The organism is Pontibacter diazotrophicus, assembly GCF_003367245.1.
Classification (GTDB): Bacteria; Bacteroidota; Bacteroidia; order Cytophagales; family Hymenobacteraceae; genus Pontibacter; species Pontibacter diazotrophicus.
Genome location: NZ_QRGR01000014.1, coordinates 1 through 57,671, shown reverse-complemented (window position 1 = coordinate 57,671; position 57,671 = coordinate 1). Strand labels below are relative to the sequence as shown.

44 protein-coding genes (1 of these 44 running past the window's edge) are annotated in these 57,671 nt (G+C 47.6%); 19 read left to right on the top strand and 25 right to left on the bottom strand.

Features of this window, described 5'->3' with window-relative positions; translation table 11 throughout:
• Positions 1–315 carry the 5' end (the start) of an ABC transporter permease gene (locus tag DXT99_RS13955; RefSeq protein WP_115566183.1) on the bottom strand. 945 nt of this gene lie to the left of the window's left edge, so only the first 315 of its 1,260 coding nucleotides appear in the window; the start codon lies at positions 313–315; its stop codon lies beyond the left edge, outside the window.
• Complete coding sequence (locus DXT99_RS13950; protein WP_115566268.1) at positions 312–1,394, bottom strand: efflux RND transporter periplasmic adaptor subunit; 1,083 nt, start codon at positions 1,392–1,394, stop codon at positions 312–314. Before DXT99_RS13950 ends, DXT99_RS13955 begins: the two co-directional genes overlap by 4 nt.
• A gap of 408 nt (positions 1,395–1,802) precedes the next feature.
• On the opposite strand from DXT99_RS13950, the gene DXT99_RS13945 reads away from it, so the two are divergent.
• Both DXT99_RS13945 and DXT99_RS13940 read left to right on the top strand, forming a co-directional pair.
• Positions 1,803–2,573 (top strand): SDR family NAD(P)-dependent oxidoreductase, encoded by a 771-nt coding sequence (locus DXT99_RS13945; RefSeq protein WP_115566182.1) that lies wholly within the window; start codon positions 1,803–1,805, stop codon positions 2,571–2,573.
• 153 nt (positions 2,574–2,726) lie between these two features.
• Positions 2,727–5,525: a cation-transporting P-type ATPase gene (locus DXT99_RS13940; protein ID WP_246000728.1), complete on the top strand. Its 2,799-nt coding sequence runs from the start codon at positions 2,727–2,729 to the stop codon at positions 5,523–5,525.
• Positions 5,526–5,555: 30 nt separating this feature from the next.
• Here the strand turns inward: DXT99_RS13940 and DXT99_RS13935 are convergent, their stop codons facing one another.
• From DXT99_RS13935 to DXT99_RS13905, 7 genes are all read right to left on the bottom strand, one after another.
• Positions 5,556–6,479, bottom strand: coding sequence for a YihY/virulence factor BrkB family protein (locus DXT99_RS13935; RefSeq protein ID WP_115566181.1), 924 nt, complete (start codon positions 6,477–6,479; stop codon positions 5,556–5,558).
• 187 nt (positions 6,480–6,666) lie between these two features.
• Positions 6,667–8,253, bottom strand: a complete 1,587-nt coding sequence (glsA, locus tag DXT99_RS13930) for a glutaminase A (protein WP_115566180.1) — start codon at positions 8,251–8,253, stop codon at positions 6,667–6,669.
• Positions 8,254–8,309: 56 nt separating this feature from the next.
• Positions 8,310–9,248, bottom strand: a complete 939-nt coding sequence (locus tag DXT99_RS13925; RefSeq protein ID WP_115566179.1) for a DUF389 domain-containing protein — start codon at positions 9,246–9,248, stop codon at positions 8,310–8,312.
• Positions 9,249–9,474: 226 nt separating this feature from the next.
• Positions 9,475–9,960, bottom strand: coding sequence for a hypothetical protein (locus tag DXT99_RS13920; protein ID WP_115566266.1), 486 nt, complete (start codon positions 9,958–9,960; stop codon positions 9,475–9,477).
• Between the two features lie 12 nt (positions 9,961–9,972).
• Positions 9,973–11,130 carry a zinc-dependent alcohol dehydrogenase gene (locus tag DXT99_RS13915; RefSeq protein ID WP_115566178.1) on the bottom strand — a complete coding sequence of 386 codons (1,158 nt, stop codon included), beginning with the start codon at positions 11,128–11,130 and terminating at the stop codon, positions 9,973–9,975.
• A gap of 210 nt (positions 11,131–11,340) precedes the next feature.
• Positions 11,341–11,832: a hypothetical protein gene (locus tag DXT99_RS13910; RefSeq protein WP_220273393.1), complete on the bottom strand. Its 492-nt coding sequence runs from the start codon at positions 11,830–11,832 to the stop codon at positions 11,341–11,343.
• Between the two features lie 234 nt (positions 11,833–12,066).
• Complete coding sequence (locus DXT99_RS13905) at positions 12,067–13,272, bottom strand: amidohydrolase family protein (protein WP_115566177.1); 1,206 nt, start codon at positions 13,270–13,272, stop codon at positions 12,067–12,069.
• A gap of 293 nt (positions 13,273–13,565) precedes the next feature.
• On the opposite strand from DXT99_RS13905, the gene DXT99_RS13900 reads away from it, so the two are divergent.
• Complete coding sequence (locus DXT99_RS13900) at positions 13,566–14,315, top strand: alpha/beta hydrolase (protein WP_115566264.1); 750 nt, start codon at positions 13,566–13,568, stop codon at positions 14,313–14,315.
• A gap of 129 nt (positions 14,316–14,444) precedes the next feature.
• On the opposite strand, the gene DXT99_RS13895 is transcribed toward DXT99_RS13900, so the two are convergent.
• Complete coding sequence (locus tag DXT99_RS13895; RefSeq protein WP_115566176.1) at positions 14,445–16,211, bottom strand: alpha-amylase family protein; 1,767 nt, start codon at positions 16,209–16,211, stop codon at positions 14,445–14,447.
• A 147-nt stretch (positions 16,212–16,358) separates the two neighbouring features.
• On the opposite strand from DXT99_RS13895, the gene DXT99_RS13890 reads away from it, so the two are divergent.
• Together DXT99_RS13890 and DXT99_RS13885 are read left to right on the top strand one after the other, a co-directional pair.
• Positions 16,359–17,420: an AI-2E family transporter gene (locus DXT99_RS13890; protein WP_115566175.1), complete on the top strand. Its 1,062-nt coding sequence runs from the start codon at positions 16,359–16,361 to the stop codon at positions 17,418–17,420.
• Positions 17,421–17,724: 304 nt separating this feature from the next.
• Positions 17,725–18,681, top strand: a complete 957-nt coding sequence (locus tag DXT99_RS13885) for a YihY/virulence factor BrkB family protein (RefSeq protein ID WP_115566174.1) — start codon at positions 17,725–17,727, stop codon at positions 18,679–18,681.
• Positions 18,682–18,834: 153 nt separating this feature from the next.
• Here DXT99_RS13885 and DXT99_RS13880 read toward each other — a convergent pair whose 3' ends face one another.
• Both DXT99_RS13880 and DXT99_RS13875 read right to left on the bottom strand, forming a co-directional pair.
• On the bottom strand, positions 18,835–19,557 hold the full coding sequence (locus DXT99_RS13880) for an alpha/beta hydrolase (protein WP_115566173.1): 723 nt from the start codon (positions 19,555–19,557) through the stop codon (positions 18,835–18,837).
• A gap of 151 nt (positions 19,558–19,708) precedes the next feature.
• Positions 19,709–20,077 (bottom strand): hypothetical protein, encoded by a 369-nt coding sequence (locus DXT99_RS13875; RefSeq protein WP_115566172.1) that lies wholly within the window; start codon positions 20,075–20,077, stop codon positions 19,709–19,711.
• Positions 20,078–20,302: 225 nt separating this feature from the next.
• Between DXT99_RS13875 and DXT99_RS13870 the strand changes: the two genes are divergently transcribed.
• The 5 genes from DXT99_RS13870 (at position 20,303) to DXT99_RS13850 (ending at position 25,018) form a co-directional block, all read left to right on the top strand.
• The gene (locus DXT99_RS13870) at positions 20,303–20,635 is read left to right on the top strand and encodes a hypothetical protein (RefSeq protein WP_115566171.1); all 333 of its coding nucleotides are present in this window, start codon (positions 20,303–20,305) and stop codon (positions 20,633–20,635) included.
• A gap of 375 nt (positions 20,636–21,010) precedes the next feature.
• On the top strand, positions 21,011–22,378 hold the full coding sequence (locus tag DXT99_RS13865; protein WP_115566170.1) for a Gfo/Idh/MocA family protein: 1,368 nt from the start codon (positions 21,011–21,013) through the stop codon (positions 22,376–22,378).
• Positions 22,379–22,421: 43 nt separating this feature from the next.
• On the top strand, positions 22,422–23,816 hold the full coding sequence (locus tag DXT99_RS13860; RefSeq protein WP_115566169.1) for an MATE family efflux transporter: 1,395 nt from the start codon (positions 22,422–22,424) through the stop codon (positions 23,814–23,816).
• Positions 23,817–23,918: 102 nt separating this feature from the next.
• Complete coding sequence (locus DXT99_RS13855) at positions 23,919–24,371, top strand: TerB family tellurite resistance protein (RefSeq protein WP_115566168.1); 453 nt, start codon at positions 23,919–23,921, stop codon at positions 24,369–24,371.
• A 212-nt stretch (positions 24,372–24,583) separates the two neighbouring features.
• Positions 24,584–25,018 carry a hypothetical protein gene (locus tag DXT99_RS13850; RefSeq protein WP_115566167.1) on the top strand — a complete coding sequence of 145 codons (435 nt, stop codon included), beginning with the start codon at positions 24,584–24,586 and terminating at the stop codon, positions 25,016–25,018.
• Positions 25,019–25,058: 40 nt separating this feature from the next.
• Here DXT99_RS13850 and DXT99_RS13845 read toward each other — a convergent pair whose 3' ends face one another.
• Together DXT99_RS13845 and DXT99_RS13840 are read right to left on the bottom strand one after the other, a co-directional pair.
• Positions 25,059–25,640 (bottom strand): retropepsin-like aspartic protease, encoded by a 582-nt coding sequence (locus tag DXT99_RS13845; RefSeq protein ID WP_115566166.1) that lies wholly within the window; start codon positions 25,638–25,640, stop codon positions 25,059–25,061.
• Between the two features lie 225 nt (positions 25,641–25,865).
• Positions 25,866–28,286, bottom strand: a complete 2,421-nt coding sequence (locus DXT99_RS13840) for an ABC transporter permease (protein ID WP_115566165.1) — start codon at positions 28,284–28,286, stop codon at positions 25,866–25,868.
• A gap of 435 nt (positions 28,287–28,721) precedes the next feature.
• On the opposite strand from DXT99_RS13840, the gene DXT99_RS13830 reads away from it, so the two are divergent.
• The 4 genes from DXT99_RS13830 to DXT99_RS13815 all read left to right on the top strand — a co-directional run bounded on the left by DXT99_RS13830 (position 28,722) and on the right by DXT99_RS13815 (position 37,966).
• On the top strand, positions 28,722–30,083 hold the full coding sequence (locus DXT99_RS13830) for a sigma-54-dependent transcriptional regulator (protein WP_115566163.1): 1,362 nt from the start codon (positions 28,722–28,724) through the stop codon (positions 30,081–30,083).
• Positions 30,073–31,425, top strand: a complete 1,353-nt coding sequence (locus tag DXT99_RS13825) for a sensor histidine kinase (protein ID WP_115566162.1) — start codon at positions 30,073–30,075, stop codon at positions 31,423–31,425. Before DXT99_RS13830 ends, DXT99_RS13825 begins: the two co-directional genes overlap by 11 nt.
• A 347-nt stretch (positions 31,426–31,772) precedes the next feature.
• Complete coding sequence (locus DXT99_RS13820) at positions 31,773–36,239, top strand: DUF7619 domain-containing protein (RefSeq protein ID WP_115566161.1); 4,467 nt, start codon at positions 31,773–31,775, stop codon at positions 36,237–36,239.
• A 167-nt stretch (positions 36,240–36,406) separates the two neighbouring features.
• Positions 36,407–37,966 (top strand): protein adenylyltransferase SelO, encoded by a 1,560-nt coding sequence (locus DXT99_RS13815; protein WP_115566160.1) that lies wholly within the window; start codon positions 36,407–36,409, stop codon positions 37,964–37,966.
• A 109-nt stretch (positions 37,967–38,075) separates the two neighbouring features.
• On the opposite strand, the gene DXT99_RS13810 is transcribed toward DXT99_RS13815, so the two are convergent.
• On the bottom strand, positions 38,076–39,368 hold the full coding sequence (locus DXT99_RS13810; RefSeq protein WP_115566159.1) for a phosphoribosyltransferase family protein: 1,293 nt from the start codon (positions 39,366–39,368) through the stop codon (positions 38,076–38,078).
• A 747-nt stretch (positions 39,369–40,115) separates the two neighbouring features.
• On the opposite strand from DXT99_RS13810, the gene DXT99_RS13805 reads away from it, so the two are divergent.
• Positions 40,116–40,529, top strand: coding sequence for a DUF4625 domain-containing protein (locus DXT99_RS13805; RefSeq protein WP_181885130.1), 414 nt, complete (start codon positions 40,116–40,118; stop codon positions 40,527–40,529).
• Positions 40,530–40,666: 137 nt separating this feature from the next.
• Here DXT99_RS13805 and DXT99_RS13800 read toward each other — a convergent pair whose 3' ends face one another.
• Entirely contained in the window at positions 40,667–41,239 is a 573-nt protein-coding gene (locus DXT99_RS13800) for an EF-hand domain-containing protein (protein ID WP_115566157.1), read from the bottom strand.
• Between the two features lie 389 nt (positions 41,240–41,628).
• On the opposite strand from DXT99_RS13800, the gene DXT99_RS13795 reads away from it, so the two are divergent.
• Positions 41,629–43,314: an alpha-amylase family protein gene (locus DXT99_RS13795; protein WP_115566263.1), complete on the top strand. Its 1,686-nt coding sequence runs from the start codon at positions 41,629–41,631 to the stop codon at positions 43,312–43,314.
• Between the two features lie 172 nt (positions 43,315–43,486).
• Here DXT99_RS13795 and DXT99_RS13790 read toward each other — a convergent pair whose 3' ends face one another.
• From DXT99_RS13790 to DXT99_RS13780, 3 genes are all read right to left on the bottom strand, one after another.
• Complete coding sequence (locus tag DXT99_RS13790) at positions 43,487–44,323, bottom strand: DUF4625 domain-containing protein (protein WP_115566156.1); 837 nt, start codon at positions 44,321–44,323, stop codon at positions 43,487–43,489.
• A gap of 286 nt (positions 44,324–44,609) precedes the next feature.
• Positions 44,610–46,250 (bottom strand): ABC-F family ATP-binding cassette domain-containing protein, encoded by a 1,641-nt coding sequence (locus tag DXT99_RS13785; RefSeq protein ID WP_115566155.1) that lies wholly within the window; start codon positions 46,248–46,250, stop codon positions 44,610–44,612.
• A gap of 421 nt (positions 46,251–46,671) precedes the next feature.
• Positions 46,672–47,712: a chemotaxis protein CheB gene (locus tag DXT99_RS13780; RefSeq protein ID WP_115566154.1), complete on the bottom strand. Its 1,041-nt coding sequence runs from the start codon at positions 47,710–47,712 to the stop codon at positions 46,672–46,674.
• A gap of 238 nt (positions 47,713–47,950) precedes the next feature.
• On the opposite strand from DXT99_RS13780, the gene DXT99_RS13775 reads away from it, so the two are divergent.
• From DXT99_RS13775 to DXT99_RS13765, 3 genes are all read left to right on the top strand, one after another.
• Entirely contained in the window at positions 47,951–51,928 is a 3,978-nt protein-coding gene (locus DXT99_RS13775) for a CheR family methyltransferase (protein WP_115566153.1), read from the top strand.
• A 40-nt stretch (positions 51,929–51,968) separates the two neighbouring features.
• The gene (locus DXT99_RS13770) at positions 51,969–53,117 is read left to right on the top strand and encodes a putative sensor domain DACNV-containing protein (RefSeq protein ID WP_115566152.1); all 1,149 of its coding nucleotides are present in this window, start codon (positions 51,969–51,971) and stop codon (positions 53,115–53,117) included.
• A gap of 556 nt (positions 53,118–53,673) precedes the next feature.
• Positions 53,674–53,949: a hypothetical protein gene (locus DXT99_RS13765; RefSeq protein WP_115566151.1), complete on the top strand. Its 276-nt coding sequence runs from the start codon at positions 53,674–53,676 to the stop codon at positions 53,947–53,949.
• 160 nt (positions 53,950–54,109) lie between these two features.
• Here the strand turns inward: DXT99_RS13765 and DXT99_RS13760 are convergent, their stop codons facing one another.
• The 6 genes from DXT99_RS13760 to DXT99_RS13740 form a co-directional block, all read right to left on the bottom strand.
• Positions 54,110–54,541: a hypothetical protein gene (locus DXT99_RS13760; protein ID WP_147294223.1), complete on the bottom strand. Its 432-nt coding sequence runs from the start codon at positions 54,539–54,541 to the stop codon at positions 54,110–54,112.
• Positions 54,542–55,014: 473 nt separating this feature from the next.
• A complete protein-coding gene (locus DXT99_RS13755; RefSeq protein ID WP_115566149.1) occupies positions 55,015–55,362 on the bottom strand; it encodes a 6TM ABC transporter family protein in 348 nt (115 codons plus the stop codon).
• Between the two features lie 232 nt (positions 55,363–55,594).
• The gene (locus tag DXT99_RS27050; protein WP_181885129.1) at positions 55,595–55,747 is read right to left on the bottom strand and encodes a hypothetical protein; all 153 of its coding nucleotides are present in this window, start codon (positions 55,745–55,747) and stop codon (positions 55,595–55,597) included.
• Positions 55,748–55,803: 56 nt separating this feature from the next.
• Complete coding sequence (locus DXT99_RS13750) at positions 55,804–56,622, bottom strand: hypothetical protein (RefSeq protein WP_115566148.1); 819 nt, start codon at positions 56,620–56,622, stop codon at positions 55,804–55,806.
• A gap of 141 nt (positions 56,623–56,763) precedes the next feature.
• A complete protein-coding gene (locus tag DXT99_RS27045) occupies positions 56,764–56,904 on the bottom strand; it encodes a hypothetical protein (RefSeq protein ID WP_181885128.1) in 141 nt (46 codons plus the stop codon).
• 45 nt (positions 56,905–56,949) lie between these two features.
• Positions 56,950–57,519 (bottom strand): DUF7149 domain-containing protein, encoded by a 570-nt coding sequence (locus tag DXT99_RS13740; RefSeq protein WP_115566146.1) that lies wholly within the window; start codon positions 57,517–57,519, stop codon positions 56,950–56,952.
• Between the last annotated feature and the right edge of the window lie 152 nt (positions 57,520–57,671).

Genomic DNA, 57,671 nt, shown 5'->3' with positions numbered 1-57,671 from the left:
AATGGGGCCGCTGTCGTAGAGCTCTTTGCGGCTTATGCCTGACTTAACCGACTTTATGAAATTATAGGAGCCCCTATACTCCGAAGACATATTTACCGGCTGGTTCTCGCTTGGTTTTATCTCGTTATACAGGCGCACGTGTGGCGTCCGGTTCAGGATCAGGCCATCCAGCATGTCGTTCAGGCCGTTCATAAAGCTGAGCAGCGTAATAAACATGGCAATGCTGAAGGTTACCCCTACAGCAGCCACCAGTGTTTGTCGCCACCGGGCCAGCAGCAGCGATTTTGCTATCCCCAGAATGAGTTTGCTGTTCATCGCACTGGTTTTACAATCACGTCCTCCCTCGTCAGCCCGTCCAGTATCTCTACTTTCTGGTAGTCTTTGAGCCCCGTGCTTACTTTCACTTTTTCATCGTTTTCCTTTAACACAAAAGAGCCGTCCAGCAGGTACTCGCGCGGAATAAGAAGGGCATTGGCCTTTGCCTGAATGATGATGTTAGCCTCTGTGGTGAGGTTCGGGTAAAGTGCCGGTGGTGTGGTTACAAAACTGGCGTCTACCGTAAAAGAGCGTGTTCTCTCGTTCATCGCAGGGTTTATCTTGGTTATTACGGCTTCAAACACCTGTCCTTTGTAACTGTCCAGGTTCAGGAGCACCTTTTGCCCCGGCCTGATGCGGGAAATATCATATTCGTCTACCTGCAGCTCCAGTATAAATTCATCTGCGTCTCCGATCACCGCCACCGGGCTCTGCGGACTTACCATTTCCCCCTTTTCCTTCAGCACACTATACACTTTGCCGTCGGTTTCACTTTTTACGGTGTAGTCATTCGTTCTCGTCTGGCTTATCTGCAGGTTTTTCTGTGCCTGCCTTTCAGCGAAATCAAGTTGCTTTTTCAGGTCGTTGTACCGCAGCAAAGCGGATCGGTAGGCTGTCACCGCGTTCTTATAGCTAAGCTCTCTTTGCTCGAGTTCTACACGGGTGCCAATCTGGCCAGCCCACAGGTTTTGCTGCCTTACCAGCAGCAGCGAGTCGTTGTGCTTTTTGCTTTCGGCCAGGTCAATGGCTGCCTGCAGTTCATTCAGCTTATCCTCGTTGGCACTTACGCGGGCATAGTCGGCGGCAAGCCTGGCATTTTCGGTATTTAAACGGGCAGCCTCATTCTCTACTCTTAAAAGCGGTTCTCCCGCCTGCACCACATCTCCCTCCGTTACCAGTACCTGCTGAATAACACCGTTTACCATAGGGAAAACCTGGTACTGGTTTTTGCTTTTCACCACCCCCGACGCATACACTGATTCAGAAATATCCTCTACCGTAGGCTGCGTCTTTTCCTGCTCTCCTCCACAGGAAGCAAATAGCAGCATGAGCAGGGCCAGTTGCAGGTATGATTTCATGTCGCGTATCATATGACCATCATGTGAAATTCTTGTCTTATGCTGATACTGTTCTAAACGTATGAACAGGCTAAACCTTGTTCTTTACCACCACGTTGAACATATCATGTATAAATAATAAATATTTTAATTATTTGTATCAATAAGTCCTGCTTTAGTAAAGGCCTCAAATTATCAGGGAAAGCACTCTTTATACCTGATTCACAGTCTTAAAATAAAGCTCTTCCTCTGTGATTAGCTAACCTTCCGGAACACAAATCAAATACACACATCGGAGCTGATCACTGACATGAAGCATTTTATAAATTGACACTTGTCATATTAACACTAAGGGGAAAAGCTGAATTTTGCAACATACCAACGCAGTAAGGTGACAAACTTGATTCTACAATTCTAAACTATAAAAAAATGGCAGTAAACACTCAAAACCAATTCGCAGGAAAAGTAGCGCTCGTAACCGGGGCATCATCAGGCATCGGAAAAGCAACGGCCCTGCAATACGCACGGGAGGGTGCAAAAGTAGTTGTTTCTGATATAAACGAGGAAAAAGGAACCCAGGTAGTGGAGGAAATTGAAAGACAGGGTGGCGACGCCATTTTTGTAAAAGCGGATGTTGCGAAGCCAGAGGACTGCGAAAACATGGTGAAAAAAGCTGCAGCGGAATATGGCCGGCTTGATATTGCCTTCAACAATGCAGGTATTGGCGGAGAAGCTAACCCGGTGGGTGACATGAGCATTGAAGGCTGGAACACAGTAATCGCCGTTAACCTGAGCAGTGTGTTCTATTGCATGAAATACCAGATACAGCAAATGCTGCAAAACGGAGGAGGCGCCATTGTCAACAACTCTTCTATTCTGGGGCAGGTGGGGTTTGCGAACTCAGCTGCCTACGTGGCTTCCAAGCATGGCGTGGTAGGGCTTACTAAAAACGGTGCGGTAGAGTATTCTGCCAAAGGGATACGGGTGAATGCGGTTGGCCCGGCTTTTATTAAAACGCCACTCTTATCCGATGCAGGTATGAATGAAGAGTCTTTCCAGATGCTGTCCGGCCTACATCCTATCGGCAGACTGGGAGAGTCAGAAGAGGTGGCCGAACTGGTGGTATGGCTGAGTTCTGACAAAGCCTCTTTTGTCACCGGTGCCTACTATGCCGTGGACGGTGCCTACCTGGCGCGGTAAAATGCTTCATTAGTCTTTACATCAACAGATTACTTCCCTGGCCTGCTGAACGATTGGTTTAACAGGCCAGGTTTTCATTTCTGGTACAACCAACATGATGGATACACAACAAATTGTAATATAGCTTGTTTGCACCTCACCGCGTAAGACTATATGGTAACCACTGAAGAAAAGACATCCCCTACCATGCATATAACAGAAGAGAAAGGAAGCAAGGCTTTACCAGCTGAAAAACAACATCCGTGGCATAGTATGGTGCCTGCAGAGGTGATGGAAGAGCTGGAAGTATCGCCGGAAAACGGCTTGTCCGACGAAGAGGTGATGGCGCGCCAGGAGCAGTATGGCCGCAATGTGATGACTCCAAAGAAGCAGCAGAGTGCCTTTGTCCGGTTTATGCTGCAGTTTCACCAGCCGCTGATTTATATATTGCTTGCCGCCACGGTGGTCACCATGTTCCTGGAAGAGTACACAGATGCCATCGTTATTTTCGCCGTGGTATTTGTCAACGCTATTATAGGGTATGTACAGGAGTCGAAGGCACTGGAGGCGATTGATGCACTGGCCAAAAGCATGACGGCAAAAGCGCAGGTTATCCGCAACGGAAAGAAACAGGACATTGATGCGCAGGAGCTGGTGCCGGGGGATATTGTGGTGGTACAGTCCGGTGACAAATTCCCTGCCGACGTGCGCCTGGTAAAGCAGCGAGACCTTAAAGTGGACGAGTCGGCATTAACGGGAGAATCGGTGGCGGTAGAGAAGAATGCGGAGCCCGTGGCACCAGACGATGTGTTAGGCGACCGCCTGAGCATGGGCTTCTCCTCTACCATGGTAACGTACGGCAAAGGCACGGGAGTGGTGGTAGCTACAGGAGACGAAACAGAGGTAGGTAAAATACAACAGTCTATCTCAAGTGCACAGGACCTTGAGACACCTCTAACAATAAAAATCAAAGAGTTCAGCCACTTGCTGCTATGGGTAATTCTGGGGCTTTCTGTTGTCGTTTTTGCCGTTGGCATGTTGCGCGGCGAAGGTATAGGCGAAACCTTTATGGTAGCCGTTGCATTGGCAGTGGGTGCCATACCGGAGGGTCTGCCTGTGGCAGTTACCATTATGCTGGCGCTGGGGGTTTCTAAAATGGCGCAGCGCAGAGCCATCATACGCAAACTGGTGGCTGTTGAAACGCTCGGCAGCACCAACGTTATCTGCTCTGATAAAACAGGTACGCTCACCGAAAACCAGATGACGGTACAGCAGATAGTAGCAGGCAGCAAAGCATACTTTGTAAAAGGCCTCGGTTACCGCCCGGAGGGAGAAATTCTGGAGGACAACCAGCAAGCTGACCTGGGCACTAACAAAGCGCTGGAACTGTGCCTGAAAGCAGGAATACTCTGTAACGACAGTTCTGTAAAAGAAAAAGAAGGCTCCTGGACCATTGAAGGTGACCCCACCGAAGGAGCCATGGTGGTGGCAGCACGCAAAGCAGGTTTTAAGTTAGAGGAGCTGGAACAGAAAGAACCACGCAAAGATACCATTCCCTTTGAATCCGAATACCAGTACATGGCCACGCTGCACGACGCTGGCGACCGCAGTGTTATTTACCTGAAAGGCTCGGTAGAGGCTGTGCTGGAGCGCAGTAACAAAGCCATGCAGCCCGACGGCGAACTTATAGAGGTAGACAGAGAGGCAATAGAAAAACAGGTAGAGGAGCTGGCCAGCGAAGGGCTGCGCGTGCTTGCCTGTGGCATGGCCGAAGCGCCTGAAGGCACAACGGATATTACGCATGACGACACCAAATCAGGACTAGTTTTTCTGGGTTTGCAAGGTATGATTGACCCTCCGCGCCAGGAAGCCGTGGAAGCCGTGGAGCTGTGCCAGAAGGCGGGCATCGATGTGAAGATGATAACAGGCGACCATGCCATCACAGCCTCGGCTATTGCCACCCAGATTGGCTTAACAGGCCGCAAGGAAAACGGTAAATTGGTCGCCATTACGGGCAGGGAACTACAGCAGATTGAGGACCACGATCTGGAAGATGTAGCGGAGAAGACTTCTGTTTTTGCCCGTGTATCCCCGGACCAGAAGCTACGGCTTGTGAAAGCACTGCAAGCCCGCGATAAAGTGGTGGCCATGACGGGCGACGGTGTAAACGATGGGCCGGCCCTGAAGCAGGCGAACATAGGCATCGCCATGGGCATAACAGGTACCGAGGTCGCCAAAGACGCGGCGGAAATGGTGCTCACCGACGATAACTTTTCCTCTATAGAAGGAGCCGTGGAGGAAGGCCGGAGCGTCTTTGATAACCTGACCAAGTTCATCGTCTGGACGTTGCCTACGAACCTCGGCGAGGGACTTATTGTGTTGGTTGCCGTTATAATCGGTTCGCAGCTACCCGTGCAGCCCGTCCAGATTCTTTGGGTGAACATGACAACAGCGATTCTGCTGGGCCTTACGCTGGCTTTCGAACCCAAAGAACCGGGTATAATGGACCGGCCTCCCAGACCATCAGGCGAGCCTATTCTCACGAGAGAACTAATCATGCGCACCTTGCTGGTAGGTGTATTACTGTTGATTGCCTCTTTTGGCCTGTACTACTACGAAATGGAGCAAGGGGCCACCACCGCGCAGGCACGCACAGTGGCCACAACGACTTTAGTTGTGTTAGAGGCGTTTTACCTGTTCAGTTGCCGCTCTCTTGTAAGGCCGATGCGTGAAATTGGCTTCTTCACTAACATGTGGATATATTATGGCATAGCGGCTATGTTTTTGTTCCAGGCCCTGTTTATTTACGTGCCTTTCATGAATACCCTCTTCGGCTCAGCCCCACTGGATACCATGCAGGTGCTGCGCATCTTTGGTGCCGGTGTAATCTTGCTTATCATTGTAACAATAGAAAAGTACTACAGGTTTAAGAGCAACGCCCGGGTTGAAAAAGTGGCAGAAAGTGCCAGATAGCCAATATAAGTTTCAATGCGAAGGGTTCTTTTAGTTATTCGCTGTATCCTTCACAACTTTATACTTATATGCATATGGTGCCGGCATTATATTTTTGTCTTTTAAATTTGCGTAGGCTTTGGTAAACGAAGCACCGAAGAGGAAAACCAGTGAGGAGTAGAATATCCAGAGCGCTACCCGAATGATGGGAGCAACCGTGGCATACAATTCCTCCAGATCGCGCAAAACCACGAAATTCCAGAGGAGCCAGAAGCCGGCAAAGAACAGAACCGTTGTAACGGCGGCACCTACAAAAGTCGGCTCCCATTTAATTTTAGCAGCCGGAAGCTCTTTGTACAAAATGGAAAACCAGAGGAATACCAGCACAACCGTAAAGCTGTCTACCAGGGTATTCGTTACATTAGAATTCAGCTCAGGGTCACCCATTACAGTCGTCAGGGTAAATTGCAGCAGCCGCTCAACACCAAGCGAGGCAAAAAACAACAAACCGGTTGCCAGCACGAATACAAAAGTTAATCCCCTTTCCACCCAAATCCGCTGCCATACTTTTTCGTAACGAGGCTTAATCAGCCATAAATCATTTAAAGAGTTTTGGAACAGGCGGAATAGTTGTGTGGAAAGCCAGAAGACAATGACTATATACATCAATATAGTCCAGACACTCTCTTCTGCGTGTTCACCATAATTTTGTGTGATGATCACCAATATCTCAGCTCCATCTGCCCCCACCACGTCCTCTAACTGCTCTTCCAGTTCCTGCATCACCTCTGTTGTGTCGTACAGGAGCCCTAAAACATAGGAGAGGATGAGGAAAATACAGGGCAGCGCAAAAAGAGCGAAATAGGCAATAGCAGAAGCAAACTTTACCGGGTGGTTCTCTTTGAAAATATAAAATGCTTCTTTGAACAGGCGCAGGTAATCTTTGAAATGATGCTTCGGCATTAGCTGGTGCATTATGTTTAATACAACAGGATACGTAACTCCAAAGCAAAAAGTACAAGACAGGACCAGGCTCGCACTTCCCACACCCCCAGGTTTAGCAGGTTTAGCAGGTTTAGCAGGTTTAGCAGGTAAAATAAAGAAGAGCCGGCACAAGGACAACTGTAGCAGAAATCAGCTTTTAGAATGATGCCCCAGCTGCTTACTCCTCCCCGCCTTGCTTCCGGAGCAGGGCCGCAACCCTGGTGTGGTTACCATGTAGTGCATCTGCCAATGGGGTGCGCTTCCAGCGGTCTTTAGGATTAGGATCGATTCCTTTTTTCAGGAGGTACTCCACTACATCCAGATGGCCTTCGGCAGCGGCGAGGTGCAGCGGTGTGCGCTTATCGAAGTTTTCCGCTTCTGCAGAAATGCCCTGCGCCAGCAGGTTCTGCACCTCTAACAGATCGCCCTGGCTGGCAGCCCAACAGAGGTTTATCATGCCTTCCAGCCGCGATTGCAGACGGGGCAGCCGCGGATCTTTTTTCTTATGTGCCGGGTCTACCACATGGTCGTATTTGTGGAAGCTGTACTCCTTTACAAGCTCCTTGCAAAACGCAACACCCCGCACCGGGCTACCCAGCTCATCCAGCGGGGGCGAGTAAATTGCTATACCCATCAGGCCAGGCACTACTACCATCATAGCTCCTGAAACACCACTCTTTGCAGGCAAACCCACCAAAAAGGCAAACTCCCCCGAGTAATCATACATACCGCAGGAAAGCATCAGGCTCAGGCAGTCTTTCACATTATCGGAGTTAAACACTTTGTCTCCGGTGGTGGGGCAAATCCCGCCATTGGCCAGAGTAGCAGCCGCTATAGCCAGCTGATCGATATTCACTTCTATGGAACAGCATTTGTTGTACAGTTCCATGGTTTTGTAAATGTCTGTATTTTCCGGGAAGGCCCCCTGCTCCTTCATATAATAACTCAGCGCCATGTTACGTTCAGACTTCGTTACTTCTGTCTCTGCCATTTCCCTGTTAAGGCCCACCGGCGTGTTGCCACATATCCGGGACCAGATATCCATGACATGCTTCAGTCGCTTTGCTACAGTTAAATCCGGTTTAATGAGCGAGCAGATCACAATGGCACCTGCGTTGATCATGGGGTTATGGGGCAGGCCGTCCTGGTTCAGCACCAGGCCATTATAGCCTCTTCCGCTTGGCTCCCGCCCAACATGCCGGTGTACCTCCTCTTCTTCCTGCTCGTGCAGGGCAATGGCATAATTGATTGCCTTGCAAACCGATTGCAACGCAAATGTTTCCTGATGATCCCCGAGCTGTAATTTCTGGCCGTCAATCGTACAGACCGATACAGCATACAGCTTCTCCTCGTCTTTGCTGCCAGCCTCCCCTTTTTTTATGCCTTTGGTATTCTTGTAAAACCGCTCCACATCTTTGCTAAACTCCCTGAAGTCCGGAACAGAGAGTTTCTTTAAGATTGCCTTTTTAATCAGGCCAGCACTATTGTCTGCCAATAGCTTTGTAAATTCTTCGAAGGTGAGTTCCTGGGGTTCTTTATGGCCATCTTTCCGGAGGTACTTGCCCAGGCTTTTTTCCAACCGCACATCATCCCCTTGAATGCCTGCCTCCTGCAGCCTTTCCAGCACCTGCTGCATGGTTACTTTCCCATTTTTGCTGCCCAGAGAATCAAATAATGGCCTTAGTTCATTTTTAATTTCATGGTCTATGGCGCTTTCTGCTATAGTGCTGCTATTGTTGCGGTTTTCTTCTGACGTGTCCTTCAATTTATTTTCTGATTATTTGCTGTGATGGCGTATCTGCCACTGGTATTGGGGCTGCGCTACATGGCAATATTCCGTTTGATTTTTAAAGACTTCAGGCATATAAAGAAGATAAATGACACAAGAACAATGATGCCAACATCTATCAACCAACGTAACAAGGCTAGTCCTGCAGCGGTGGTATCACCAGCAACGAGTGCCATGCCAACAATAGCCGCAGACGGCACCAAAGCAAGGCCTATCATTACCCCGGAGGTGAAAACAGAGCGCTTGGTGGCAATAAGCACTGCTCCTGCCAGGCTGGCTGCGACAGATGCCGCCACAGAGGTAGTGGAGACGGTGGTCCAGTAGGTAAACAGTGTATCTGTTACTTCATAATAGTCCGCACTGTCAGCCAGGGGGTTCATGCCATACAACTGCATCAGGAAAGCAGTAAAAGCCGCTACTGCTATCAACACCAGGTAGATCAGAAAAACATCGATAACTCCCCGCTTGCATATAGCACCAGACTTTGACACCAGACCCAGGGTAATACGCATGATAGGCATAAAGCCAGGGGCCACCAGCATGCCTGCAATAGCAACATGCATCGCATTGGTTGCGATACCTACCGCTGCAAGAATGCCTGAGCATACCACAAGCAATAGCAGTATAGAAGTGGCATTACTGTCTTTACTGATAATCATCTCCATTTCCTCCCAACTGGCTTCAACGCTGTCGCGGTCTAACTGGTCACTGAAATTGTAGTTTACCAGGCTGTCAGGTTCACTGGTAGATAAAGATAAACCGGGTTTCTTTCCTAAGTCATGCCTATCCAGCCGGCGCTCCAAATCCTGAAGTGCACTGGTAACAATGGTGGCCAATATGACGTCTCCCTGAGGATTGACAGAGGCACCACGCAGCACCTGAAGGTTGATGAGACCATCTAGCTCATTTATTTCTGTCAGGATATTTTCAGTCCTCTCCGGTGATACAGTGATTTCTACTTTCCTTGGCATAAGCGCTTTATATTTACCAAACCTACTTCGGGGTGCCAGCTAGCAGAACATTCTTTAAGAATTACTTGAAGAATCTTTCGTGTTTGTATACTGTATTTCAAGATCGAAACAATAAGAAGCACAGCAAAGTAAGCTTTGGAAAGCCTTATCTGCTGTGCTTCTTGTTTTTTAGCATTTCGAACCTAAAATCCTATGGCTGCAAAAAATGTTATATACGTCGAGCCTGCTAATCTTTATCACTGGAAAAGTAGGCGTAAGCTGCACCTAATACAACAGCTCCTATAGCCAAATTCTGCAGCAAGCCTTTCCGGTTATATTTCCACTCCGCATTCATGCCCCTTTCAGCCCATATATTTGGCGCCTGACCACGTTTGAGGTCATCCAGAATACCTTCAACTACATTAACGCGGTCTGCCAGCAACAAGGGTAACCAATGTCCAAAACTGCCTTCGCCATACTGAAAAGCATAGCGCCGGAGCATGCCACTCAATCCGCTCGGTGGCGCAGAAGTTCCGAAAACGGCTGTTACATTCGGGCGCTCGTTCGAATGGAGCACCTCCATGTCGATAGGTTGCAGAGGCGGCCTTTTCCAACTGTAGCCGCTATGGTCTTCGTTGGAGCGTTTCCGCATGGGGTACGTGGGGTCGTTCTTTGGATCTGCGTCTATGCCCCACCCTTTTATATGTGAATAGTCTTTTGCTGTGTTTTCCATAGTCATGTTTGTTTATACTCTGGCTGATGGTGGAACAAGAACTGGTTTGATACACTCATCAAGCTTATCAGAAAAAATACGGTATGCGTCGGATACTTCCTCTAAAGGGAAGTGGTGCGTAATCAACTCTTTGGGGTTTAAAATACCACTTTGTACGTGCTCTATCAGTTTCGGCAACAGACGCTTTACAGAGGCCTGGTTTGCCCTGATAGTAAGGCCTTTATTTACGACGTTTCCAATCGGCACCATGTTGAGCGTAGGCCCATAGACTCCTACAATGGACACTATACCTCCTTTTTTGGCGGAGTTGATAGCCCATTGCAACGCTGTGGCAGAACCTGCCTGCATCAGCGTTTTTCTGCCGGTAAATGTTTGCATGGCACTGCCTGCTGCTTCGGCACCCACTGCATCAATGCATACATCAGCCCCCAGCGAGTCAGTCGTTTTTTTCATGAACACCACCGGATCTTCGATAGACCTGAAGTTATAAGCTTCGCACTGCGCATACTTTCGCACAAAATCAAGCCGGTACTCTTCCTGATCAAATACAATCACGCGACCTGACCCGAATAGCCAGGCACACTTTGCCGCCATGATCCCCACAGGGCCTGCACCAAAAACCACCACTGTATCGCCTTTTTGGATGCCCCCCATTTCAGCCGCCTGGTAACCTGTCGGCACTACGTCGGTCAGCATCACGGCGTCATCCGGGTGCATGTTATCCGGAATAACCATAGGCCCTACATTGGCATAAGGCACACGCACATATTCTGCCTGCCCTCCATTGTAACCACCGGCTATATGCGAATAGCCGAAAATACCACCCACTGCTGTGGCCTGCGGGTTTGCCTCGTGGCAGTTTCCGTACAGTTCCTGCTTACAGAAGGTACACTCGCCGCAGGCAATATTGAAAGGTACTATCACCTGGTCACCCACTTTCAGCTTGTTTACATCAGGCCCAATCTCTTCCACCACTCCGATGAATTCATGGCCAAAGGTCTCCCCTACACGGGTGTCCGGCACATTGCCGTTGTATAAATGCAAATCAGACCCACAGATACAGGAGCGGGTAACCCGAACAATAGCATCCTGGGGATGCAGTATTTCGGGCATCGGTTTGTCACGGTCTAGTCGGACCCGTTGAGGGCCCCGGTAGTTCATAGCCAGCATAAGTTTGTTTTCTTTGTGTTAAATAAGACATTTTGTGATTCTGTGACTTAGAGACTGTTCCTGATGTTCCATATCAGGAACAGTCTCTGAAATAAGTATAAGTAGGTACTTGTCTGCCTAGTCAAGGTTTCAGAAACAGGCTAAATAAGCGGATTAAGTATATTTACAGGGTGATACTGTTCTACCAAAACCGTCTGAAAAAGGCTTAGGCTATGGCCGCTCTCCTATTGTCCAGCCCACGCGCGCAACAGGATGGCGATAAGGTCCGGCAATAAGCATGTCAGCTACTGCTCCTGTAGTAAAGGCATAGACTCCTTTGTGCAGCAAATCAATTGCCTGCTCGTCTTTGGGCCACGTCCAGGGAGGAGCGCCTACTCCGGTAGCATTCTCCTGAGCCTGGTCGCAGATCAGCCGCAGGTTCATGAACAGAAAAGATCCCACAGGGCCACGATATCCGCTCTCCGCCATCAGCCCACGCACCACACCCAACAGAATGCCCTGCCCCCAGTGCATGGCCCAGTTAAAACCCAGTCTTTCTGAGTCAGGCTTATGCGGGCGCCCCAGCAGCCGCTCTAAAGTATGTGCAGGCACATAAGAGTCAGGCCTCTTTGTAAACTGCTGCTCTATTTTCTCTGCCAGCGTCATGGCTGCCACTCCTGCGGCTCCCGCTATCAATCCGTATACTGCTGCCTTTCCTGTCATAATTTTTTCTCTCTTCCCGGTTTCTTCACATCCCAGGATTTGTATAATTTAAGATGGTCCTCGCGCTGCCGCTGTATGTGTGACAGACGCCTAAAAATGATGCTATTATTTTACGCTTGCAGAAGCCAGTGGTTCGGGTATCTTTATGCTATGCTGAATGAGGCGGAATATTTTGTTTAACCTACTCAGGGCTCTTATAACTAAAGCAAGCCAGGTAATGAGACTATTATTCGCTTATATACTACCCGCTACTGCCTCATTTAAATATGACAAAGCATCCTGCTCTCCAAAAATGAGCGGGCTAAACTGTAGCTTTTTGTCATCCGGGTGGTGCAGCGTGCGCTTCAGTACAAAGTCAAAAAGCAGTGGATTTCGTTTGTAGATTTGATTCAGGGGCTCCACATGCTCCTTCTCCAAATAACCCATCTGTGCCAGCGCCTTGGTAGACACGACAGAGTTGATGGCAGGCAAAGGATAGTCGGTTCCATTTATCAGGCGGTGGTGGATGTCCTGCCGCTCTAAGATGGCCTTCAGTGGATCGCCAGAGCGGTTGATTTGTATAAGACCGGATATGTCACCCCACAATTGCCCCACATACCGGGGTTCATCCATCAGGCGGAGAAACAGCTTGTAGTTTTTTTCCATTGGCTTATCCTCTCTATCAATATCCTGGTTTGTGCCGAGCCCTGCACAGTGCGCCATAATAATCTTCACGCCCATATCTAGTGGCTTAACAAACAACAAGGGATTCCCCAGGTGTTGCAGGCCAACAACTTTCAGTGCATCTTCATCTCCGACATGCGTCAGCAACACCATGTCCAGCTCTATCAATTTTTCATAGAAGCTTTCGCATTGGGGGCTGGAGGCATCAATAGCCATCTCATTCGGGATCCACTTTACCATTCTGACACCGCGGCCCGCCCATTTTTCAAGCTCCTTCAGGGCATCTGTCCGGTAAGGATGCACTGAAATGCAGGGGTTAAGCACCCTTGGGTTTTGCAGGCAAACCTGCATCACATACTCATTCGTAACATATACCTTTGTATTATTCAGGTTCTCTAGGCCATCTGTGTCGTAGCTTTTATCCAGTGCCAGCACAAAGGTTTTGGAAGGATAGGGCAAATCACCGATCAATGTCAAGAAGCGCTGCAGGTATTGCTCATCTGCCTTCTCACTGTCCTCAATACCTGCAGCACTTAAATAAACATGTAGCTTTGTCTTATCTTCCGGATGAAGGAGACTATCCATTTCCGGATTCACCCATATCCCTGCCCCACTTGTGCCCAAGCCAAGCATGTGGGCATGGTAATCGAATATAATTCCGTCCGGCACGCCATCGTACGCTTCCTGGATCAGCTCCTTCGCCTCCCCGCTCAGCACTACATCAGATGGATTCTTCTCGAAATCTCCGGCCAGTTTGTCTACCATTTTATTTTCCATAGCTCCCCCTTTTTCTATTTGGATTACGCGTAAAAAAAAGAATAGGGTTATATCAGCATCTTCAGCCGTAGAAGCAACTCAGACTGCCACTGTCTCAAAGCAACAGGTGCCTTGTGCCAAAGAGAAGCAGCCTTTTTTACCTTTCTGTGTTAGCCTTAAAACATGCACCTGCAGCAGCATTCATTTTCAGCATGCCGTATAGCAGCATAGCAGGTGGGCATATAAAGAACAATCCCTTGCGTATGTTTATGTTAAAAACAGCGACAGCACTACTCATTCTTTACCTTCTACTCATGGGCCTATTATCATTTCAGCAGGAGCGTATGATTTTCTTTCCTCAGAAACTTACAGCAGATCATGCCTTTCGGTTTAACCAGGAATTCGAGGAAATTTATATTCCAACTAAAGACGGAGTAAAGCTGCATGGGCTGTTGTTTAAGGCTGCTGAACCAAAAGGGCTCGTATTTTACCTGCACGGCAATGCCGGTTCTGTAGATTCATGGGGCTTGATAGCGCAAACGTATACTGATTTAAACTACGACCTCTTTCTACTGGATTACCGCGGTTACGGCAAAAGTGAAGGGAGCATTAGCAGCGAAAGACAGTTTTACGAGGATGTACAGGCAGCTTACGACCAGCTGAAATTGATTTATACAGAGAACCAGATTATCATAGCGGGCTATTCAATAGGCACAGGACCTGCTGCCATGCTGGCCTCAGTAAACAAACCAAAGCTATTGCTATTGCAAGCCCCCTACTACAGCCTCGGTAACCTGATGCAGAACCTCTACCCTTTTGTGCCTGCTTTTCTGCTAAACTATAAATTCGAGACTTTTCGCTTTGTGGAGAAAACAGAAGCCCCCATTGCTGTTTTTCATGGCAAGGAGGATGAGATAATTTATCCGGGTTCTTCAGAAAAGCTGAAAGCGCACCTGAAGCCAGGGGATAAAGTAATCTTTCTGGAGGGACAGGGGCATAACGGGATGAACGAGAATCCTGCTTATCAGAAGGAATTAGCAGAGGTGCTTAATGCCGCAGATTAAGCGCATGTTCAGAGCTTTTGTAGGTGCTTCACAAGTTTTCAGAGGGGACTTCACACGTACACCAACGCTCTGTAAGGTAAGAGCGTGAAGGGTATTTTGCCATGCTTGATTCTGGTTAAAAAGTCTTCTTTACCTGATATCTTTTAAATTGAGCAGCTCTCCCACTCTGTACCAGCGGTAGCCGTACCCCTCTAATTTAATTTTATGGAAACCGGATTTACCAGGCCGGCGTGTTTCTTTCTGCAGCAGGTTTTCAAGCGTATCCTTTGCCGTTACCTCTGATGTGAATGTCACCTGCTGCGGCTTATCACTAAAATTGTGCACCATCACCAAGTGGCTGCCTTGCCAGTCGTACTGCATCACCAGGACATCCGGTGAGCCGGCCTCCAATATCTTCCAGTCTCCCCAACCAATTTCGGGGCAAAGTTTCCTTGCTTCAATAATGTTGGCAGTCCAGTTCAGGAATGAGTTTGGATCTCGGAGCTGTGCCTCCACGTTTACACGAGCATAGGCGTATTTTCCTTCATCAATAACAGGGGTATCCAGCTCCTTGTCTGCTGTGGAGAAACCGGCGTTTTTTTCATCAGACCACTGCATAGGCGTCCGCACAGCCTCCCGCTCCGGCAGGCTAAGGTCTTCGCCCATGGCAATTTCGTCGCCATAGCGGATAACGGGAGTTCCAGGCAAAGCAAACATCAGGCTATAGGCCAGCTCCAGTTGCTTCCGGTTCCGGAGCATGGGTGCCAGCCTCCGCCGAATGCCCCTTTCATAGAGCTGCATGTTCTCCTGCGGCCCAAACGCCTGGTATACTTTATTCCGTTGTTCCTCCGTAAGCCGCCCCAGGTCCAGTTCGTCGTGGTTGCGCAGAAAATTGCCCCATTGGGCTGTGGCTGGAATATCACGGGTATCCACGAGCGCTTTTTTCAGAGGCTGCAGGTCCTCAGTAGCAAGCGAGTAAAACACGTGCTGGTTCACATAAAAATTAAACATCATATGAATCCCATTGCCTTCGTCTCCAAAATAGCGCTCATTCTCTTCAGGCAGTACATTCGCCTCGCCTAGCAGGATGGCATCACCCTTACGCCACTGCAGAAACCGCCGGAACCTGCTAATCATTTCAAAATAATGGATAGGATCATCGGGGTCGGATCGTGGGTCTTCAATAATGAAAGGCACGGCATCAAGCCGGAAACCATCTACCCCCTGTCGCAGCCAATAGCCGATAATACGCTCCGCCTCTTTTTGCACTTCCGGGTTGCTGTAATTGAGGTCAGGCTGAAATTTATAGAAACGATGTGAATAATAAGCCCCAGCTTCCTCATCATACGTCCAGGTAGCCTCCTGCACCCCCGGAAATACCATGCCCCTGTTCCAGCTTTCCGGGCGTTCTTCTGACCAGACGTACCAATCGCGGTAGCGGGATCTGCTGCTCTGCCGTGCCTGCTGAAACCATGGGTGCTGAATGGAAGTGTGGTTCAGCACCAGATCTGTGACAACCCGCATGCCCCGCATGTGCGCCTGGTGCATAAAGTCCTCGAAATCGCCGGGTGTGCCCAGGCGTGGATTTATGCCATAATAGTCGGAGACGTCGTAGCCGTTATCCTGCTCCGGCGAGGGCTGGAAAGGGGCCAGCCAAAGCACATCCACCCCCAGCATCTGCAGGTAATCCAGCTGCTGCGCAAGCCCCTTAAAATCGCCCACGCCGTCACCGTCCGAGTCCTTGAATGAATCAATGTCTACGTTGTAGATGATACTGTTTTTGTACCACAGGCCTTTGACCTGGTGCGGAGTGGCCTGTTTTTCAGGAGGGGGAGTGCCGGTCTGTGCAAGCGCAAAAGGCTGCACTGCGAACACCAGCAGGATATTTACAGCTAAGCCCAAAACATCTTTTTTCATAGCGGGTGCCTTAAGAGGTGTTTGCCTGTTAACGAAAGCTTTCTCTTGAAAGGTTACAGCAGCAGGCTTCCATCAGCAGAAATCAGGGCGCTCCCGAATTGTATTTGCAAAACATCAATCCGGCTTTTGCGTTTCATCTTTTCACGTATGAGCACAAAAAAGAATACTTTCAACCGGCTGCTTAAAATTTTACTTTTAGTATTATTGGTGTCCCTGATCCTGTACCTGGGCAAAACATTCCTGATACCAATCGCGATAGCTATTTTCTTTGCTATGCTGCTGTTCCCGCTGGTGCAAAAACTGCAAGGGTTCCGTTTAAAAAGGCCGGCTGCAGCCTTAGTTTCCATCCTGGTCTTACTGGCTATACTTGGCGCTTTAGGCACCTTGGTTTATTACCAGGTTACTATCCTGGAAGACGACCTCCCCAGGTTAGAAAAAAGAATAGAAGAAAAGACAAACAGGCTGCAAGGGCTGCTTTACCAAACCACCGACTTAACTCAAACTGAACAGGACCAGATAGTAGAAGAGCAAAAGGGAAACATTGCAAGGGCACTGTTTAAGAGTGTAAGAGATTTTATAATGCAAGGGTTGTACATCCTGCTGTTTATCTTTATTGTGCTGACGTATACCTTCTTTTTAATCGTATACCAGCAACGGATTCAGAACTTCTTCGTCAGGCTCCGCTTATTCGGCAGTGAAAGGGAAACAAAGGTGATGTTCGGGAGAATATCAAGAATTATTCATGATTACCTGATTGGTGTTCTGACTGTCATCTCCATTTTAGGTGTGGTCTATGCCCTTGGCTTTTGGGCTATTGGCATTGAACATGCCATTCTTTTTGCCATGGTTACGGCTTTACTTCGTATCATCCCCTACTTTGGGTCCTTCCTGGGAATCGCTCTTCCCATTACGTTTGCTTTCCTGGTTAAAGATTCGCTCTTGTACCCGGCGCTGGTGCTGCTCTTTTTTATGGTAACCCAGGTCGTAGAGGCAAACCTGCTAACGCCTTATATAACCGGATCAAAAGTAAAACTGAATCCATTGGCCACCATCATGATTATTCTGCTAGGCAACCTTCTCTGGGGTGTACCTGGCATGATCTTGTTTGTCCCATTGTTTGCCAGCCTGAAAGTTGTTTTTGACCGGGTTCCCCGGTTAAATCCTTATGGTTACATACTCGGGAAAGAGGAAGATTCCGAAACCTCCTGATGTACCTTTTTCTACTTTATGGATTGAGGCCCGTGCAAATTTTTTATTTCCCTATCTGCATTACAAATCAAAAGCAGTTCATCTTACCATCTAATCTAAAGCAAGCATAAACCTGTGACAGTGGCAGGTAATCTGTTTTAGTATTAGCTGATATCCCTCCCTGTGACGCCTCTCCTTTCTGTACTCCAGTTGCTGCTTTAAAGGATTACATAATTAAACCGTTCATTTCTAAATAAGTGAAATCTGCTAACCAATGAAATTGTACTTCGTTTTATAGCTTATACATAAGTAAAAGCTATAAAACATGGCAGATAATAAAGGAAGAGATGCAAGAAAACCTAGTGAAATATCTGGGAGCGGATGGAAAGAGGTGATGCTAAGAGTAAAAGACCAGCTCACAAAAGACAATTTGAATATTGTTGCTGCCGGTGTAGCATTTTACTTTTTCCTGGCAATTTTTCCCTTACTGGCTGCTACTATCTCGATATATGGGCTCGTAATGGATCCTTTAGAAGTAGAGCAGCAAATGGAGCAACTTACGTCCGCATTACCAGAGAGTGCGCACGAAATGCTTTCGGAAAGGCTCCATAACATAGCACAGAGCTCGAGCACTACACTGGGCTGGGGGGTGGCCTTGAGTATCCTCCTGAGTTTATGGAGTGCCAACAAGGGTACTAAATCGTTGTTCCTAGGCATAGACATTGCCTATGATGAAGAGGAAAAAAGGAGCTTCTTTAAATTAAACGGAATTACGCTGCTCTTCACAATTGGTGGTATCGTGTTGGGTATCATTTGCCTGGCTGCAGTAATTGCCTTTCCGGCACTGGTAGATAACCTGGGGCTGCCGAGTGTACTTGAGACGGTCATACAATGGGGAAGGTGGCTTGTGCTGGCAATATTTGTGATGTTCGGGCTTTCTCTGCTTTACAAGATTGCTCCCGATAGAGACAGCCCTCAATTTAAGTGGGTAAGCTGGGGATCAGCTATTGCTACGGTCCTATGGTTAATAGGCTCGCTGCTGTTTTCGTGGTACGTCAACAATTTCGGCGACTTTGACGAGATGTATGGCTCCGTTGCCGCTGTTATTATCCTCCTTCTGTGGCTTAATCTCACCAGCTTCGTTATCCTACTGGGTGCAGAAATTAATTCTGAGATGGAGCATCAAACAGCTAAAGACACCACCGTTGGTGAGGAAGAGCCAATGGGAGAACGCGGTGCCTACCACGCTGACCGTGTGGCGGGGCAGGACGATGATAAGTAATGTAAAACAGCTGAATTTTATAGATGTAAAGTTCTTGTTTCGCAACAATTTATGGGCAGGCGCATACAGGAGCTGCTATGTATTTTATACCTTTATTTCAAGTATGCTGAAAGCCTTCAGACTGAAGCAGTCTGAAGGCTTTCAGCATATGGGTTAGGGTTTAGCCTGTTGTGAAACAGTGTCACTCCCTATGAACCATTCAGCAGCACTTTCTGCAATATTGGACGGGATTTCGTGCCCTCCTTCAAACTCAGTATAATTTACCTCCAGGCCCTGCCGCTGCAGTTGCGGTACAACACGCCTGGCGCAGGGGTCAATAGGTAATACCGTATCATGGACACCATGTGAAATATATACGTTAGGCTTTCCGTTCTTTTCCAGTGTATATACAAAGCCCGGGGAGAATGCCATAATATGCGTAAAAAGATCCCCATTTGTTAAGCCCAGACACAGGCCATACGAAGCACCATCCGAAAAGCCGCCGATAGCCACATGCGCAGGGTCTATAGCAAAGTTTCCAAAAACAAACTCAAGCGCCTGATCTATGAAAATAACATCCGGCCCGAAGGCATCGCTGGCAATAATGTCCCATGAATATGAACGGGAAGCTGGCGCAATCAGTATGATGTTTTTCTCATCAGCATACCGTTGGAGTAATGACAGGCCTTGTTCAGCCGGGGCTCCTGCGCCGTGCAGCATAACAGCAAGGGCAGCTGGTTGGCTGTTACTATACCTTTTAGGAACGTAAAACAGGCCATCTTTTTTTGAATCTAGTCCCAGCCGCTGCACACCCGTTGTAAATTCAGCTTTTCCGGAAGTGTTAACGGGTCTTGCAGTTAGCCGCCCTGTACTGTACCTGTCTCTTTCTGTTACCATACCTCTCCCTCTTCAAAATGTATAAGAAACCTTCTAACACTTACGGAAATAGTCTGAAAGTATCTGCGCCGGCAACTGAAGCCACAAATAAAAAAAAGGAGCATGTAGCCCCTTTTTTAAAATATATGATATTACTTATACTAATAATGCTTTAGAACCTATCTGATGTATCTGCTTTACCCACAGGTGCAAAATGAGTGGCCTGTTTAATGGTCTTTTCTTTACCATCAGCGTCTTCGTAAGAGCGTTCCTCCACTTCCACTGAAAGTGTTTTGCCCTTCAGCTCTTTTGAGTCAACCTCGGCTTTCTCAATACCTACTGCTTTCAGGAAAGAAGCTAGAATAGGCTGGCCAGGCTCACTTAGGTAGAAACGCTGGTTAACAAAACCATCTTCATTTTCCAGGCGGCAGTTAATAAAGGGTACTTCTTTGTTTTCACTTTTGCCTTCTTCCACCTCTGTTATTTGCACCACATGCCGGCCATCCGGCAGGAAAGGCTTTTCATCTATTTTCAATTTCATATTTCTAGTCTTTAAGCTTAATATTGATACTAATTGCTAATTTTTTACGCAATTAAGAAGCGTTAGTTGCTTAATTGACATTCATACACTCATTTAGCTAACTATATTAGTATAAATAACATCCTCAGAAGCCTTGTTAACCTTTACCTTTACTTTGTTCGTACAACTTACTACCCCGATAAGTCTGGGTATTTAAACTATGTTTCAATCAAGAAAATGATAACTATGTCAGATAATAAAGATAACATCAGCAATGAATTGAAGAGCCATGAAGGCAAGGGAGGAAACGTGAGCGGACAGCAGCCCGCAAACCAAACAGGTCCGGTAGAGGGCGGCGCTGATAATACGCGCGGCGAAAACAAGCCCAGCCGGGAAGGAACTACCGCCGGAGCAAAACCAGGCAAAGACAGTCCTGACAAACACAGCGATCAAACAAACCTGACCACAACTTCGCGCGGAGCAGACAGCACGGACAAAGAGTTCCGTACCGATCAGCCCAACGCCAGCACACTGAAAGGACATAAAAGCAACGAAGGACTGGGCAACGAAAAAGGCTAACCTTCTACCTTTTAAAATAACTAGAAGTATAACCAATGCTTCTAATAAAAGACCCGGGAAACCCCGGGTCTTTTGCGTTTGCTATCGTTTAGGCCTGTCCAGCAAAAGCACCACTTGATTTCTGCGTTACAGTTCCCCTCACCCTATCCTATCTATCCTGCGATTGGTTGTAGTTACACTGCGTTGCTTCCTGCACCCCTCCTGCACAGGCAGCAATAACAGGTATGAATTCTTAAAGATAGGGCTCATCAAAGCCAGATTATTTTTATATTGCCTCTGGTACTGCTTCATAACGGCTGATACGCTTAACCAGAATAAGCACTGTCACACGGGCAATACCCTGACACCTTAGCTAAAACTTAACCTGCCACAGCTATGTATCCATTGCCTATCAACCGCCGGAACTTCCTGAAAGGAGCAACGGCCACACTAGCTCTAACAGCCCTTGGCGCACACGGAATAAGCCTGGCCGATCCGGCAAAAGCCCTGCGGGTAGGCTTAATCGGGACCGGCTGGTACGGCAAAAGCGACTTATTCCGTTTGATGCAGGTAGCACCGGTAGAAGTAGTTGCGCTTTGTGATGTAGACAAAAATATGCTTGATGAAGCGGCAGCACTGGTAAGCCAGCGCCTGAAAGCGCGTAAAAAGCCCCGGCTATACGAAGATTACCAGAAAATGCTTGCCGAAAACAAACTGGATATCGTGCTGATTGGCACTCCTGACCACTGGCATGCCCTGCCCACTATTGCGGCGCTGAAAGCCGGAGCCCACGTGTACGTGCAAAAGCCAATTAGTGTGGATGTGTTGGAAGGGGAAGCCATGGTGGCTGCAGCCCGCAAGTATAACCGTGTGGTGCAGGTGGGCACTCAGCGCAGAAGCACCCCACACCTGATAGAAGCCAAAAAAAATATCATAGATGCCGGTCTCCTGGGGAAGGTGTCGCATGTGGAGATGTATTGCTATTACCACATGCGCAGCACTGCCAACCCACCTGATAAGCCAGTACCGGACTTCCTGAACTATAACCTGTGGACAGGCCCTGCTCCGCTGCGCCCCTACGACGGATTGCCGCACCGCCGCTGGCGCAATTTTATGGAGTATAGCAACGGGATTGTCGGGGATATGTGCATCCACATGTTTGATGCCGCGCGATGGATGCTACAACTCGGGTGGCCGAAACGCGTCAGCTCTACCGGTGGAATCTATGTACAGAAAGAAGGAGCTGCCAACACTTCCGATACCCAGACTGCTACATTCGAATATGATGAACTCAACTGCATATGGCAGCACCGCACCTGGGGCACACCGGCCAACCCTGATTATCCCTGGGGCTTGACTATCTATGGTGAGAAAGGCACGTTGTTAGCCAGCCCCCATCAATATGATTTTATTCCAGTAGATGAGGATGGCGAAAAAATTCACCGCGATGCGGTTTATGAAAGAGAAAAATACCCGGAGGACCTGAAAGAAGAAGGTATAGAATTACATGCGGCTCCGGCCACCAGGCTCCACATGCAGGATTTCCTGGCAGCCATCGAAAAAGGCAGCAAACCAGTGGCTGACATTGAGCAGGGCCATATCTCTACGGCCAGCTGTATACTGGCCAATTTATCCATGCAGTTGGGGCGCCCCCTGGTCTACGACCCTGTAAAGCGTGAAATCGCAGGTGATCCGGAGGCAACGGCACTACTGCAACGCCCTTACCGGCAACCTTGGGTTCACCCTGACCAGGACAAGGTATAATGATGCTGTCATTTGAGAGCTAAGGCCCATACAGTTCCACTGCATGAACAGTCTCAAAGAACTATGGACGCTCATCTGGCTTGCGGTGAGAGGAATAGAACAGGACTATACCACCTTAAGCATTAAGAGAAGCATTGTTCTGCTGGCGGTACCGATGATTCTAGAAATGGTGATGGAGTCTTTGTTTGCCGTAGTCGACATCTTTTTTGTGGGAAGACTTGGCTCCAGCGCCTTAGCCACAGTAGGACTTACAGAGTCGGTTCTGATGATCATCTACGCTGTTGGCATGGGTATCAGCATTGCCGCAACAGCGCTGGTGTCGCGCAGGTTCGGTGAAAAGAAGTATGCCGAAGCAGGGAATGTCACCTACCAGCTATTGGTAACCGGCAGCACTTTAGCGCTGCTGCTGGGTGCCTTTGCCACGTACTTTGCGGCAGACATCCTGAACCTGATGGGAGCCACTCCTGACGTTATTGCTTCCGGCCTTACTTTCGCACAAATCATTTTCGCCGGCAACATTGCTATTATGGTCCTTTTCCTGGTAAATGGGGCCTTCCGCGGAGCCGGACTGCCACACCTGGCCATGCGTGCACTCTGGATCGCAAACGGGGCAAACATTATACTAGATCCTATCCTTATATTTGGAGTAGGCGCCATAGACGGTTTAGGACTGGAGGGAGCGGCCTGGGCTACCAATATCGGAAGAAGCCTGGGTGTTGTTTACCAGCTGTATCACTTACTCAATGGCAGGCATTTACTGCAGATTGGGCGGGAGAACCTTGTCATCCGCTTTGCCATGATCAGAAAAATCCTTCAGGTTTCTTCCGGTGGTATTGGGCAATACCTGATAGACTCAGCCAGCTGGATTTTCCTGACAAGGATCATCGCAGAGTTCGGAAGCCAGGCGCTGGCGGGATATACCATTGCTTTCCGGATTATCATTTTCACGATTCTGCCGTCATGGGGCTTGTCTTCAGCAGCAGCCACACTGGTGGGGCAAAACCTGGGGGCGCAAAAAGGGAAAAGAGCAGAAATTGCCGTGTGGCTGACGGCGCGTTATAACGTTATCTTCATGGCTGCCGTCACGGTGGTTTTTCTTCTGTTCGGAGAGCACCTGGCCGGGTTTTTCACAGCGGAGCCTGAAGTAATACGTGTGGCATCAGAAGCATTAAAAATTATTACGCTGGGCTATATATTTTTTGGCCTGGGTATGGTGATGGTGCAGGCATTTAATGGAGCCGGCGACACCAGAACCCCTGCTATCATTAACATTGTGGTGCTATGGATACTGGAGATACCCCTTGCCTATTGGCTTGCTATCTCTTTCGAACTAGCTGCCACCGGTATATTTATCGCTATTGCCATTTGCCACTCACTGCACGCGCTGGTGAGCTGGTGGTTGTTCAGGCAAGGCACATGGAAAAAGGTGAGAGTTTAAGTTCGCCTTAACTTTAAACTAAATAATCCGGAAACCCGCAACCTTTGATAAATATCAGGTGTAGTAGAAAATTCACTATATAGAATGGAGTAGACATATTTGATGGGAGTATTTGACAAAAAATATCCGAAAGCGACAAGAGCATCTTATGCACCAGGAAACGAGCAGGAGGCTTGGATAGCTATCATGCATGCCTGCATCGCTGTTGATGAAGATGTTGCAGATGAAGAGTTGGAAGAGTTAGCGCAGGCCTTAGCTTATAAACCAATTTTCGAGGGGCATGATGTGCGGGAATATTACAAAGCGGTCTTACTGGCGCATGCCAGAATCGGCAGTAAACAGTTGATTGACAATAGCGTGGAATATATTTCCGCTGAACGTAAATATGACCTTTTTGCGCTGACCATTGAATTAGTGCTGGCTGATGGTGTATTAGCCAACAAAGAAGAAGAGCTCATTAGCTACATCTCTTCCGCCCTGGATTTGGATGAGGAAACAGCCAGAAAAATTGTAGACAAGAGACTACAGGATTATAAGAACAATTCTGCTCTGTAAAGCTCTGTAACGCTGTTGCGTGCTTCTGCTGACAAGCATTGCAGCCGTATCCTCATTAGGCTGGCTCTAATCCTGCAACAGTCACCTTAAGTCAAAGCGTATGCGTATCTTGCATCAAAATAAAACATCTGGCGCTAAAGCTCCAGTGCTGCACCAGCAATGTCAGGAGTAAAGCACGGGGATGACAGGATGTTTAGAGAGAATAAAAGCACATGAGAGTAACAGGCAACATACGCCAGATTAAAAACAGCAGAGACAGCAGGAACAAGGATATAGCTGTGCACCTGAACACAGTGGAATACATCACGCATAAAAAAGACGGCAAGTATTACCAGGCGTTCGACTTTGTGGAAGAACTTGACACACCGCTCGTCATCACAGGGGATTGCCTGGCGCTCATCCCATCAAAACAGGCAGAGGAAGGTGAGTACGCTTTTCATGTGTTTGATAAGGTAGGTGAAGAGTATCAGCTCAACGAAAACAAGGCTCTTTTGCTCACATTGGACTATGACTATGATGCCAATGTTGCTATCTTAACGTCTGCCACATATACTATCACAGTCTCCAACGAAGACTTTAAGGAGATAAAAAGCGAACGGAACAAAGCCAGAAAGCAAAAGCAGGGAAAAGGCCGAAAGAACAGGTAAACCATTTTCTATTCGACGTTTCAGGTGCAAAGGTGCTTTATTATTTCCTCAGGTACAGCACAAGGTTGGTGTAATCAATTACCCCTCTTTTGGCAGACAAAATATCGGCGCCAATAATACCGTCTACTTCCTCAAGCTTCATGTCCATAAAAACCTTGTTCACATGGTCCAGACTAACCAGGTAGATGGGAGAGTTTTTGATTTCAAGCTCCCCTATCTTCATTTTATTGCCGACGGACAACTGCATGCCCATGGCGCCACCTCCTGTTCCTGTAACCACTTTGTTTGATTTACGGGATGTTAAATGAAAGGCAGACTTCTTTTTTTCCTCCAGTATGGTAGCTCCTGCGCCGGTATCCAGTATAAAATTCCCACTCACACCATTCAGGGAAACCTGCATTTGCAGATGCCCGGACGGCATCCTCTTCAACTGTATCCGCTCGTACTCCTGGTGCTCCGTCAGTAGCTCGTCCAGGCTCATGTCAGCTGTAACACTTGTTTCGGCTTTATCACTTCTTTCAGTTGGAGCCTCAGCTGCAACACTGGTAGTGGGCTGCGGCGCATCACAAGCCGCCACTATAGCCGTTAGTGCTGTTATAAGGTAACAGAAAACTTTGCTCATATATAATTCCTGCTTCAGATATGCTTTAATTCAAAATTGAAGAGTCTTAAGGCAGTTCATGTTACTACCTGCTTTCCAATGTATAAAGTATATCTAAACAGAAATCGTTTCAAAATCAGCTGATTAATACCTTTCTGTGGAGGTGTATTATGCTGTGATTTAAGCAGGAAGAGCTACCCAGGCAGGTAGCTCTTCTTATAAACTCAATTAATCCATTTAACTCAATCAGTCCATCCTCAGGTTCAGGACCGGATTGTTTGTAGCCGCTTTAATGGCCTGGTAACTGATGGTAACAAAAGCTAACAGGGCTGCTACCATACCTGCGACAAGGAACACCCAGAGCGGTATGTCGATGCGGTAGGCGAAATCCTGCAGCCAGATTTGCATGGCATACCAGGCAAGCGGGAAAGCGATAAGCGCCGCTATTACCACCAGCTTCAGGAAATCCTTTGAGAGAAGCGTTACAATGGAAGACGTTTCAGCACCCAGCACTTTCCGGATACCAATCTCTTTTTTCCGGCGCTCTGCCGCGTAAGCCGCCAGACCAAACAGGCCCAGGCAAGCCACAAAAATGGCAATACCAGTAAAAATGGTCAGCAGGGACTTTAACTTGTCTTCTGCCTTGTACATTTTCTGAAAATTGTCATCCATAAAAATGTACTCTACAGGGTAATCAGGTGAGAACTCGCCCCAGACTTCCTTCACATGGTCTATAGAACCCGCGATATTATCAGAACTCATTTTAACGGCTACTTTCACGTAAGCACCCGGGTAAATCTGCAGCACCGTTGGATCTACCTTGTCATACAGACTTTTGAAATGAAAGTCTTTTACAACTCCGATAATCTTTCCTTCCTTCACAGAATCTTGGTTATCCCAGGTTGGCCACAACAAGGGCTGGCCAAGAGCTTTTTCCGGGGTTCCGTACCCCAGTTCCCTTACAGCAGTTTCGTTGATCATAAAAGCCTGGTCGGCATCCGTTTTAAAATCTCTTGAAAACGGTCTTCCTGCTACTACTTTTACATCCAGTGTGTAGATGTAATCAAAGTCAACCATCAGCATGGCAGTAGAATGGTTTACCTGCTCCCCGTTATCCGGCACAATCACGCCGTCTCCTGCCGTAGCATCTCCCGGAAAACCATAGCCAATAGACACATCCTGGATACCTGGTCCTTTCAGCAACTCACTTTTAAACGTTTCGTAGTTGCTGAACATATTGTCTCCCCTCATCTGGAAAAACATGATCTGCTCTTTATTGAAACCTAAGTCTTTGTTGTGCAGGTAGGCCACCTGCTTGTAAACGATACCGGCACAAATGATCAGGAAGATAGACAAGGCAAACTGCACCACAATCAGCCCATGCCGCAGCCACTGTATTTTCCCAACTTTACTGTCCACCACCACAGCGCTTTTTAATACCCTCACAGGTTTAAAGCCAGACAATACCATGGCCGGATAAAGCCCTGCCAGGATACCCACCACCAGCGTTAAAAGAAGCAGCAGCAAAAGAAGGGATGGATCTTTGAACAGGTTGAATGTCATTTCCTTGCCCGCAAACTCGTTCAGCGATGGCAACAGCAAAGAAGTAAGCGCGGCAGCAAAAATGACGCTGATGAGCGTGAGCAGTACCGTCTCCCCCATGAACTGCAGCATGAGCTGACCGCGGCTAGCACCTACCGCCTTCCTTACCCCCACTTCTTTTGCCCGCTGCATGGACTTGGCAGTAGCCAGGTTCACAAAATTGAAGCAGGCAATGAGTAAGATAAAAATAGCGATAATACCAAGCGCCCTCACATAGGTGATGTTGCCTTTAATGGACTGGTCAAACTTAAAGCTAGCTGAATACAGGTACACTTCGTTCAGGGGCTGCAGCAACGGAAGGTATCTGAAAGGTTTATTCCGGGCTTCATCAATCTGCTTTCCCACAATACCCTGCAGCTTTGATTCAGCTGCAGCTGCATTTGCTCCTTCTTTCAATTTAACATAAGTATAAAACTGCTGCCATCCCCAGTTTTTCATACGCTCAGCTGGTATCTGGGCAGCGGCAAAAGGCAGCACAAAGTTTACAGGCAAATGAAAACGCTCCTCTGTACTGAATACCCCTCTTACGATAAACGGCTCTTTATTAACCGCTACCTTCTTACCAACCGGATCAACATCCCCGAATACTCGCTCAGAAAACGCATCTGAGATAACGATGGAGGAAGGATCTTCAAGGGCTTTTTCGGGAGAACCGTACTTGAAAGGAAGCTGAAATACCTCAAAGAACTCCGGTTCAGCATAAAATCGTCCTTTTTCGTAAATGCTCTTCTCCCCCACCTCTACCAGCTGGTTGGAATCAAAGGGCAGCATCAGGATGCGTACAACAGTCTCTACTTCCGGGACACTTTCCTTTAGGGTAGCTCCGAACATGGGAGGCACAACCGCCAGGATGGTACCGGCTTCCTCAGCTGATATATCATTGTAAACGCGGTATACCCGTTCCCCTTCCGGGAGGAATTTATCGTACTGCAACTCATCATGCACAAACAGGCCAATGAGCAGGCAGGCTGTCAGGCCCAGCGCTAAACCAGCAATATTGATAAAGGAGAACCCTTTGTGCCGGAAGATATTCCGATAGGCGGTTTTAAAGTAGTTTCTAAACATACAGGAGTCGGTTAAGCTGTTGTGATTATTTTTCCAGTTTTATCTTGCTTGTACTATTACAAAAACAGGCTTACAGAACAAATGCCAAAACAGAAAACAATTCATAATCAGCAACTTATACTTTTTACTCAACTTTACAACGTGCAAAATCGCGCGATGAGTGTGCGAAAATGCACACTTCATCTTCTGATAAAAAATGGTTCTTATTCAGAATCAGCATATTGTAATAATGGCATAATTGTAGTTTATTTCGCTAAGAGCATGTTTAAATTTCGTTTTTGGATGCGGAAACTGTCCATGAAAGGTTCTGGCGAAACGGTTTTGGAGCTTCATAGCAGCGCTATGGAGCGAGAAAAATGTATAGTCAGGTTCCTTTATGGACAGTTTGCAGCGCAAAGGATGAATTCTAAACATGCTCTAATATAGATAGTGCTTATGCAACTGAAAAAGGCTTCTGTTCTTGTTGTCGATGATGACACCGACGTGCTCACGGCTGTCCGGCTCTTGCTGCGGCCGCAGGTAAAAGAAATTATGACCGAGAAGAACCCGGAGAACATACCCTCCCTGCTGACGCACCATTCGTTCGACGTGATCCTGCTGGACATGAACTTTGCCTCCTCCATCAACACCGGAAACGAAGGCCTTTTCTGGCTCAAGAAAATAAAAGCGCTGAAGTCAACCGCCGCCGTTATCATGATCACCGCCTATGGCGACATCGACCTGGCCATCCGTTCCCTGAAAGAAGGCGCCTATGATTTTGTGGTAAAACCCTGGCACAATGAAAAACTGCTGACGACCATACAGGAAGCCATCAGCAAAAAAAGCAATGGCGCGAAACTCTCCTCCTCCCCTGCCGACAGCACATCGGTGATTGGTTCAGAATTATTAGGAGAATCGGAAGTGATGCAGGATATCTTTTTCAAGATAAAAAAAGTAGCGCCAACTGACGCGAACATCCTGATTCTGGGAGAAAACGGAACCGGAAAAGAACTCATCGCCAAAGCCATTCACCAGCACTCGCTGCGCGCCGATAAGCCTTTTATAAAAGTGGATGTGGGCGCGCTGACTGAGTCGCTGTTTGAAAGTGAATTGTTCGGCCATAAAAAAGGTGCTTTCACCGATGCGCGAGAAGATCGTGCCGGTCGTTTTGAAGCCGCCCATAAAGGCACTATTTTCCTGGACGAAATCGGCAACATTTCGCTGCACCAGCAGTCGAAGCTGCTCAGTGTGCTGCAGAACCGGCAGGTGATACGCGTGGGTGCCAACGAACCCGTGGATATAGATGTGCGCCTGCTGTGCGCCACCAACGTATCGCTGGCAGAAATGGCAAACGAAGCCCGCTTCCGCAAAGACCTTATCTACCGCATTAATACCGTAGAAATTACCGTTCCACCGCTCCGCAAGCGTGGCGATGACATTGTGCTGCTGGCGCGGCATTTCATCACCGTGTACGCAAACAAGTATATGAAGCCTGCGCCGGAATTAGCTAAATCAGGGCTGGAGAAACTAAAGAGCTACCATTACCCGGGCAACGTGCGGGAGTTGCAGTACGCCATTGAGCGGGCTGTGATTATGGCGGATAACGACGTGCTGGAGGCAAATGACATCATCTTCTCTCCTATAGAAGCGGCTCCGTCTGCAGAAAACCTGCAGCAGGAGACAAACCTCGAAGAGCTTGAGAAAACCACCATCCTGCGGGTGCTGGAAAAGCACCATGGCAACCTCTCCAGGGCATCCAAAGAGTTAGGCATTACGCGCACTGCATTATACAGGCGACTGGGCAAGTATGACATTTAAGAACTTTGAAGGAAAGCTGATACTTCGGGTGATACTCCTGTGCATTACCCTGAGCACACCTGCCTTTGTTATTTTTAAAGGCTTGCCGGAGGCGCTGGTTTTTTTGGTGCCCCTTATCATATACCAGGTTTTTGAGCTCATCCGTTTCCTGAAGCAGGCACAGGAAGAACTGAACCAGTTTGTGGAGTCTGTCCATTACCGCGACTTCTCGAGGTACTTCACCGAAAAGCATGACTCCGCCCAGTTGGTTGCCCTTCGGAAAGGCTTTAACGAAATCAACACTACTTTCAAGAGCATTAACCGGGAAAAAGAAACCCAGCACCAGCACCTCCAGAAAATACTGGAAATGGTAGAAACCGGTATCGTCACCTACGATATGAACAGCGGTGAAGTGCTGCTCATGAACGAAGCCATCAAGAAGCTCCTGCATGTTCCTTTCATGAAAACAATCCATTACCTGGAGAAAAGGGACAAGGAGTTGTATGCGGATGTGGTGGACCTGCAGCCGGGGCAAAGCAAAATTACCACTGCCCATACCACGCACCTGGAGAAGAACACTATTAAAGTGCTGCTGTCGGCAACAGCCTGGCAAAGTAATGGGAACAGGTATAAACTGGTAGCTTTCCAGAACGTAAACGAGGCACTGGACGAAACAGAATCACAGGCCTGGCAAAAGCTGCTGAACGTGATGACGCACGAAATCATGAACTCTATCGCGCCCATTTCCTCGCTGGCAGATACGCTGAAGAACCGCCTGAAAGAAGCCGTAGTCACAGGTGCCACCACCGAGGACTTCGAAGACCTGGAAGTGGGTGTCGGCACCATCAAACGCCGGAGTGAAGGCTTGTTAAAATTTGCCCAGACCTACCGCAACCTCAGTAAGATTACAACGCTGAACCTGAACCAGGTCAACATCAAAGAGCTCTTCACCAACCTGCACCGCCTCATGCAGCCCACGCTGGCACAAAAGCATATCCAACTCAACATTATGCTGGCAGACCAGCACCTCTTCCTGCAGGCCGACCCTAACCTGTTAGACCAGGTCCTCATTAACCTGCTGGTGAACGCCATGGAAGCTGTGAAAGACGTTCCTGAACCAGAAATCACCCTGAGCGCCAACATCGGCACAGACGGCAAAATTGTTATTAAAGTAAGTGACAACGGCGCAGGTATGTCCAGGGAAGTACAGGAGAAAATCTTTATCCCCTTTTTCAGTACCAAAAAACAAGGCAGCGGCATCGGCCTGAGCCTTTGCAAGCAAATCGTGATGCTCCATCGAGGTACCATCCAGGTACAATCAGAAGAAGGCGTGGGAACGGTGTTTATTTTGCGGTTTGGGTGAAAAGAACCCTGTCTGCTATTAAGACGCTGTTTCCTTCATATATGAAGAAAAAGCGCACTTAAATCTTCCTTGAAACTTTCAGCACCTGCTGATTCTGCCTTTTGAGCAGGCATCATATCCGCTTACCACCATAACAGGAAACCTCTGTGCTCTTACATGATAAATTGAAAGCAGAGGCAAATAATAAAGTTTCCGGATCACTTCAGGCAATTGCTAAGACAAAAACTTTCATAAAGTTGATGTAAATGGCCAGGAGCAGGAATGAAAGCAAACATACCTATATTATTATAATTTGATTCTTACATTTACACCGCATTAATACCTTCGGAAAAAACCATTAGTAGCTTATGAAAACAGCTTTACTTTTCTTCTGCTTCATTTTTCTTTACATCTGTTCTTTTGCGCAGGGTCAGGATTACACATTAAAGTCTCTTCTGGGGCAGACGCTGAATAAACCGATGGACTTTTTCATAACACTGGATGACAATGTATTTGTTGCAGACTACTATAGTTATAAGCTATTCAGCCCTGAGGGAAAGCTCATAAAGGAGTTTTTTTTAGATGATGCGTATGAGGGCCGGGCTTTGGCTACAGATAGCCAAGGCAACATTTATGTTATTAAGGACGATGATAGAGTTTATAAATATGATGCGGATGGCCGCCTGTTGATGTCTTTTGGAAGTCAGGGCGGAGAGCCTGGTCAGTTTAATGGTGCCGAGGGCATAGACCTGGATACAGAGGGTAACATATTTGTTGCAGATACGAACAACGACCGGATTCAGAAGTTCGACCAAAATGGAGTTCTGTTACAGGTCATTGGTGAAGTGTCACAGCCTTACCATATTAAAGTAGATGCAGACAACAAACTAAATGTTTTAATTAACAATAGATTTGAGCGGCTGCATCCAAATGGAACTCCTGACATTACAATTTCCTTCGGCTACTCTGCCAATGGAGGCATGGCCATTGATAAAGATGGAAATATTTACCTGACGAATGATTTCCAGGTAAAAAAACACAATAGCGAAGGCAGATTAATTGCAACTTATTTAAGTCAGGGACCTGAAGAGGGAAAGATAGCGGCGCCATACTTTACTCGCTTAGACTTTGATTCAAAAGGGAATCTATACCTTTTGGAAAATCCAGGTAATGCATCCGGGAACAGGATACAGGTATTTACTCCCCAGCTAGACTTTCTTTCTTCTTTCGGGAACAGTGGCCCGAACAGCAGGAACAAAATAGAGGTAAATGTCAAGTTAAAATTTGATGCTGTTGGTAATTTTTATTCTGTTAATGAACCAGGTCAGAACAAGGTCGGCTTCTTTGACAAAAGCGGCCAGTTTATCCGGAGCTTTGGTGGTGCGGGTGATAAGGATTCTTTTTACTATCCTATATATAATCTTGCATTAGACAATCAGGGAGATGTTTATGTAGTTGCTCAGCATGAAAAGGGAAACGTACATAGGTTTTCTTATAAAGGGGAATATGTTTCGAGCATGGCAGAAAGTTCTGATTTTTCTGAGGGCTTCTTCCCCGACTTCATCTTTTTCGATAAGTCGAACTACATGTACCTGCTAAAAAACAGGGATTGTTTGAAATATGATTTAACTGGGAAGCTTCTTGCCAGAATACATTTTGATACTGGTATGACTGATGAGAGGGGGTATGTTTTCCCGGTGCAAGACGTGTCAATAGATGCGACCGGAAACTTTTACATGATCCAGGATAGGCATGTGGTAAAATACGATCATACAGGTAAAGAGATTTCATTCTTTAATGCCCTAGACAAAGGAGGCAGCTATAACTTATCAAATAAGGCTTCTATAGCCTTAGACCACAACGGCTTTATTTATGTAACAGATGGTCTAGACATCAAAAAGTTCGATCAATCCGGGAATTTAGTGACAATCATCCAGGGCCAGTATAGGTATAATTTTGAACTAGCCAGTGCAGAATTAGGCGTTAGCCCTACTGGTTCAACGATAAAGACTGCGATCGCTGATGGATATTTCTTTAATAACATAAGGGTCTATTCAAATGGAGAAGAAGCACCTCTGTCAAACAGGATCTCGGGAACCATCTTTTCTGATTTAAACAGTAACTGCACCCAAGATAACGAGCAGGGGCTGGAAGGAATAATAGTGGAAGTAACACCAGGACCGTATTATGGCAAAACAGATAGAGCAGGCTTTTACACAATAGAGGTTAGGGAACAGGAAAACACTGTAAAACAGATTTTACCCTTACAAAGTGGAAAGCTCATACAGCAGTTGTGTCCCACAAATGGAGAGGGATACACAGTTCGTTTTGATGCTAATAAAGTTGCAGATACAAGCTTAAGCTTCGCCAATAAAGTCACCCTCTCCCCCTATCTCACCGCCAGCGTCTCTTCTACACGCCGCCGCCGTTGCTTTGAGAGCACTACCAAGCTTACCTACTCCAACACAGGCTATGCTCCTGCTGAAAATGCGAAAGTATACCTGCAGCTACCGGAGCAGGTAGAACTGTTGTCAGCCGACAAGCCCTACACCCGCCTGCCCAATGGCACCTATGTGTTTGATGCCGGTACAGTGGTGGCCGGGCAAAAAAGCATTATAACCATCCAGGACAAAGTAGTTTGTGGTGACGAAAGCATACGCGGCATGACCGTCTGCACCAAAGCATGGATGACGCCAGGAAACCAAAGCCCGACGGCACCCCCTGCTCCTGTTATTAGCATTACCGGTACATGTAACCCTGAAACAGGCAAGGTGCGCTTCGTGATAAAAAACATGGGCCAGGTTGACATGGAGGAGAGTGAGCAGTTCAGAAAGTACATCAACGGGTTACTTTCTACGGTAGAGGATTACAGGTTGGCTGCCGGCGACAGCCTGGTGCTCTGGGTTCCCGCAGGCGGCAGAACCGTACGGCTGGAGGCAGACCAGCCCGACGGAAACGGCGACAACATCATGGCCAGCACAACTGTAGAAGCGTGTAATACGGTGGCTACCCAAACCGTCTTCAATACCGGATTTGTGAACGTCCTGCCTACAGACGACGAAGAGGCCGAGGTAGCAGAAGAATGCCTGCCCATCATCGACTCTTTCGACCCGAACGATAAGCTGGTGTTACCTGTCGGGCGAACAGAAGAAAACTACACCCCGACCGGTGTGGCGCTCAAGTATAAAATTCGGTTCCAGAACACCGGCACGGATGTGGCCTACCGGGTAGTGGTGGTGGACACGCTTTCAGAACACCTGGACCTGAGCACGCTGCAAATCGGCTCCGCCTCGCACACCTACCGTTATGAATTAAGCGGGAAAGGAAAAGCAGTACTCACCTGGACGTTCGATAACATCATGCTGCCCGACAGCACCAGCAACGAGCCAGGAAGCCACGGCTATATCCAGTTCAGCATAAAACCAAAAGCAGACCTGCCGGAAAAGACAGCCGTAGAAAATTTCGCTGATATCTTCTTCGACTACAATTCTCCTGTCCGGACTAACGTGACCGTTAACCGCATCTATGACATGCCGCTGGTTGTGGATGAAAGTGTCCGCCTGAACCTGGAGCAGATAATCGCCACTCCTGCTATTTCCGGCTTCGCTCCTGCTGCCGGCAAGTTTGGAGCTGAAGTAAGTTTGAGCGGCAAGCGGTTTTCAGCTACAGCGGCCAGCAACAAAGTATATTTTAACGGCGTGCTGGCTCCTGTTGTAAGCGCCTCTGAAACAGAGCTGCGTGTGCTGGTGCCGGCAGGCGCAGCTACAGGCACTGTAAAAGTAGAGACACCCGACGGCGCAGCAAGCACAACAGAAGTATTTGAAGTGTTCCAACCGCCGGTACTCAGCAGTTTTAGCCCTGCAGAGGGTATAGTTGGCTCCACCGTTACCCTGCAGGGCGCGCAACTAGGCACCAGCCTTATAGAGAGCGTTAAACTGGGCACAATAGTATGCGACATCATCAGCAACACAGGCAATGAACTGGTGGTGCAGGTACCTGCTGAAGGGGTGACATCAAAGTTTAAGATTGAAACCAAAGGAGGCGAGACAGAAAGCACAATGGAATACGTGGTCTGGCATCAGCCTTCCATCAGTAGCCTGAGCAAAGGCACAGACGCTGTAGGTGCTACTATTATCTTAGCAGGTGCGCATTTTGCACCGGCTGCAGGCCGAAACAAAGTGATGTTCGGGAATGTGCAGGCACAGGTAATAAATGCCACAACCGGACAGCTCACGGTGCAAGTACCTATTGGTGCTACATCCGGTTTTGTAACGGTAGAAACGCCGGGCGGTAAAGCAACCAGCAACACTTCTTTCGAGGTAATACCGGCTCCTGTCTTTCTCGCCATGGCACCCTCTATAGGAAGTGTAGGCACCGAAGTAGAAATAACGGGTGCGAATTTCGGCACACTTGGTTTGCAGGATGAGATTTACTTTAATGGTGCGAAAGCGCTCATATTAGAAGCCTCAGACGCAAGGTATAAAGTACAGGTACCGCGGGGCGCCACGACAGGTAAAGTAAAGATAACGGGATATGGAGGCGCTGCCTACAGCACTGCTGACTTTGTAGTAGAGGAGCTTACGCCAACACAGGCCATTGCCATCTACCCCAACCCCACCACCGGCCACTTTACCATCAGCTTCCTGCACGCTGACTTTGACGTGCAGGCAGTGGAAGTGTACAGCTCCGTTGGCAAACTGATGGTTACGACTGCTGTTGCCAACCCACGGCCTGAAAAGCTGGAGCTGAATATAAGTATGGCACAGTCCGGGCTGTATGTGCTTCAAATAAGAACAGACAGAGGCCTCGTCATCAAAAAACTAACTGTACTCTGACACGGCCTGCAGGGGCTGCTGCATAAGAAGCGATAGTCTCTTTATATTATGTGCTGTTTTGATTTCAATATAACTGTTCATCCCAAAACAAGGTTAAAATAAGATGGTGAAGCTGTTGTTAATAGCTACACCTTTACCATCATAAACTTTAGCTTAACAGAGAAACTATGCAAAGCCTTAGCTCTAAAGAATATAAAAATGAATTTGTAAACACCTTCGACGGGGATGAAAGCGGCAACCTGCAGCCCCGGAAAACACCGGGTGTTTTATATAGCAAAGCTATACCTACTCCTGTAAAGCAACCTACCCTACTGGCATGGTCTGATGAACTGGCGGAGAAGTTGGGGATACAAAAGCCGGAAAGCCAGGAGGAAATAGAAGTTTTAGGAGGGAACAACATCACATCTTCCATGCATCCCTACGCCGCCTGCTATGCGGGGCACCAGTTCGGGCATTGGGCCGGCCAATTGGGCGACGGCCGGGCTATTACGCTGGGCGAATGGGAAGCCAAAGAAGGTATATCCTGGGAACTGCAGCTAAAGGGCGCCGGCCCTACCCCCTACTCCCGCCGTGCCGATGGCCGTGCGGTGCTACGTTCCTCTGTTAGAGAATACCTGATGAGCGAAGCCATGCATTACTTGGGTGTGCCTACTACCAGAGCACTTAGCCTGGTGGCCACCGGAGAGCCTGTGTTGCGGGATATGTTCTACAATGGCAACGCAGCCTATGAACCGGGTGCCATTGTGATGCGCGTGTCGCCCAGCTTTCTGCGTTTTGGCAATTTTGAGATACTTGCTGCCAGAAAGGAAACAGATAATCTTAAAAAGCTGGCTGACTGGACCATCAACCGCTATTACCCGCATATACAGGGGGAAGACAAGATCCTTCCCTGGTTTACAGAGGTAATGGAACGCACGGCCAGTATGATTGTGGAGTGGCTGCGCGTAGGCTTTGTGCATGGCGTAATGAATACAGATAACATGTCCATCCTGGGACTCACCATCGACTATGGTCCCTTCTCCTTTCTCGATGATTATGACCCTGATTTTACCCCCAACACCACTGATCTGCCCGGCAGAAGGTACGCTTTCGGAAAACAGTCGGCCATCGCGTACTGGAACTTAGGCTGCCTGGCCAGCGCCATTGCCCCGCTGTTGCCCGACACGAAAGAATTAATTGAGGTGCTGGAGAGTTACGGTGATGTGTTTGCTGAAAAATATCTGGCCATGATGGGCAATAAGCTTGGACTTGACGAGGTGAAACCAGAGGATGTTGATCTCATCGAGCAATTTGAGGAGACACTCTCTAACCTAAAGCCTGATATGACCATCTTTTACCAGCTCCTCATCGACCTGCCCCTCGACTCGAAAGAAGCGCAGGTTGTTGTGAAGCATTTCGAAGCCAGTTTCTACCAGCAACCTTCACCAACAGAAACCGAAGCGCTTCATAGCCTGATAACAAATTACAGCAAGCGGATAAAGGAGAACTCCTTCTCCCGGGAAACTGCTCAGAAAATAATGCGCGAGAATAATCCACGCATTATTTTAAGGAACTACCTGCTGCACCAGGCTATAGAAGAACTTGAGCGTGGCCAGGACCAGCTGTTTGTAAAATTACAGGAGGCAATGAAGGAGCCGTATTCAAATAAGTTTGATGAGTTCTTCGCCAAAAGACCAGACTGGGCAAGTCAGAAAGCCGGTTGCTCCATGTTATCCTGCAGTTCATAAGAAAGCTTTGCGAGGGAGGCATCACAAATGAAGCACCGAACCATTCTGACACAAGGATACAACGTGCAGGGAAAAGCAGCGCATGGCCATGAGTAAGTTTCAATAGCTGTTACCGCAGGTATTGACGGAACCACTCCATAGCCAGATGCGCGACTTCCTCCAGCTTTCCGGGTTCTTCAAAAAGATGAGAAGCACCTGGCACAATGGTTAATGTTCGTTCGGTATTCAGAGCATCATACGCCTCCTCGTTCATGCCTATAACAGGATAATCCAGGCTGCCGACCAGTAGCAGGGTAGCTGCTTTTACACGTGGCAGAACAGGTAAGGCCAGGTCAGGTCTTCCTCCCCTGGAGACAACTGCTTTGATAGCATCACCAAGTTCGGCGGCGGCTCCAAGGGCCGAGGCTGCCCCCGTGCTGGCCCCAAAATAACCCATTGGCATATGCTGTAGTTCTTCTTGGCTTTGCAGCCACTGTGTTACACGCACCAGGCGCTGGATAAGTAGCGGGATGTCGAAACGGTTCTCGTAAATACGGTCCTCCTCTTCTGTGAGCAGGTCAAACAGCAACGTACCGAAACCTTCGTCTTCCAGCACACTGGCTACATAGCGGTTACGGGAACTGTGCCTGCTACTGCCGCTGCCGTGCGAGAAAATAACGATGCCTGTCGCATTGGCCGGTAGGTGCAGGTTCCCCATCAGTTCCTCCGCACCGATTCTTATTTTTACTTCATATGCTCCCATCCTATTATGCTTTTGATTGTTTGATTTCGCGCTGCTGTTGTCTGTGTCTGGCCATGTCAGCAGGCGAACCACATCGCCGTGTGTTACTTCTGAGAAATCTTCGTAAAACTGCCCCACTGCCTGAAAGTGATCAGGCGCATACAGGCATACAATTTCATCCACATACCTTGAAAGCTTATTTAATATACGGGGGGAGGCCACTGGTACCGCTATAACTATCCGGGATGGGTTAGCGGCTCTTATGAGTTGTGCCGCAGCCATAATGGTATAACCGGTAGCAATCCCATCGTCTACCAGCAGCACGGTTCTGCCTTCCACCTCAACAGGTTGTCGCGCACCTTTGTAGCGCTCGTAGCGATTTCGCAGTTCTTCCCGGATACGCTCTGTCTGCTCATCATAGTACTCCTGCGGCAGGTCAATGTCTGGGTTCAGCACTTGGCTGTGCATGCTCACCGCGCCCACGGCATACTCAGGCTGCCCCGGATACCCTATTTTCTTTATCAATTCAATATCCAGGGGTAGGTGCAGCTCTCTGGCTATGATATGACCTAAGGGCACCCCACCTCTCGGCAGAGCCAGTACTACGGCATCTGTGTTTCGGTACTCCTTTAAATCTTCTGCAAGTAGGTAGGCAGCTTCTTCTCTGTTTCTAAAAGTCATTCGCATATATTTTTAATGGACCGGTAGTTTGTGCTTCCTTATAGTGCAGGCAGGCGTTGTAACACAGCGGGACCAACAAACAGGAAAGGTCTTACGTTAATTCAGCTGTCATTTTATTCTGCCTACTTATTTTTACTCCGTTGCCAGGATGAAGATTCGCGAAAAAGTACTGCTTTTGGTTTGAATATATACCGGTTCTTTTATCAGTATAAATCGTGCAATTAACAGCCAGTGCCAATACAAAGGCTTTTCAAGTTAAAAGCTCCTTTATAAGTTGTTTTAGTAAACAAAGCCACACCACCTTTTCAGCTTTAAAACGTATTTAAAAGCAGTCTTACATGCTTTTTAGTATGGCACTGTACTATGTTCGGGCCATTCTTCAGGAGGAAAGCTAAGACAGGATGCTATTCGGGAAAGAAGCGAAGGTGAAGGCATCAGATTTTAAGGAAAAGGGCGCTACAGCAGCTCAAGAAAAGGCTCTGCGGGGAGTTTACAAAATACACCTGTTCGTCCTAAACAGGCGGGCGAAGACACATCTAAGTTTTGCAATGCCCTAATCTTAAGAAATTTTATGTCTCAATCTTATGGCTACCGCATGCAACGCTGCCATGGTTTGAGAGCACAGGCTTCAACCGGAACAGGACAGATTAGTCAGAATTTCCCTATGCCTCTTATTTAAAGTAATCCGCTCTTCATAAAGAAACCTCTCAATACATAAATATTTTTTGCTCAAGAATTATGAATGCTATGAAACAAATTAATCGGCTTTTATTAGTGCTGTTTTCACTGTCTTTTTTTGCCTGCGACGATGATGACGATGATGTTGTAGTAGATGCTACTCCTCCTACTGTTCTGATCTCGTCTCCAGCCGCCGGTGCTACGTTCACACGAAGTGACGTAATTGAGCTAAGAGCGGAGGTAAGGGACAACGTAGGCCTTGCTGAGGTAAGGGTGTATATAACTGACCCTAATATTACGGTGCGTCAGTTAAGTAAAGAAGGCATTAATGATTTCCTGAACGATGATAGAGAAAAGGATTTAGATTTAGAAATTACCCTGGATGCAACAGCACCTACGGGCCCATATGTCATGACTGTGGAAGCAATAGACGAACAGGGAAACGCGGCATCCCATTATGTTTCTGTTTTTGTGACAGAGTAAGCCGGCTTCATGTAATACCGGCGCCGGAAAGGAATATCAAAAGAAAAGACCTCTCATAATAAGGGGTCTTTTCTTTTGATACGATTAGGTTTCGGCATATCAATGGCATCTGAATATTACGCACACTTCCACCTTACTTAATCGCCATAGTACGTGCTGTAGCTCATGAACTCAGTTTCATCCAGTTCATTGTCATCATTTTTATCCCATATAGCGAAAACACCGTCTGTATACTCCCGCTCCGTTATCCGGTTGTCGTCGTCCGTATCCCAGGCGCCGTACCAGCCCATACCAGCGAAATCTGCATCGAACTCGGCCCGATCTATAAAACCATCTCCGTCAGTATCCCATGCCTGCCAATCTGCCAGCGCATCTATACCAAAGTCCGATACCACATTGGTCCACTCTTCCTGTGAAACTCTTCCATCGTTGTTCTGGTCAAAGGTCTCATAAAAGCCTGCGGTGAACTCCTCCTCGTCCAGCAGGTTGTCATCGTTCTTATCCCAGTCCTCATAGTAAGTCGTGGCGGTAAAGTCTGAATAGTACTCGTCCCTGTCCCAGGTGTCGGCGGTAGCCAGGGCCACATCATCGGTATAGGCATTGTCTTCTACTACTTCTGTTTCTCCATTACAGGCTGCCATACCAGCCACCAGTAAAAAACAGCATCCATTTCTTAGTGCTTTCAGGGTGTATGTTTTGTTTTTCTTCATAACTCTCCTTTCAGTATGTCGGATAATAGGTTTACAGGTGCTTATAAAAATCTACGGAGACTTTTAGATATTGGTCTATATAAATCAATCTAAATCAAGAAAAGTGCCTGTGAGTACGATTTACTTCAAGATTAAAAGTACGGTTTAGGCATATTTAAACAAGCTCTGAAAGTGAAGGAAACCTGTGTCCACCCGGGCCGTTCCAGCTTTATATTTATTAAGACCAGCGGGTGCCTTTTGTAGCATACTTCTGAAACAGAAAAATAGATTAAACATCATTTTTTGTAAAATTCAGCGGAACAGAAAAACCTCCTGTGCACGTAAGAAAGCTAAGTGTTGCTGCAGAAAAGGAAACTCTTGCGCAGACAGGCAATAAGATTCATATAAGCATGATAGAAGATTTATGGTATAAGAATGCCATCATCTATAACCTGGACATTAAAACCTTTATGGATGTGAACGGGGATGGTACAGGCGATTTTGAGGGACTTGCACGTCGCCTTGATTACCTTGATGCCCTTGGAGTTGATACCATCTGGCTTTCTCCTTTCCAGCCTACCCCGAACCACGATAACGGCTATGATATCAAAGATTATTATGGCGTTGACTCCCGGTTCGGATCCAGCGGCGATTTTGTAGAATTCATACACCAGGCCAAGAAGCATGGTATAAAAGTGCTCCTTGATCTGGTCGTAAACCACACCTCCAGGCAACATCCCTGGTTTCAGGAAGCCCGGAAAGGGGAAGATAACCGGTATCGTGACTGGTATGTATGGTCCAAGAAAAAGCCTACCAACTGGAACAAGGGAATGGTTTTTCCTGGGGTGCAGCACAGAACATGGACCTACGACAGGAACGCCAAAGCCTACTATTTCCACCGCTTCTATGATTTCCAGCCGGACCTGAACATGGATAACCCGGAAGTACGGACGGAGGTAAGCCGTATCATCGGCTATTGGCTGGAACTGGGGGTATCAGGTTTCAGATTAGACGCTGTGCCTTTTATTATCGAAAGCCCGGACCCGGGACTTGCTGAACATGAGATGAAGTTTGAATACCTGCGGGAAATGCGACGTTTCCTGCAGTGGCGCAAGGGAGATGCCATTCTTCTGGGCGAGGCAAACGTGCTGCCTGAAGAGGCGGAGAATTATTTTGGCAAAGAGGGAGACGGAATTCACCTCATGTTTAATTTCTTCGTGAACCAGCACTTGTTTTACGCCCTGGCCACGGCCGATACCCAGCCGCTGGCGGACGCATTGGAAGCTACACGGAATGTTTTTCCTTCCTGCCAATGGGCACACTTCCTTCGCAACCACGATGAACTGGACCTCGGCAGGCTAACAAAGGAGCAGCGGCAGAAGGTGTTCGATCGCTTCGGACCTGAAGACTATATGCAACTGTACAAGCGGGGCATCCGCCGGAGGCTATCCCCAATGCTGGGTAGCCGGCAGCAGACAGAACTGGCCTACAGCCTGATGTTCTCGCTACCCGGCACCCCTGTATTACGCTATGGTGACGAAATAGGCATGGGAGACGACCTGAGCCTGAAAGAGCGGGATGCGGTGCGCACACCCATGCAGTGGTCAGGCGACTTCCCTAACGCCGGCTTTTCACAGGCCGACAAACTGGTGCTTCCGGTTATAGACGAAGGGCCGTATGCTTACAAGCACATAAACGTGGAAGACCAGCGGCGCAAGCCGGACTCTCTGCTCAACTGGATGACCGGCATGATACGCCTACGCAAAGAATGCCCCGAGATAGGCTGGGGCGATTGGGAAATTCTAAAGACAGGCATGTCCCAGGTCCTGGCCATGTACTATTGCTGGAGGGGCAACTCACTGGTGGTGCTCCATAATTTCGATGAGAAACCCCATGAAATTACCTTGAGCCTGAAGCAGAAAAAGGAATATAAATTGATAGACCTGATGGTGCACGAGCAAAGTATAGCCGAAGCGAATGGCTATCACAAAATAACATTAAGTGCCTATGGCTACCGCTGGTTCCGGACTGGTGACCTTAGCCACTTGCTGAACAGGAAAAAGAATGAAGGGGGAGTTGATGAAGGGAAAATGTAGTATGTAGGCTTACTATAAGCCGCTTTTACCAGAAACAAGAAGAAAGCACTTCCTTATGCATCCATTGAACATACCACTCTACCCTTTGTTATTCTATTCGTTTTTAAACTGCTATCAAAACAAAAGAGCGCCTCCGGTTGGAGGCGCTCTTTTGTTTTGATTTAATTAGCAATTATTCACCATAGTATGTTTCGTACCTTGTAACGTACTCCTCACTCGTCAGCACAGCATCGTCATCATCGTCCCAGAAGTTGAAAATACCCGCTGTATACTCCTCTTGCGTGATCATACCATCATTGTTTACATCCCAGTTAGTATACCAGCCGGAGGTTAATATGCCTGCATTCAACTCCGTCTGGTCAAGCTGATTATCGTTGTTCGCATCCCAGTCATCCCAATCAGCATCTTCCATACCGAAGTCTCCTGCAAATTCATTCCATTCGTCCTGCGTAATAGTACCATCGTCGTCTAAGTCCCAGGTCTGGAAGAAAGTGGTTCCGAACTCAGTCTGGTCAAGGGAATTGTTATTGTTCGCATCCCAGGTATCCCACCATTCAGTGTCGGCGAATAGCGTGTTAAATGCAGCCGCATCCAAATCTGCCTCATTCACCATCATCATAACGGTTTCTACTGTAATATTTCCCGCTAGATCTTCCGCTTCTACTGTAATCGTATAGGCACCGGTTTCTAATTCGGCAGGTAGTGTAAAGTCTACTTCTAAATCATAGTTTCTGTTATTGTTCAGGAAATCACGTACTTCATCATCATATTGGGCGATGCGGTTACCGTTCGGGCCAGTTACATACACCCTTACTTCCTCTAGGCCTTCATTATCTGTTACGTCTGCTGTCAACGTAAATTCACTTCCTGCCGGAAAGGTAGTGTTTGGAGCCGGATTAGTTATAACAATGTTCGGTGCAACGGTGTCTAATACCACATCATCGTCATCATCGCACGCCACAAAAGCAAAGGAGAATAGAAATAGGAAAAGCCAATTAAATTTTTTCATAGCTGTAAAAATTAGTAAAATATAAACAAACAAGTAATTAACAACACAAGGACCCTATATAGAAGAACCACTTCTGTTTCTTCTATATAAAACGGCAGGCATTAGGCAAGGTTACTAATCACCTAATGCAAAATGTTGATTATCAAATTGATATGCTTATATATACTAAACCCTTATATTCTCCTAATCCCCTGATAGCTAGCTTTGAAAGCTTATATGGCATTTTTTAGCCTACAGAAAAACAGTGCTATATTATTTCTGATATTTTATATATCGGGCGCAGTTTTTATGCAATTTTTCGCTCGATTTCCCTCAGATTCTCCATCTTTTTGTTTCTCAGGAAGCCATTGATGTCTTCGAAGTGCTCTTTGATGCGTTTGTTTCCGAATTCAAACACTTTCGTGGCCAGTCCATCCAGGAAATCCCTGTCGTGCGAAACGAGGATGAGGGTGCCGTCGAAGCTGTTGAGGGCATCTTTGAGAATATCCTTGGTTTTGATGTCGAGGTGGTTGGTAGGCTCATCCAGGATCAGGAGGTTCACTGGCTGCAAGAGCAGCTTTATCATAGCCAGGCGCGTTTTCTCGCCACCGGAAAGCACTTTCACCTTTTTTTCTACTGTTTCGCCACTGAACATGAAGGCTCCCAGCAAATCCTTTATTTTAGTACGAACGTCTCCAACGGCAATCTGATCTATCGTTTGGAAAACAGTCAGGTCTCCGTCCAGCAAAGCGGCCTGGTTCTGGGCGAAATAGCCTACCATGCAGTTATGGCCAAGTGTAAGCTTGCCCTCATAGTCTATCTCCCCCATTATCGCTTTCACAAGCGTCGACTTTCCTTCCCCGTTCTTCCCGACAAAGGCTATTTTCTCACCCCGTTCAATCGTGAGAGAGGCATCTTTGAAAACAGTGTGGTCGCCATAGTTCTTTGTGAGGTCCTCCACAATAACCGGGTAATTGCCGGAGCGCGGTGCAGGAGGAAACTTCAGACTCAGCGCAGAAGAGTCTACCTCGTCCACTTCTATAATTTCCATCTTCTCCAGCATCTTCACCCGCGACTGCACCTGCAGGGTTTTGGAATAAGTGCCTTTAAACCGATCGATAAAGCCCTGGATATCGGCTATCTCTTTCTGCTGGTCTTCGAACTGCTTTTGCTGCTGCTCGCGCCTTTCCTTGCGCAGCTGCAGGTATTGGGTATAGTTTACCTTGTAGTCGTAAATGCGGCCCATGGTCACCTCGATGGTGCGGTTGGTGATATTGTCTACAAAGGTTTTGTCGTGGGAAATCACGATGACGGCTTTGGCGTTGTTCACCAGGAAGTCCTCCAGCCATTGTATAGACTCAATGTCCAGGTGGTTGGTAGGCTCATCGAGCAGAATAAGGTCCGGCTTCTGCAGCAGGATTTTGGCCAGCTCGACGCGCATGCGCCAGCCCCCACTGAATTCCTTGGTAGACCTGCTGAAATCAGTTCTGGAAAAGCCCAGGCCCTTCAGCGTTTTCTCTACCTCAGCATCAAAGTTGATTTCTTCTATAGAGTAGTATTTCTCCCCTAACTCCGACACCTGCTCAATCAGTTTATAATAATCGTCAGAATCGTAGTCGGTGCGGGTTTCGAGCTGTGCATTCAGCTCGTCCATCTGCGCTTTCATATTGAGCACTTCCGCAAAGGCCTTGGAGGCTTCTTCGAATACGGTGCAGTCGTCTTCTGTTAGCAAGTGCTGCGGCAGGTAAGCGATAACGGCATCTTTCGGAGCCGATATTTTGCCTCGGGTAGGTTTGCTTGCGCCTGCTATAATTTTGAGCAGCGTAGATTTTCCCGCGCCGTTTTTGCCCATCAGGGCAATCCGGTCGTTTTCATTGATGTTAAAACCAATATTGCTAAAAAGCGCCGAGCCGTTAAACTCGACCGTAACTCCGTCAACTGATATCATAAGGCTGAAAAATAAAGGGGCAAAGATAAGATAAAATTCACCCTTTTGCTGTAGAAATCAGGACTTAGTAAGAGAAATAGCGGGTTGAGTTGATATTGGTTGATTAATGTAACCAGATAGAAAAAGCACAAGCTTGTTCATTTTTCTCTGGTGCAGAAATTCCCCTCCGGGGAGGTAGGGTCGTTTCAATCAAAATCTCTTATAGCACGAGCCTCCTGGCTCGTGATTGGTATCACGCGGCCTCTGGCCGTTTGGCATTGATTAAAGCGGCCAGAGGCCGTAGAATAGTAGACACGAGCGAAGACGCTCGCGCCATAATTTAGTGAAATGAGCCTTTTTGAATCAAGTATAAAACAGACTTACTCCGGGAAGGGGATTTATTTGTTAGGGATTAGCTAAGCCAATATCTCTCCAACTCCTCTCACCCTACATCATGCATGCGGTCCTCGTCGGCGACCGCAGCTTTTGTTAAAAGCTCCCGGAGCCGCTCTACATGCACTTTCATTTCCTCGGCGCGCTCTTCCTGTACTGTTGCCCAGCGCCGGTTCCCTTTATCATTATCCACCTGCGACATTTGCATCAGAATATTACGACGCTCCTCCAGGGTGCGCAAAGCAACCCACAGCGTTTCTTCGAGGGCGTTCGATATGCCATCCAGCAGCGAATCTTTTGTATAGGCGTGTCCTGAATGGCATCTGAAACGCTTGATGGTGTTTTGCTGTGAAAGTTCCCATAAACCGCCGCCACATTCAGGGCAACTATAAGGTGATCGGCTACCTGCTTTTTCCAATTCTTCTATACTGGTCATAACACTGTTGTTCATTACTCGTTCTGCAATCTGTGCTTCCTGCCATACATCAGTTGGCACCGTCACGGAGTCCTGATCCAGCCGGTTTGCCAACTTTACTAATATCTCCCCCATATCACTAATAGGCACAACATAATCGGTTTTAATCTGCCGTATTACGTTGTTTGGCAAGGCCGGGAACTCCGCATCATCCGGGGCCTGCACCACTGTTGCACCACCACTGCGCTTTATCGACTCCATACCTACGACGCCATCGCTCATGAAACCGGTTAATACCACACCTGTTACACTTGCACCATGGTACGCGGCTGCAGACCGGAAAAGCGGGTCGATAGAGGGCCGGAACTGGTTTTCGCGCGGGCCTCTTGTTACCAGCATCTCTTTTCCTGTTAACAGCAGATGCATGTCGGGCGGAGCCAGGTACACTGTACCAGCCTCGAAAAGCTGCTTGTGTTCCGCTACTTTGCAAGTAAGTTTCGTGTATTGGCTCAACCGCTTCACCAGGAAAGTGGCGGAAGAATCTTTGCTTAAATGCTGTACAATAAATAGGGCAGCCGGCAATTCTGCCGGTAGCTTTGATAGCAGCAGCGTTAACGCCTGCATGCCTCCTGCCGAAGTGCCGATAACAATTATTTTAGGGCTATTGTGTGTCATACTTAATAATTTGCCTCCTGCTCAGTAGACTAGTATAGCCCCTCCAGCAAGAACCTTTGTTTACGGTGCATCGCATGAAGTGTTAAACTATTCTACCTGTTATCCCGCCCCCGGCTGCTATCTGCACCTGCCTTCATTAATTCTTTCGCCCCTCCTCCAAAACATGTTTGTTAGATTATAATTAGGTAAATTGCCCAAATTGAAGAAGATCTAAATTTTCTTCGTAAACGAACAGTGCATGGCAGAATCAACTAAACAAATCGAAGGGCATCAAGCAGACAGCAAAGCACGGGAAAAGGCAGAGCAGGAAATTTACGTGATAGGGATAGGCGCGTCTGCCGGTGGCCTGCAGGCACTGGAAGCTTTGTTCAGCAGTGTGCCCCAGGATAGTGTGGCCTACGTTATTGTGCAGCATCTTGCTACGGAGCACCGCAGCTTTTTAACACAGTTGGTTTCCCAGTACTCCGTTCTGGAGGTAAAAGAGGCACAGCACAACATGCCTGTGCAGACAAACAAGGTATACGTTATACCAAACAACAAAGAACTCACCATCCAGAACAACTTACTGCAATTGCTGGATAAGAGCAGTGCCGGCCGTGCCAGAACCGTGGATACTTTTTTTACCTCCCTGGCAGCAGATAAAAAGCACCGTTCCATTGGCATCATCTTGTCCGGCACCGGCATGGATGGCTCTGAGGGCGTGGTGGCCATAAAAAAAGCAGGCGGAATGGTTATTGTGCAGGACCCGGTTACCGCCCGGTTTGATAGCATGCCCCGCAATGCCATTAACACCGGCTACACAGACTATATTCTGGCGCCGGAATTAATGCCCAGCGAGATTTTCAATTATGTAAAGGTCACTCCTATCTCCAACGACCTGACAGAACTTGTTAACAGCGAAACAGAAGGTTCTTTCTTCCAGATTCTGGACATGGTGCATGAGCGGACAGGCATTGATTTCAGCAACTATAAACGGCCTACCATTATCCGGCGCATCAGCCGCCGCATGGCTGCCCTGAACTTCACTAACCTGTCAGATTACTTCGATTACATGGATGTAAACGCTGAAGAAGTAGTTACGCTGAGCAAAGAATTCCTGATTGGCGTTACTAAGTTTTTCCGCGATGAGGAGGCTTACCAGGTGTTAGCAGATAAAGTTATCCCGGCTCTGGTAGACAGCAAAAAGGAGAATGACCAACTGCGCATTTGGGTGGCAGGCTGTTCCTCCGGCGAAGAGCCTTACTCCATCGCCATCCTGGTAAGGGAGTATATGGATAAAGTGAAGAAGGAACTGGAGGTGAAGATATTCGCCTCTGACATAGACCGCGATGCCCTTGATTTTGCCGGTAAGGGTTTGTATCCGGAAAGTAGCCTCACAACGGTTTCTCCGGAACGCCTGCACGAATATTTCCTGAGTGAAGAAGGCAAGTACCGCGTGTGCCAGCGCGTGCGCCGCATGGTTATTTTTGCCCCCCACAATGTTGTCAACGACCCGCCCTTCAGCAGGATCGATCTGGTGAGCTGCCGTAACATGCTCATTTACCTCAACCCCATGCTGCAGAAAAAGGTAATCGACAAATTCCATTATGCTTTACAGGTAGGCGGTTACCTTTTCCTTGGCTCCAGCGAAAGCATCGGCGACCAGAAAAGCTTTGAGGAGATAAATAAGAAGTGGAAAATTTTCCGCAACACAGAGCCTGCCCGTTCACTGGGCATGATTGAGACGTTTTCGGGCACTGGCATGAGTAGGCGCCCCAATATATCCCCTATACCCAGCTTTACACGCGATCTTTCAGCCAAGCAACTGTTGCATCATAACTTCAGCGAGTTACTCAACGAAACTGTTCTGGAAGAGTACGGGTATGCCGCTGTTTATGTCGATGAAAACTATGATGTGCTGCACGGGGCGGGGAAGTTTAAAAACTATCTGGACCTTCCGGAACAGAATTTCACTTTTAACCTACTCAAGTTGGTTCCGCAGGACCTGTCTGTGAGCCTGGGAACCATGCTGCGCAGAGCCATACTCGAAAAGGAAAAGCTGTCGTCCCACAACATTCAGGTGCGTGATGGCAAAAGCCTGCGCTACATCAATGTGGTGGTGAAGCCTTACCTGGCAGACAGGAACCTGGCTCAGAAATTTATCCTGGTGTTGTTTTCAGAAGAACAGGCACGCATACCGCTCGCTACAAACGAGGTTGTAACCTTTTATAACAACCAGGACGACAGCCGGGTGCAGGAGCTTGAACTTGAACTGCAATATACAAAGGATGATCTGCAGGCCGTAGTAGAGGAACTCGAAACGGCGAACGAAGAACTGCAAAGCACCAACGAGGAATTACTATCTTCAAATGAAGAGCTGCAAAGCACCAACGAGGAACTGCAGTCGCTGAACGAAGAGCTGCATACCATCAACACAGAGCATCAGTACAAGATAAAGGCGCTGGTGGAGCTCGACGATGACCTGAACAATTATTTCCGAAGCACTGATATCGGGCAGATATTCGTGGACCGCACCCTGGTTATCCGGAAGTTTACGCCTGCCGCAACTAAACTTATAAACCTAATAGACAGCGACATTGGCCGCTCCATATACCAGATATCCAATAACCTGCATTATGATAAACTAATAGAAGACGTGCGGGATGTAATCGCCAGCAATAACGTTATTGAAAAAGAGGTACAGGATAAAAACGGCATGTGGTACCAGATGCGCATCCTGCCATATATTACGCAGGATCGGAAAATAGACGGTGCCATTATCATCTTTATCAAAATAAATGAACTGAAAAGCCTGCACCTGCTGCACTCCGGAATTCTGGATAGCTCCCCGAACGCCATTCTGGCACTCAAGGCTGTCCGGAACCAGATGCATACCATTGTTGATTTCAACCTGATGCTTATAAACCACAAAGCACAGGAATTATTTGGCCGCCCTGCAGGCAAACTGGTGGGTAAAAGGCTCTGGAAAGAGTATCCGCAACTACTGGAGCAGGATATGTTCGACCGGTTGGCGCACGTGGTGAATACAGGCGAGCAACTGGATGTGGAGCTGCCGCAGGTATACAATAAGAAGCCGCTCTGGCTGCACATTGTGGCTGTAAACTTTGATGATGGCCTGGTGCTGACCATGCACGATATAACCGAGCGTAAACTATACGAACAGGCCCTTCAAAAAGAGCAGGCAGAGAACATTGCCAGTGCAGAGCGCTTCCGCACCCTGCTGGAGGCCGTGCCGCATATCACCTGGACGAATTTGCCAAATGGAGAAAACACTTCTTTCAATCAGTTATGGTATGACTATACCGGATTAACGGAGGAAGAATCAGTTAAGTGGGGCTGGAAAAAGGCTATTCATCCCGATGACAGGGAAGAATTCATTCCTAATTTCATGTCTTCGCTGAGATCCGGGGAAATATTCACTGCCGAAGCCCGTGTTTTAAATAAAACTTTAAACCAGTACCGCTGGCACCTGATTCAAGATGTTCCCATTCGGAATGAGACTGGCGCAATAACCATGTGGATTGGCACCGCCACCGACATACAGGAGCAGAAAGATGCCGAAGAAGCTAAAATACAGCTTCGGCTCTTGCAGCAGCGTGAGGTTCTGAGCGCTATTCTGCAAACGCAGGAGGCAGAGCGGAGCCGTATTTCGGAGGCCTTGCACAATGGGCTCGGCCAGATTTTATACGCAACCAAGCTTAACCTCAGTAACCTGGAAGCGGAGAACACGAAGCAGGAGAAAACAATTGAAACAATTGATAAGCTGCTCTCAGAGAGTGTAACGATTACGCGCGATATATCTTCCGAACTGACACCATCTGTTCTGAAAACCTTTGGTCTGAAAACTGCCGTAGAAGAAATTATTTCGCGCATCAGCAATTCTGGTCTCAAAATCAGCCTGGAGGTAAACGGTTTTAAAAACCGGCTTGACTATACAGTGGAACTGTCTCTGTACCGGATAATACAGGAGCTGCTGAATAATTTAATTAAACATGCACAGGCAACCGAAGCCAGGATTTTCCTTACATGTGATGATAAAACCATTTACATGCGCATAGAGGACAATGGTATTGGCATTGATAAGGAAGACTTTAACAAACTAAAAGGAATCGGATTAAGCAGCATTCAAAACCGGGTAGAGCTCCTGCAGGGGAAAATGGAAGTACAAGGTGAAAAAGGGAAAGGGACTGTGTTCGAAATAACGTGTACCATATAAAAGCTCCAGGCATTCACTGTATTACAACACCGGCAACACTATGCCTTTAAAACACCATACAACTTATAGAGCGGCCCGTGCTGTGGCTAAAACAGTAGAAGGCCATTTTGTGCGTCATCTTGCCGCGTCGCGTCAGGATAATGAAGAGGAAATGGCACCAGAGCCTGATGCCAAGGTTATAGAAGTACTTATCGATACCGCCTTCTGGGCGAGTCTGCGGCGCGAAGAAGGCCATTCCCCAAAAATTTCCCTCGCCTTCCTCCCGCCCGAACTCGCTGGCCAGCCGCTGCTGCTGGAGCACCGGCTGCCCTTAAACCCTTCTGTACTTGTAAAACTTGCACCGGCTGTGGAGCGGCCCGGCATACACCTGGGAGTATGGCAGTACGAGGATGAACTGTATGTATGGGGCGCTACCCGCGAAATCCCGAGTCTGTGCCTGGTGCTGGACGTTTCGGAGCCAGGGCTGCTGGTAATTAAATACCGCAGAACAGGCGGACTGGGCAAGTTCGCTAACATTGCGGTACTTAAAGGAGACCAGGTAAAGGTACTGGAAGAGCAGACAATTTTTCTGCAGCACAGCCCGCCCCTCCTCTCTACCTTGCTGGGTTTTTCTTCGCCCTCCCCTTGGGGAGATTCTGTGAATGTGCTGGTACAGTTAGCCGTGTCGATGCGCGCCCACAAACGCGGCGGCACTCTTTTAGTGGTTCCGGCTGGCACACAGGCCTGGCGAAAGTCAATCATACACCCCATCCTGTATTCTGTGGCACCTGCCTTCAGCAGGCTCTCTGACCTGATGCAGCAAAACGAGAAAGAGCGTAGCAGGAGCAAATGGCAGAGTGCGCTAAACAGAGCGGTAGAGGGTATTGCAGGTGTAACGGCAGTAGACGGCGCAACCGTTATCAGCGACCAGTATGAGCTGCTTGCTTTCGGGTCTAAAATTGGCAGAGTGCAGGGAGGCACCCCTGTGGAAAAGGTAGTGGTAACAGAACCGGTGGTTGGCAGCAGCCCTACCGTAGTTGCTCCGTCGCAAAGCGGCGGCACCCGGCATTTGTCAGCGGCGCAGTTCGTGCACGACCAGCATGATGCCTTTGCCCTGGTGGCATCGCAGGATGGTGGCTTCACTATTTTTGCCTGGTCGCCCCACGACCAGCTGGTGCACGCCCACCGCATTGATACTTTGCTGCTCTAAAGCCACGTTTAAAATTCAGGCTGCATTATGGATGAAGCCCGGAAAGGCTGTTGTTTCTCTTTTCGTAACTAATGCCCTTATCAACTGATTATTGCGCACGATACGTTGTGCGAATCAGGTACGCTCTTTCGGATTTATAATCCGAAAGTATGGAGGTCGCGAATTTATAATTCGCCATGCAGCGGCTGTAGCTACCGGCAAACCAGCGGATTACAAATCCGCTTCTTCACAAGTTCCGGATTACACATCCGGAACAGCAGCATGCTATGCGTACGATTCAACTGGTTTTAATATAAAATGCTATGACGATGGCAGGGGCATCGTTAAAACACCGGCAGTTTTGTTGCCCTACCCACAGCTAACCAGCAGTTATTGCGCCAGCCGCCTACCCTCTTGAGATTCAGCAGCATGCATCCGATTTAGTATTTATACTTAGTTATTTTCAGTATTCACACGCACTCAAAAGCAGTATAAATTTCTGAATTTTAAACTCAGTAACTTACGTTAGCTTAACTGACAGAAACAAGTTTGCCACTATCCTATGCAACAAACTTACATGACCGAAAAAATTAACGCAGCGCTGCACAAGTACGAAAAACTGGTTGAAAAAGGGAAAATCAGATCCTTCTCTGTGTATATTCAGGAAGAGGGTATCCTTATATTACCGGAAGGCGCTGGAATCAGTAAAGAAGTAGACCTGATACAGGAACTGATGACTTCTCTCCGTGTCTTCTTCTATGGCGTTCCCTCCATTGAGCATAATTCCTACGACTATGTCACGCTCAAAAGCTTTATTAACGCCAGCGCTTGTGCCAGCAAAATGGCATCGTAACTAATCTTTTATATTACAGGCAATGACCTCCGTAAGGAGCTAAAGAAAGAAAGGCTGTTGTGTTCTGGGTTTTTCCGGAGCTTTCGATCTGGTTATTTGCATGCCATTGTCGCTGCTACTCCGCAACATGCTTTACCAGAAGAGAAGCTGAATTCCAGTTTCAGTAGCTTTCGTCTGCCAACAACCACTCCATGGCGTCAGCTTTAGAAATAAAAGGCCTGGACTCACAGGGCATCGGTCGTTCAGATGCTTTTTCATACATTCTTTCAATGGCCATCTGCTGAAATATGTCCTGCGCCGTCAGGATAGCCACCTTCCGCAATGTGCTGTGCTGTAACAGTTCAGCGGAGTGCTTGCCGAGCCAAACCTGGTCTTCCACCGTGGGAGCACACATCCGGGTAAAGTCTGCCAAAATAAGCTCCACGTCGTTTACCAGAATAAAATGACAAGCCGAAATCATTGCCTCCCGCAGTTGCGGACTGGGTATAGCACCTCGCCACTGGTTCCAGATCAATTTTTCCTCCCGATGGTAGCGTATTGTCAGGTATTCTTTATCCACAGCGATCAAAAACTCTAACGAATTTAGCAGCATAACCATGGTACTTAAAGGTGCGACATGTTATATATACTTAGTACGAATAACGTAAAATACTGACGTAAATACCTGACTATGTGGGTGAAATACTGATTATTTTATCTATATGTGCTATCCATTTTAGTGTATGCCATAATGCTGGAAATTGTCATAACAAGAAACATCAGCAATGACAGGATTTACTTGCTGGTATAGACTTAGACTATTTTCTCTTTAAAACTATGGTTAATTAGCGTCACACCTTTTACCATCAATGTTACTCCCTGGCACCTGGCCTACCGGTACAGCGGCGTTTTTGTGTAACTAACTAGCCGCTGTACCTCTGATGCTCTGTTTAAGTAGAAGGCAATCTGTTTGGCTAGTGCGCACTGGAATTAAAAGAGCTCTCCCGGAAACATACGTCCGGGAGAGCTCTTTTTAATTGTGTTGCACCAGCTGCCTGACCTTGGCAAGCGCCAACAGGCAGAGGCTTAGTTGTTGTTTGACTTTTCGGTGGCCCTGGCTGCTTTTCGGGCTTGGTTGTCAGCGTCGATGCGGCTTTTCTGCGTTTTGGCTTCCATTCTGGCAGCTTTCTTGGCTTCTCTTCGGGCGTTTCTAGCGTCTTTCTCTACGCGCTTCGCTTCTCTTAAACTTGCTTTGGCGGCCTTCGAATCGGCTTTGGTATCCACTCTTAAATCCACGGCATCATTCAGGCGCTTTTCATCAGCTCTGGCTGACTGCCGTTCCTGCTTTACTTCGGAGCTTTGTGCAACAGCTGGCATGGCAACTACTGCAAACAGAGCGACTACAAACGATAATAAAAGTATCTTGTTTTTCATGATAATAGGAAAAAATATACCTTTATATATACGTATGCATTAATTAAATGACTGGAAATAAACCTTTTATAAAACCGTATTGCTGCCCCTCTGGCAAACGCTGCTGCCTAAAGTACATCAGCAGCCTGCATTTAACTTAATTACCAGTTATCAAACAACTTAATCATCAGAACTTCAGCTGCTCCTCTACCACAGCACCCGCCTCCTACGCTTCCTTCGGCATGGCAAAGCCCTAATTTACGAGCAGCGCTTCAATGTTAGTGAGGTGGTAGAGGCGGTACACCAGCAGGTCTATCTCCGCCTCCAACGCCGACGCATCCGCAGCGGCATCGGCTTGTTTAGCGGCTAGCGCCTGCTCTACCAGTTCCCGTATCTTTGCCTTCATTTCTTCGTCGGCTGTGGAAATGGGAAGATAAAATGTGCTCCTAATATAAAAGCAATTTACTTACTGGTATACACGTAGGTTATTTTCTCCATAGAACCGTGATCAAACAGCTTCACACATGTAAGGGGGTAGCCTGCTTCGTTGTAAGTATAATGGGCGTCGTAGTCGCCACCAGTAATTCTATTACCCGCAGCATCTCTTATAGCACTGCTTACAACATTGTTTCTTGTAAAAATTCCTTCGCCAAATACCTCTGCATAAGAAAAATCAGCGGCAATTTGTATGGGCAGTACAGGCAGCGGTCTTTTCTTATCATCGGTGGCAATAGTATGCGATCTGCTTTCTTCTCCTGAGGCTAAAATAGTCTTGATGCTTATTTGATTACCATCCATATAAGTATAATGCCTGGAAGCGGAGTATACTTCTGCGCCATTCTGTTGCCTGTAAGTTTTCACCTCCACTAGTTGGTTGTCCTCATTATATATAAGCAGCTGAGAACCAGGCTCAGAATCTTTATAAGCTCTGACCAGTTTTATTAGCTGGTTCTTATCGTTGTAAGTGTTAGTCCAGGTAGTGCCTCGGTTATTCTGAACATAATTCACCCTGCCCTTTCCGTCATAATCAAGCACCGTATTAACAGCCTGCTCAACTGTGTCTCTTAATAATACGCCACTAATCCGTGTGAGCTGGTCCAGTTCGTTGTAGCTATAGGTCAGGTCAATAATCATCCCACCACCCGTATTCAGGAATGAAATCTCAGATAATTTCCGCTGCAGGTAATAGGTTTTTTCGGGTGCCGGATCTTCTTCTATGGATTCTGAACAGCCGGAAAAAAGGAACAGCACGGCCAGCAGGTAAAGTAGTTTTGATTGCATGAAATAGAGGGTTGATTTTAATTTATTTATTAAGGTAGGATGTGTCACTGTTTGGCTATCGCTGCATACCCACCCCTGCCCCTCCGAGGAGGGGTTAGGGGTGGGTTCATTCCAGCTAAGGTAAAAATTGCAACATGGGTTTTATTCTTGTAAAGATAAGTGCGTCTCATACGCCTCCTTTGGCAAGGCAAATTCCGGCTCTACGAGCAGCACTTCCTCGTAGGTGAGGTTGTAGAGGCGGTACACCTGCAGGTCAATTTCGGTTGTTAAATAATCATTCATGTTCTGCAATTCTGATACATGAACTTCATCACAAAGCTTCCTCATTTAAAATCCTTCACGTAATCCTCTACTATTGGCATAGCAAACAGGACTACTCATTTCACCCTGACATTCGTCAGAAAGAAATTCCTTGAGCAGGTATCCTGGCGACAGTAATATATACAGTTCCTCAAGCACAGCTATACTTTCCAATCTATCGCTGTACAATGCATCTTTATAGTCCTTCAAATTAAAATGCGTAAACGTAATTTGCTCCGGCAGCTGCGCGATAAAGGGCGCAGCTATTTCTTTATAAAAGAAGTCGGTGCTGGTGCTGACTTTGCGCCCCTCCTGCCAATCGGTAAATGCCTTTTTGAGCTGTGTGTTGCGGTAAAACAGCCGGTTAAACTCCAGGGCATCGAACACAAACCACTCGTGCACGCTGGTGACGATGAGGTGGCGCAGGTCGTGAGTTTTATCCTGCACCCGCTCCCGCATATAATACAGCAGCAGTTCATGCACTGCCTTTGCGTTCAGGTTTTCCGGCGAGGGCATGTCGGCTTTGTTTGTTGGCCGCTTCACCTCCAGCAGCAGCACCCCGGCTTTGGTTTTGGTGGTCGCACCGGTATGAATCACCTAGTCCGTATTACCCTTGGTGTTGACGCCGTACTTAACATCCTATGTTTGTTCTCAGTGACTTAGCTACTCTTTTTCCCCTTTTGTAGACGTTATCTGAAACATAAGAAATGAGTATATAAGCTTTAGACAAAAAGACTGGGTAGGGAATA

Coding starts and splice junctions, on each gene's coding strand:
- DXT99_RS13950 (WP_115566268.1), bottom strand. CDS start 1,394: ATGAAATCATACCTGCAACTGGCCCTGCTCATGCTGCTATTTGCTTCC.
- DXT99_RS13945 (WP_115566182.1), top strand. CDS start 1,803: ATGGCAGTAAACACTCAAAACCAATTCGCAGGAAAAGTAGCGCTCGTA.
- DXT99_RS13940 (WP_246000728.1), top strand. CDS start 2,727: ATGGTAACCACTGAAGAAAAGACATCCCCTACCATGCATATAACAGAA.
- DXT99_RS13935 (WP_115566181.1), bottom strand. CDS start 6,479: ATGCACCAGCTAATGCCGAAGCATCATTTCAAAGATTACCTGCGCCTG.
- DXT99_RS13925 (WP_115566179.1), bottom strand. CDS start 9,248: ATGCCAAGGAAAGTAGAAATCACTGTATCACCGGAGAGGACTGAAAAT.
- DXT99_RS13920 (WP_115566266.1), bottom strand. CDS start 9,960: ATGGAAAACACAGCAAAAGACTATTCACATATAAAAGGGTGGGGCATA.
- DXT99_RS13915 (WP_115566178.1), bottom strand. CDS start 11,130: ATGCTGGCTATGAACTACCGGGGCCCTCAACGGGTCCGACTAGACCGT.
- DXT99_RS13910 (WP_220273393.1), bottom strand. CDS start 11,832: ATGACAGGAAAGGCAGCAGTATACGGATTGATAGCGGGAGCCGCAGGA.
- DXT99_RS13905 (WP_115566177.1), bottom strand. CDS start 13,272: ATGGAAAATAAAATGGTAGACAAACTGGCCGGAGATTTCGAGAAGAAT.
- DXT99_RS13900 (WP_115566264.1), top strand. CDS start 13,566: ATGGGCCTATTATCATTTCAGCAGGAGCGTATGATTTTCTTTCCTCAG.
- DXT99_RS13895 (WP_115566176.1), bottom strand. CDS start 16,211: ATGAAAAAAGATGTTTTGGGCTTAGCTGTAAATATCCTGCTGGTGTTC.
- DXT99_RS13890 (WP_115566175.1), top strand. CDS start 16,359: ATGAGCACAAAAAAGAATACTTTCAACCGGCTGCTTAAAATTTTACTT.
- DXT99_RS13885 (WP_115566174.1), top strand. CDS start 17,725: ATGGCAGATAATAAAGGAAGAGATGCAAGAAAACCTAGTGAAATATCT.
- DXT99_RS13880 (WP_115566173.1), bottom strand. CDS start 19,557: ATGGTAACAGAAAGAGACAGGTACAGTACAGGGCGGCTAACTGCAAGA.
- DXT99_RS13875 (WP_115566172.1), bottom strand. CDS start 20,077: ATGAAATTGAAAATAGATGAAAAGCCTTTCCTGCCGGATGGCCGGCAT.
- DXT99_RS13870 (WP_115566171.1), top strand. CDS start 20,303: ATGTCAGATAATAAAGATAACATCAGCAATGAATTGAAGAGCCATGAA.
- DXT99_RS13865 (WP_115566170.1), top strand. CDS start 21,011: ATGTATCCATTGCCTATCAACCGCCGGAACTTCCTGAAAGGAGCAACG.
- DXT99_RS13860 (WP_115566169.1), top strand. CDS start 22,422: ATGAACAGTCTCAAAGAACTATGGACGCTCATCTGGCTTGCGGTGAGA.
- DXT99_RS13855 (WP_115566168.1), top strand. CDS start 23,919: ATGGGAGTATTTGACAAAAAATATCCGAAAGCGACAAGAGCATCTTAT.
- DXT99_RS13850 (WP_115566167.1), top strand. CDS start 24,584: ATGAGAGTAACAGGCAACATACGCCAGATTAAAAACAGCAGAGACAGC.
- DXT99_RS13845 (WP_115566166.1), bottom strand. CDS start 25,640: ATGAGCAAAGTTTTCTGTTACCTTATAACAGCACTAACGGCTATAGTG.
- DXT99_RS13840 (WP_115566165.1), bottom strand. CDS start 28,286: ATGTTTAGAAACTACTTTAAAACCGCCTATCGGAATATCTTCCGGCAC.
- DXT99_RS13830 (WP_115566163.1), top strand. CDS start 28,722: ATGCAACTGAAAAAGGCTTCTGTTCTTGTTGTCGATGATGACACCGAC.
- DXT99_RS13825 (WP_115566162.1), top strand. CDS start 30,073: ATGACATTTAAGAACTTTGAAGGAAAGCTGATACTTCGGGTGATACTC.
- DXT99_RS13820 (WP_115566161.1), top strand. CDS start 31,773: ATGAAAACAGCTTTACTTTTCTTCTGCTTCATTTTTCTTTACATCTGT.
- DXT99_RS13815 (WP_115566160.1), top strand. CDS start 36,407: ATGCAAAGCCTTAGCTCTAAAGAATATAAAAATGAATTTGTAAACACC.
- DXT99_RS13810 (WP_115566159.1), bottom strand. CDS start 39,368: ATGACTTTTAGAAACAGAGAAGAAGCTGCCTACCTACTTGCAGAAGAT.
- DXT99_RS13805 (WP_181885130.1), top strand. CDS start 40,116: ATGAAACAAATTAATCGGCTTTTATTAGTGCTGTTTTCACTGTCTTTT.
- DXT99_RS13800 (WP_115566157.1), bottom strand. CDS start 41,239: ATGAAGAAAAACAAAACATACACCCTGAAAGCACTAAGAAATGGATGC.
- DXT99_RS13795 (WP_115566263.1), top strand. CDS start 41,629: ATGATAGAAGATTTATGGTATAAGAATGCCATCATCTATAACCTGGAC.
- DXT99_RS13790 (WP_115566156.1), bottom strand. CDS start 44,323: ATGAAAAAATTTAATTGGCTTTTCCTATTTCTATTCTCCTTTGCTTTT.
- DXT99_RS13785 (WP_115566155.1), bottom strand. CDS start 46,250: ATGATATCAGTTGACGGAGTTACGGTCGAGTTTAACGGCTCGGCGCTT.
- DXT99_RS13780 (WP_115566154.1), bottom strand. CDS start 47,712: ATGACACACAATAGCCCTAAAATAATTGTTATCGGCACTTCGGCAGGA.
- DXT99_RS13775 (WP_115566153.1), top strand. CDS start 47,951: ATGGCAGAATCAACTAAACAAATCGAAGGGCATCAAGCAGACAGCAAA.
- DXT99_RS13770 (WP_115566152.1), top strand. CDS start 51,969: ATGCCTTTAAAACACCATACAACTTATAGAGCGGCCCGTGCTGTGGCT.
- DXT99_RS13765 (WP_115566151.1), top strand. CDS start 53,674: ATGACCGAAAAAATTAACGCAGCGCTGCACAAGTACGAAAAACTGGTT.
- DXT99_RS13760 (WP_147294223.1), bottom strand. CDS start 54,541: ATGCTGCTAAATTCGTTAGAGTTTTTGATCGCTGTGGATAAAGAATAC.
- DXT99_RS13755 (WP_115566149.1), bottom strand. CDS start 55,362: ATGAAAAACAAGATACTTTTATTATCGTTTGTAGTCGCTCTGTTTGCA.
- DXT99_RS27050 (WP_181885129.1), bottom strand. CDS start 55,747: ATGAAGGCAAAGATACGGGAACTGGTAGAGCAGGCGCTAGCCGCTAAA.
- DXT99_RS13750 (WP_115566148.1), bottom strand. CDS start 56,622: ATGCAATCAAAACTACTTTACCTGCTGGCCGTGCTGTTCCTTTTTTCC.
- DXT99_RS27045 (WP_181885128.1), bottom strand. CDS start 56,904: ATGAATGATTATTTAACAACCGAAATTGACCTGCAGGTGTACCGCCTC.